At 62.9% G+C, this 56,701-nt stretch carries 54 protein-coding genes and 1 pseudogene (2 of these 55 cut by a window edge); 27 read left to right on the plus strand and 28 right to left on the minus strand.

Annotated elements, in window-relative coordinates; genetic code table 11:
• Both ATY78_RS20830 and ATY78_RS20835 read left to right on the plus strand, forming a co-directional pair.
• Nucleotides 1-3,208, plus strand: the 3' portion of a protein-coding gene (locus ATY78_RS20830; RefSeq protein ID WP_088684195.1) for a HAMP domain-containing protein. 3,095 nt of this gene lie to the left of the window's left edge; 3,208 of the gene's 6,303 nt are visible here — the last part of the coding sequence; the start codon falls outside the window, past its left edge; the stop codon is at nt 3,206-3,208.
• A 10-nt stretch (nt 3,209-3,218) separates the two neighbouring features.
• Nucleotides 3,219-4,895: a response regulator gene (locus ATY78_RS20835; RefSeq protein WP_088684196.1), complete on the plus strand. Its 1,677-nt coding sequence runs from the start codon at nt 3,219-3,221 to the stop codon at nt 4,893-4,895.
• An 88-nt stretch (nt 4,896-4,983) separates the two neighbouring features.
• Here the strand turns inward: ATY78_RS20835 and ATY78_RS20840 are convergent, their stop codons facing one another.
• A complete protein-coding gene (locus ATY78_RS20840) occupies nt 4,984-5,184 on the minus strand; it encodes a hypothetical protein (protein WP_088684197.1) in 201 nt (66 codons plus the stop codon).
• A 162-nt stretch (nt 5,185-5,346) separates the two neighbouring features.
• On the opposite strand from ATY78_RS20840, the gene treZ reads away from it, so the two are divergent.
• The 9 genes from treZ (at nt 5,347) to ATY78_RS20880 (ending at nt 11,671) form a co-directional block, all read left to right on the plus strand.
• The gene (gene treZ, locus ATY78_RS20845) at nt 5,347-7,122 is read left to right on the plus strand and encodes a malto-oligosyltrehalose trehalohydrolase (RefSeq protein WP_088684290.1); all 1,776 of its coding nucleotides are present in this window, start codon (nt 5,347-5,349) and stop codon (nt 7,120-7,122) included.
• Between the two features lie 14 nt (nt 7,123-7,136).
• The gene (malQ, locus tag ATY78_RS20850) at nt 7,137-9,038 is read left to right on the plus strand and encodes a 4-alpha-glucanotransferase (protein WP_088684198.1); all 1,902 of its coding nucleotides are present in this window, start codon (nt 7,137-7,139) and stop codon (nt 9,036-9,038) included.
• Between the two features lie 17 nt (nt 9,039-9,055).
• On the plus strand, nt 9,056-9,250 hold the full coding sequence (locus ATY78_RS20855) for a hypothetical protein (protein ID WP_088684199.1): 195 nt from the start codon (nt 9,056-9,058) through the stop codon (nt 9,248-9,250).
• A 163-nt stretch (nt 9,251-9,413) separates the two neighbouring features.
• A complete protein-coding gene (locus ATY78_RS28620) occupies nt 9,414-9,575 on the plus strand; it encodes a hypothetical protein (protein WP_190237498.1) in 162 nt (53 codons plus the stop codon).
• Between the two features lie 183 nt (nt 9,576-9,758).
• Nucleotides 9,759-10,043, plus strand: coding sequence for a hypothetical protein (locus tag ATY78_RS20860; RefSeq protein WP_088684200.1), 285 nt, complete (start codon nt 9,759-9,761; stop codon nt 10,041-10,043).
• A gap of 35 nt (nt 10,044-10,078) precedes the next feature.
• Nucleotides 10,079-10,486, plus strand: a complete 408-nt coding sequence (locus tag ATY78_RS20865) for a hypothetical protein (RefSeq protein WP_088684201.1) — start codon at nt 10,079-10,081, stop codon at nt 10,484-10,486.
• Between the two features lie 67 nt (nt 10,487-10,553).
• A complete protein-coding gene (locus ATY78_RS20870; protein ID WP_088684202.1) occupies nt 10,554-10,802 on the plus strand; it encodes a hypothetical protein in 249 nt (82 codons plus the stop codon).
• A gap of 273 nt (nt 10,803-11,075) precedes the next feature.
• Nucleotides 11,076-11,306 carry a hypothetical protein gene (locus ATY78_RS20875; protein WP_088684291.1) on the plus strand — a complete coding sequence of 77 codons (231 nt, stop codon included), beginning with the start codon at nt 11,076-11,078 and terminating at the stop codon, nt 11,304-11,306.
• 104 nt (nt 11,307-11,410) lie between these two features.
• The gene (locus ATY78_RS20880; protein WP_088684203.1) at nt 11,411-11,671 is read left to right on the plus strand and encodes a hypothetical protein; all 261 of its coding nucleotides are present in this window, start codon (nt 11,411-11,413) and stop codon (nt 11,669-11,671) included.
• 67 nt (nt 11,672-11,738) lie between these two features.
• Here ATY78_RS20880 and ATY78_RS20885 read toward each other — a convergent pair whose 3' ends face one another.
• Together ATY78_RS20885 and ATY78_RS20890 are read right to left on the minus strand one after the other, a co-directional pair.
• On the minus strand, nt 11,739-12,677 hold the full coding sequence (locus tag ATY78_RS20885; protein WP_088684204.1) for a sialate O-acetylesterase: 939 nt from the start codon (nt 12,675-12,677) through the stop codon (nt 11,739-11,741).
• 279 nt (nt 12,678-12,956) lie between these two features.
• Nucleotides 12,957-14,027 (minus strand): LacI family DNA-binding transcriptional regulator, encoded by a 1,071-nt coding sequence (locus ATY78_RS20890; RefSeq protein WP_088684205.1) that lies wholly within the window; start codon nt 14,025-14,027, stop codon nt 12,957-12,959.
• A 175-nt stretch (nt 14,028-14,202) separates the two neighbouring features.
• Between ATY78_RS20890 and ATY78_RS20895 the strand changes: the two genes are divergently transcribed.
• The 6 genes from ATY78_RS20895 (at nt 14,203) to ATY78_RS20920 (ending at nt 20,833) form a co-directional block, all read left to right on the plus strand.
• Nucleotides 14,203-15,030, plus strand: coding sequence for an ABC transporter substrate-binding protein (locus ATY78_RS20895; protein ID WP_088684206.1), 828 nt, complete (start codon nt 14,203-14,205; stop codon nt 15,028-15,030).
• Between the two features lie 80 nt (nt 15,031-15,110).
• A complete protein-coding gene (locus ATY78_RS29015) occupies nt 15,111-16,631 on the plus strand; it encodes an amino acid ABC transporter permease/ATP-binding protein (RefSeq protein ID WP_088684292.1) in 1,521 nt (506 codons plus the stop codon).
• 61 nt (nt 16,632-16,692) lie between these two features.
• The gene (locus ATY78_RS20905; RefSeq protein WP_088684207.1) at nt 16,693-17,829 is read left to right on the plus strand and encodes an FAD-binding oxidoreductase; all 1,137 of its coding nucleotides are present in this window, start codon (nt 16,693-16,695) and stop codon (nt 17,827-17,829) included.
• Between the two features lie 89 nt (nt 17,830-17,918).
• Nucleotides 17,919-18,425: a hypothetical protein gene (locus ATY78_RS20910; protein ID WP_088684208.1), complete on the plus strand. Its 507-nt coding sequence runs from the start codon at nt 17,919-17,921 to the stop codon at nt 18,423-18,425.
• Nucleotides 18,426-18,615: 190 nt separating this feature from the next.
• The gene (locus tag ATY78_RS20915) at nt 18,616-20,514 is read left to right on the plus strand and encodes a potassium transporter Kup (RefSeq protein ID WP_088684209.1); all 1,899 of its coding nucleotides are present in this window, start codon (nt 18,616-18,618) and stop codon (nt 20,512-20,514) included.
• Between the two features lie 67 nt (nt 20,515-20,581).
• A complete protein-coding gene (locus ATY78_RS20920) occupies nt 20,582-20,833 on the plus strand; it encodes a hypothetical protein (protein ID WP_088684210.1) in 252 nt (83 codons plus the stop codon).
• A gap of 25 nt (nt 20,834-20,858) precedes the next feature.
• Here ATY78_RS20920 and ATY78_RS20925 read toward each other — a convergent pair whose 3' ends face one another.
• Together ATY78_RS20925 and ATY78_RS20930 are read right to left on the minus strand one after the other, a co-directional pair.
• Nucleotides 20,859-23,366, minus strand: coding sequence for a methyl-accepting chemotaxis protein (locus ATY78_RS20925; RefSeq protein ID WP_088684211.1), 2,508 nt, complete (start codon nt 23,364-23,366; stop codon nt 20,859-20,861).
• Between the two features lie 169 nt (nt 23,367-23,535).
• A complete protein-coding gene (locus ATY78_RS20930; protein WP_088684212.1) occupies nt 23,536-24,264 on the minus strand; it encodes an endonuclease/exonuclease/phosphatase family protein in 729 nt (242 codons plus the stop codon).
• A gap of 135 nt (nt 24,265-24,399) precedes the next feature.
• Between ATY78_RS20930 and ATY78_RS20935 the strand changes: the two genes are divergently transcribed.
• A complete protein-coding gene (locus ATY78_RS20935) occupies nt 24,400-25,359 on the plus strand; it encodes a lysylphosphatidylglycerol synthase domain-containing protein (RefSeq protein WP_088684213.1) in 960 nt (319 codons plus the stop codon).
• Here the strand turns inward: ATY78_RS20935 and ATY78_RS20940 are convergent.
• Nucleotides 25,306-26,826 (minus strand): phospholipase D-like domain-containing protein, encoded by a 1,521-nt coding sequence (locus ATY78_RS20940; protein WP_088684293.1) that lies wholly within the window; start codon nt 26,824-26,826, stop codon nt 25,306-25,308. The two genes, ATY78_RS20935 and ATY78_RS20940, sit on opposite strands and share 54 nt — an antisense overlap.
• Nucleotides 26,827-26,925: 99 nt before the next feature.
• On the opposite strand from ATY78_RS20940, the gene ATY78_RS20945 reads away from it, so the two are divergent.
• Nucleotides 26,926-28,173 carry a DUF763 domain-containing protein gene (locus tag ATY78_RS20945; protein WP_088684294.1) on the plus strand — a complete coding sequence of 416 codons (1,248 nt, stop codon included), beginning with the start codon at nt 26,926-26,928 and terminating at the stop codon, nt 28,171-28,173.
• Between the two features lie 69 nt (nt 28,174-28,242).
• Here the strand turns inward: ATY78_RS20945 and ATY78_RS20950 are convergent, their stop codons facing one another.
• From ATY78_RS20950 to ATY78_RS20975, 6 genes and pseudogenes are all read right to left on the minus strand, one after another.
• Nucleotides 28,243-29,235: a DUF4105 domain-containing protein gene (locus ATY78_RS20950; protein ID WP_088684214.1), complete on the minus strand. Its 993-nt coding sequence runs from the start codon at nt 29,233-29,235 to the stop codon at nt 28,243-28,245.
• Between the two features lie 315 nt (nt 29,236-29,550).
• Nucleotides 29,551-30,468 carry a DMT family transporter gene (locus ATY78_RS20955; protein WP_088684215.1) on the minus strand — a complete coding sequence of 306 codons (918 nt, stop codon included), beginning with the start codon at nt 30,466-30,468 and terminating at the stop codon, nt 29,551-29,553.
• Nucleotides 30,469-30,690: 222 nt separating this feature from the next.
• Nucleotides 30,691-31,374 (minus strand): type 1 glutamine amidotransferase domain-containing protein, encoded by a 684-nt coding sequence (locus ATY78_RS20960; protein ID WP_088684216.1) that lies wholly within the window; start codon nt 31,372-31,374, stop codon nt 30,691-30,693.
• Between the two features lie 4 nt (nt 31,375-31,378).
• Nucleotides 31,379-31,591, minus strand: a pseudogene (locus ATY78_RS20965) (NAD(P)-dependent alcohol dehydrogenase); the annotation flags it as partial.
• Nucleotides 31,592-31,681: 90 nt separating this feature from the next.
• On the minus strand, nt 31,682-31,981 hold the full coding sequence (locus tag ATY78_RS20970) for a superoxide dismutase (RefSeq protein ID WP_088684217.1): 300 nt from the start codon (nt 31,979-31,981) through the stop codon (nt 31,682-31,684).
• A 32-nt stretch (nt 31,982-32,013) separates the two neighbouring features.
• Nucleotides 32,014-32,583, minus strand: a complete 570-nt coding sequence (locus tag ATY78_RS20975; RefSeq protein ID WP_088684218.1) for a flavodoxin family protein — start codon at nt 32,581-32,583, stop codon at nt 32,014-32,016.
• Between the two features lie 180 nt (nt 32,584-32,763).
• On the opposite strand from ATY78_RS20975, the gene ATY78_RS20980 reads away from it, so the two are divergent.
• The gene (locus tag ATY78_RS20980; RefSeq protein ID WP_088684219.1) at nt 32,764-33,669 is read left to right on the plus strand and encodes a LysR family transcriptional regulator; all 906 of its coding nucleotides are present in this window, start codon (nt 32,764-32,766) and stop codon (nt 33,667-33,669) included.
• Nucleotides 33,670-33,685: 16 nt separating this feature from the next.
• Here ATY78_RS20980 and ATY78_RS20985 read toward each other — a convergent pair whose 3' ends face one another.
• The 9 genes from ATY78_RS20985 to ATY78_RS21025 all read right to left on the minus strand — a co-directional run bounded on the left by ATY78_RS20985 (nt 33,686) and on the right by ATY78_RS21025 (nt 42,406).
• The gene (locus tag ATY78_RS20985; RefSeq protein WP_088684220.1) at nt 33,686-34,432 is read right to left on the minus strand and encodes an ABC transporter ATP-binding protein; all 747 of its coding nucleotides are present in this window, start codon (nt 34,430-34,432) and stop codon (nt 33,686-33,688) included.
• Entirely contained in the window at nt 34,429-35,283 is an 855-nt protein-coding gene (locus ATY78_RS20990) for an ABC transporter ATP-binding protein (RefSeq protein ID WP_088684221.1), read from the minus strand. Before ATY78_RS20990 ends, ATY78_RS20985 begins: the two co-directional genes overlap by 4 nt.
• Nucleotides 35,280-36,215: an ABC transporter permease gene (locus ATY78_RS20995; RefSeq protein WP_088684222.1), complete on the minus strand. Its 936-nt coding sequence runs from the start codon at nt 36,213-36,215 to the stop codon at nt 35,280-35,282. Before ATY78_RS20995 ends, ATY78_RS20990 begins: the two co-directional genes overlap by 4 nt.
• Nucleotides 36,216-36,219: 4 nt before the next feature.
• Nucleotides 36,220-37,317, minus strand: a complete 1,098-nt coding sequence (locus ATY78_RS21000) for an ABC transporter permease (RefSeq protein WP_088684223.1) — start codon at nt 37,315-37,317, stop codon at nt 36,220-36,222.
• Between the two features lie 5 nt (nt 37,318-37,322).
• Nucleotides 37,323-38,909, minus strand: coding sequence for an ABC transporter substrate-binding protein (locus ATY78_RS21005; RefSeq protein ID WP_088684224.1), 1,587 nt, complete (start codon nt 38,907-38,909; stop codon nt 37,323-37,325).
• Nucleotides 38,910-38,979: 70 nt separating this feature from the next.
• Nucleotides 38,980-39,933 (minus strand): dihydrodipicolinate synthase family protein, encoded by a 954-nt coding sequence (locus ATY78_RS21010; RefSeq protein ID WP_088684225.1) that lies wholly within the window; start codon nt 39,931-39,933, stop codon nt 38,980-38,982.
• Between the two features lie 35 nt (nt 39,934-39,968).
• Nucleotides 39,969-40,844, minus strand: coding sequence for an SMP-30/gluconolactonase/LRE family protein (locus ATY78_RS21015; RefSeq protein ID WP_088684226.1), 876 nt, complete (start codon nt 40,842-40,844; stop codon nt 39,969-39,971).
• Entirely contained in the window at nt 40,841-41,671 is an 831-nt protein-coding gene (locus ATY78_RS21020) for an NAD(P)-dependent oxidoreductase (RefSeq protein WP_088684295.1), read from the minus strand. The genes ATY78_RS21015 and ATY78_RS21020 overlap by 4 nt, the downstream gene beginning before the upstream one ends.
• Before the next feature lie 21 nt (nt 41,672-41,692).
• On the minus strand, nt 41,693-42,406 hold the full coding sequence (locus ATY78_RS21025) for a FadR/GntR family transcriptional regulator (protein ID WP_088684227.1): 714 nt from the start codon (nt 42,404-42,406) through the stop codon (nt 41,693-41,695).
• Between the two features lie 360 nt (nt 42,407-42,766).
• On the opposite strand from ATY78_RS21025, the gene ATY78_RS21030 reads away from it, so the two are divergent.
• From ATY78_RS21030 to ATY78_RS21055, 6 genes are all read left to right on the plus strand, one after another.
• Nucleotides 42,767-44,704 (plus strand): ABC transporter substrate-binding protein, encoded by a 1,938-nt coding sequence (locus tag ATY78_RS21030; RefSeq protein WP_088684228.1) that lies wholly within the window; start codon nt 42,767-42,769, stop codon nt 44,702-44,704.
• A 118-nt stretch (nt 44,705-44,822) separates the two neighbouring features.
• Entirely contained in the window at nt 44,823-45,809 is a 987-nt protein-coding gene (locus ATY78_RS21035) for an ABC transporter permease (protein WP_088684229.1), read from the plus strand.
• Nucleotides 45,810-45,818: 9 nt separating this feature from the next.
• Nucleotides 45,819-46,940, plus strand: coding sequence for an ABC transporter permease (locus ATY78_RS21040; RefSeq protein ID WP_088684230.1), 1,122 nt, complete (start codon nt 45,819-45,821; stop codon nt 46,938-46,940).
• A gap of 7 nt (nt 46,941-46,947) precedes the next feature.
• Nucleotides 46,948-48,669: an ABC transporter ATP-binding protein gene (locus tag ATY78_RS21045; RefSeq protein ID WP_088684231.1), complete on the plus strand. Its 1,722-nt coding sequence runs from the start codon at nt 46,948-46,950 to the stop codon at nt 48,667-48,669.
• On the plus strand, nt 48,666-49,877 hold the full coding sequence (locus ATY78_RS21050; protein WP_088684232.1) for a mandelate racemase/muconate lactonizing enzyme family protein: 1,212 nt from the start codon (nt 48,666-48,668) through the stop codon (nt 49,875-49,877). The genes ATY78_RS21045 and ATY78_RS21050 overlap by 4 nt, the downstream gene beginning before the upstream one ends.
• Before the next feature lie 12 nt (nt 49,878-49,889).
• Nucleotides 49,890-51,077, plus strand: a complete 1,188-nt coding sequence (locus tag ATY78_RS21055; protein WP_088684296.1) for a galactarate dehydratase — start codon at nt 49,890-49,892, stop codon at nt 51,075-51,077.
• 56 nt (nt 51,078-51,133) lie between these two features.
• On the opposite strand, the gene ATY78_RS21060 is transcribed toward ATY78_RS21055, so the two are convergent.
• On the minus strand, nt 51,134-51,706 hold the full coding sequence (locus tag ATY78_RS21060) for an NADPH-dependent FMN reductase (protein ID WP_088684233.1): 573 nt from the start codon (nt 51,704-51,706) through the stop codon (nt 51,134-51,136).
• A gap of 27 nt (nt 51,707-51,733) precedes the next feature.
• Complete coding sequence (locus ATY78_RS21065; RefSeq protein WP_088684297.1) at nt 51,734-52,399, minus strand: nitroreductase; 666 nt, start codon at nt 52,397-52,399, stop codon at nt 51,734-51,736.
• A 148-nt stretch (nt 52,400-52,547) separates the two neighbouring features.
• On the opposite strand from ATY78_RS21065, the gene ATY78_RS28625 reads away from it, so the two are divergent.
• Entirely contained in the window at nt 52,548-52,724 is a 177-nt protein-coding gene (locus ATY78_RS28625; RefSeq protein ID WP_190237499.1) for a hypothetical protein, read from the plus strand.
• Here ATY78_RS28625 and ATY78_RS21070 read toward each other — a convergent pair.
• From ATY78_RS21070 to ATY78_RS21090, 5 genes are all read right to left on the minus strand, one after another.
• Nucleotides 52,714-53,067, minus strand: coding sequence for a metalloregulator ArsR/SmtB family transcription factor (locus ATY78_RS21070; RefSeq protein ID WP_088684234.1), 354 nt, complete (start codon nt 53,065-53,067; stop codon nt 52,714-52,716). The two genes, ATY78_RS28625 and ATY78_RS21070, sit on opposite strands and share 11 nt — an antisense overlap.
• Nucleotides 53,068-53,273: 206 nt before the next feature.
• Nucleotides 53,274-53,954, minus strand: a complete 681-nt coding sequence (locus tag ATY78_RS21075; RefSeq protein WP_088684235.1) for a response regulator transcription factor — start codon at nt 53,952-53,954, stop codon at nt 53,274-53,276.
• A gap of 1 nt (nt 53,955) precedes the next feature.
• Nucleotides 53,956-54,333 carry a response regulator gene (locus ATY78_RS21080; protein WP_088684236.1) on the minus strand — a complete coding sequence of 126 codons (378 nt, stop codon included), beginning with the start codon at nt 54,331-54,333 and terminating at the stop codon, nt 53,956-53,958.
• Between the two features lie 2 nt (nt 54,334-54,335).
• Nucleotides 54,336-54,977 (minus strand): response regulator, encoded by a 642-nt coding sequence (locus tag ATY78_RS21085; RefSeq protein ID WP_088684237.1) that lies wholly within the window; start codon nt 54,975-54,977, stop codon nt 54,336-54,338.
• On the minus strand, nt 54,974-56,701 hold the 3' portion of the coding sequence (locus tag ATY78_RS21090) for an MASE1 domain-containing protein (protein WP_088684298.1). 1,110 nt of this gene lie beyond the right edge of the window; 1,728 of the gene's 2,838 nt are visible here — the last part of the coding sequence; its start codon lies beyond the right edge, outside the window — the gene reads right to left on this strand; its stop codon occupies nt 54,974-54,976. The genes ATY78_RS21085 and ATY78_RS21090 overlap by 4 nt, the downstream gene beginning before the upstream one ends.

A 56,701-nucleotide genomic window follows, 5' to 3' on the forward strand; every position in this document is an offset into this window, starting at 1 on the left:
CCTGACCGACACCGTCAACGTCATGGCCGCCAACTTGACCGAGCAAGTACGCGGCATCGTCAAGGTGGTGACGGCGGTCGCGAACGGCGACCTCAAGCAGAACCTCACCGTAGCCTCCAAGGGCGAGGTGGCCGCCCTTGCCGAAACCATCAACAACATGACCAATACGCTCGCGACCTTCGCCGACCAGGTGACGACGGTGGCGCGCGAAGTCGGCGTCGAAGGCCGTCTCGGCGGCCAGGCGAATGTTCCCGGCACCGCGGGAACGTGGAAAGACTTGACCGGCAACGTCAACCTGCTGGCCGCTAATCTGACCACCCAGGTGCGCGCCATCGCCGAGGTTGCCACGGCCGTCACCAAGGGCGACCTGACGCGCTCGATCAAGGTCGATGCGCGCGGCGAAGTGGCCGAGCTCAAGGACAACATCAACACGATGATCGACAACCTGCGCCTGACGACGGAGCGCAACACCGAGCAGGACTGGCTGAAGACCAACCTGGCCCGCTTCACCAACATGCTGCAGGGCCAGCGCGACCTGACGCTGGTCGGCAAGCTGATGCTCTCGGAGCTGGCGCCGCTGGTCGGCGCGCATCAGGGCGTCATTTACCAGGTGGATGCCGACGAGGAGCAGCCGTTCCTGTCGCTGCTGTCGGTCTATGCGCAGGGCGTCGAGGCGGCGCACCCGCTGCGGCTCGATTTCGGCCAGGGCCTCGTCGGCCAATGCGCCAGCGATGCCCGCCGCATCCTCGTCACCGATCTTCCCGACAATGTCGTCCCGATCAGCTCCGGCGTGTTCACGACGCTGCCGCGAAGCGCGATCGTGCTGCCCGTTCACTTCGAGGGCCAGGTGAAGGCGGTGATCGAGCTTGCCTCGGCCGGCGAATTCACCGAGCTGCAGCTCTCCTTCCTCGACCAGCTGACGACCTCGATCGGCATCGTCCTCAACTCGATCGAAGCGACGATGCAGACCGAAGGCCTGCTCAAGCAATCCCAGCAGCTCGCTGCCGAACTGCAGACGCAGCAGCGCGAGTTGCAGCAGACCAACGAGCAGCTCGGCCAGAAGGCGCAGCAGCTGGAGGAGCGCAACGTCGAAGTCGAGGCGAAGAACCAGGAAATCGAGCAGGCAAGACGCGCGCTGGAGGAAAAGGCGACCGAGCTTGCGCTGACATCGAAATACAAATCCGAATTCCTCGCCAACATGTCGCACGAGCTGCGCACGCCTTTGAATTCGATCCTCATTCTCGGCCAGCAGCTCGGGGAAAACCCTGACGGCAATCTTTCGGGCAAGCAGGTCGAGTTCGCAAAGACCATTCACGGCGCGGGCACCGATCTTCTCAACCTCATCAGCGACATCCTCGACCTCTCGAAGATCGAGTCCGGCACCGTCTCAGTCGATGCCGAGGAGATCTTCGTCACCAACCTGCTCGAAGTCATGGCGCGGCCCTTCCGCCACGAGGCGGAAAACCGCAATCTCTCCTTCGCGGTCGAGGTCGGCGCCGAAGTGACGAAGAGCATCATCACGGATTCGAAGCGCCTGCAGCAGATCCTCAAGAACCTGCTGTCGAACGCCTTCAAGTTCACCGCGCAGGGCGGGGTCACGCTGCGCGTCGCGTCAGTGACGAGCGGCTGGTCGCCGGAGCATCCTTCACTGCGGCACGCGCCTTCGGTCATCGCCTTCGAGGTGGTCGATACCGGCATCGGCATACCGCCCGAGAAGCAGCGCATCATCTTCGAGGCGTTCCAGCAGGCGGATGCTTCGACCAGCCGCAAATATGGCGGCACCGGACTTGGCCTGGCGATCAGCCGCGAGTTGGCGAACCTGCTCGGCGGCGAGATCCAGCTGCGCAGCACGCCCGGCGTCGGCAGCACCTTCGTGCTCTACCTGCCGCTCACCTATGTCGGCGCCGGTGCGGTCGCGCCGAAGCCCGCCCAGGCGCCGGCAAATGTCGTGGAATTCGCGGAAGCCGCCGCGCTGCGCCGGGCCGAAAAGCCCGCCGAACATGTCCAGGACGACCGCCACCGGATCGAGACCGGCGACTCCGTGCTGCTCATCGTCGAGGACGATGCGCACTACGCCCGCGTTCTGGTCGATCTCGCCCACGACAACGGTTTCAAGGTGCTGGTGGCGATGCGCGGCAGCGATGCGCTCGTTCTGGCGCAGGAATACAAGCCGTCGGCGATTTCGCTCGATATTTTCCTGCCCGACATGCTCGGCTGGACGGTGTTGAGCCAGCTCAAGCAGAATTCGCAGACGCGGCACATTCCGGTGCAGATCATCAGCCTCGACGAGGATCGCCAGCACGGGCTGACCCGCGGTGCCTTCGCCTTCATGAGCAAGCCGACGACGCCGGAAGGCCTCGGCAAGGCCCTATCGCGGCTGAAGGCCTATGCCGAGCCGCGCCGCAAGCAATTGCTGCTGGTGGAAGACAATGAAGCCGAGCGCATGAGCGTCACCGCCCTTCTCGGGCACGACGACATCGACATAACAAGCGTCGGCTCCGGGTCGGAGGCTCTCGCCGTTCTCCGGCAGGGCTCGGCCGATTGCGTCGTGCTCGACCTGACGCTGCCCGACATGTCCGGTTTCGACGTGCTGGAGCAGATCCGCGACGATGACGGGATCGCCGAGGTGCCGGTGGTCGTCTTCACCGGCCGCGAGCTTTCGCCAGAGGAGGACGCCACGCTGCACAGCATGGCGCGCAGCGTCGTGGTGAAGGGCGTGGAGTCGCCCGAGCGCCTGCTCGACGAGACGGCGCTCTTCCTGCACCGCGTCGTCGCCGACCTGCCGGCCGCAAAACAGGCGACGCTGCAGGAGCTGCACAGTTCCGACGAGGATCTCGTCGGCGAGACCGTGCTGCTCGTCGACGACGACGCCCGCAACATCTTCGCGTTGAGCAGCGTGCTGGAGCGCCGGGGCATGAAGGTGCTGACGGCGACGACCGGCAGCGAGGCGATCGACGTCATCAACACCGAGCCCTCGGTGGCGATCGTGCTGATGGACATCATGATGCCCGGCATGGATGGCTACGAGACGATGCAGGTCATCCGCTCGGAGCCGCGCTTCCGGCGGCTGCCGATCCTGGCGCTGACGGCCAAGGCGATGAAGGGCGACCGTGAGAAATGCCTGGAGGCGGGCGCATCGGATTACCTGGCCAAGCCCGTCAACACCGAGCAGCTATTGTCGGCGCTGCGCATGTGGCTGCACCGCTGAGGACCCGGTCATGAACCCCGTCAACATCCTCCTCGTCGACGACCAGCCCGCCAAGCTCCTGAGCTATGAGGTCATTCTCGAAGAACTCGAGGAGAACCTCATCAAGGCGCAATCGGCCCGCGAAGCCTTCGAGCACCTGTTGCGCACCGAAATCGCCGTGATCCTCGTCGATGTCTGCATGCCGGAGCAGGACGGTTTCGAACTCGTCGGCATGATCCGCCAGCATCCGCGCTACCAGAACACGCCGATCATCTTCGTCTCCGCCGTCATGCTGGCCGAACCCGACCGGCTGCGCGGTTATGCAGTCGGAGCGGTCGACTATGTCTCGGTCCCGATCGTGCCCGAGGTGCTGAGGGCCAAGGTCAGGGTTTTTGCCGATCTCTACAGGAAGACGCGGGAGCTCGAACGGCTGAATGCCGATCTGGAGGCCCGCGTTCGCCAGCGCACCGCCGAACTCGAAACCTCCGCAGCGCAACTGCGCCAGCTCAACGAGGAGCTGGAACACCGGATCGACCAAAGGACGCGCGAGCGCGAGGAGGCGCTGGCCCAGCTCTTCGAGGCGCAGAAGCTCGACACGATCGGCCACCTCACGGGCGGCGTGGCGCACGATTTCAACAATCTCCTGATGGCGGTTCTCGGCAGCCTGAGCCTCCTGAAGAAGCGGCTTCCGGCCGACGAGCGCAGCGAACGCCTGGTGACGAACGCGATCCAGGCGGCCGAGCGCGGAACGGCGCTGACCCAGCGCCTGCTCGCCTTCGCCCGCCGCCAGGAGCTGAAACCGCAGGCGGTCGATTTCCTCCGGCTGTTCGAAAACGTCGAGGATCTTCTTGCCAAGGCGGTGGGGCCGCGCGTCGAAATCCGCAAAAGCATCCCGGCGGATCTGTCGCCGCTGCTGGTCGACAGCAACCAGCTGGAACTGGCGCTGCTCAATCTCTTCGTCAATGCCCGGGATGCGCTGGAAAGCGGCGGCGCCGTCACCGTTGCTGCGGCTGAGGCCGAAGAGCCGACATTGCCCGGCCTTGCGGGCGGCAATTACATCAGGATATCGGTGTCGGACGATGGCGAAGGCATGGACGAGGCGACGGTGTCGCGCGCCGCCGAGCCCTTCTTCACCACCAAAGGGGTCGGCAAGGGCACCGGTCTCGGCCTGTCGATGGTGCATGGTCTGGCCGCCCAATCCGGCGGTTCGATCCAGATATCGAGCATGCGGGGAAAGGGCACGACCGTCTCCCTGTGGCTGCCCGTCGCCGAGGCCTTCGCCAGGACACAGCCGGTCGCCGAGCCTCCGGCGGCCGAACCCTTGAAACCGGTGTCGAGGCCGCTTGCCATTCTCGTCGTCGATGACGACGCCCTGGTCCGGACCGGAACCGTGGCGATGCTGGAGGATCTCGGCCACCTGCCGCGGGAAGCCTCTTCGGCTTCACAGGCGCTGGAATTCCTCGCCGCCGGCCAGGGCTGCGACCTCGTCATCACCGATCATGCCATGCCCGGCATGACGGGCGCCGAGCTCGCGCGCCACCTTCGCTCCGCTTTCCCCGGCCTGCCCGTCATCCTCGCCTCGGGTTATGCCGAGCTTTCCGAAGACAATGCGCTCGGCCGGATGCTGAGAATGACGAAGCCCTTCACGCAGGAGCAGCTACAGACGGCCATGGATCAGGCGCTGTCAGGCAAGGTCGCGGCGGCTTGAGCCGAAACACACGGCCGGCGTCTTTGAAATATCGGGATGAGGTTGATCTGGTGCCGGTGGAAATGGATCATTTCTACCTCTCATTGCTTCACTGTGGCGCTTCGTCGATCTTTTCACGATCGATTTGGTTCATGCGCGCTTCGAGGCGCTGCCAGGTCTCATCGAGTGGCTTGGCCTTGCTATAGGCATCGTAAGTGGCCGCAACTTCCGTCCGCAACCAATGCTCGATGGCATTTTCGCGTTCCATCTCCGAGGGCATTGTAATGCTCGTCTCTTGCGTCGAATGCATCGATGCACTCCTATTCTTTCAAAGGCATACAACAACCCTGCGACAGAATAGAATCCTACTGCTCTCGACAGCTGGCCGATAGAGCAATCCGCGCGCGGACGAAACTTTTTGCTCCTGGAAAAGTTACCCAAATCCCGTCCCGATTTCATCGAAGGGTTTCCCTTGACCAAAATGACGTTCGGCCCGGCATTCACCGAAGAGGGCATTCTGTTTCGCCTCTGGGCGCCGCTGCATGAAAGCGTGTCGCTGAAAATCGAAAATGCCGGTCTGCGGCCGATGCAGCCGGCAGAAGGTGGATGGCACCACGGCCTCGTTTCCGCCGCCCATGCGGGAACGCGCTACCGTTTCATCCTGCCCGACGGTCTCGAAGTTCCCGATCCCGCCTCGCGGTTCCAGCCGCATGACGTGCACGGTCCGAGCGAGGTTGTCGACCTTTCCGCCTATCGCTGGAAGACGAGCGATTGGACAGGCCGGCCGTGGGAGGAGATGGTTATTTACGAGATGCATATCGGCTGCTTTACGCCGGAGGGCACGTTCAAAGCCGCGATCGAACGTCTCGACCATCTGCGCGAGCTTGGTATCACGGCTCTGCAGATCATGCCGGTCAGCGACTTTCCGGGCCGTTACAGTTGGGGTTATGACGGCGTGCTCCCCTATGCGCCCGACAGCAGCTACGGGCGGCCGGAGGATTTCATGGCTTTGGTGGATGCGGCGCATGCGCGTGGCATCAGCGTTTTCCTCGACGTGGTCTACAATCACTTCGGGCCTGATGGGAATTACATCCCTTCCTACGCGCCGCTTTTTACCGATCACCACAAGACGCCCTGGGGCCACGGCATCAATTACGACGGCGACGGATCGGAGATGATCCGCGAGTTCATCATCGAGAATGCCCTCTACTGGCTCACCGAATTCAGGCTCGACGGTTTCCGTTTCGATGCCGTCCATGCCATCAGGGACGACAGCGACGAGCATCTTCTCCACGCGCTTGCCACGCGCGTCAGGGCCGTTGCCGGCGGGCGGCACATTCACCTGATCGTCGAAAACGAGGAGAATGACAGCGATCTCCTGAAGCGCGACGAAAAGGGCGAGGCGCGGCTCTTCACCGCCCAGTGGAACGACGATATGCATCATGTGCTGCACATCGCCGCCACCGGCGAGACCTTCGGCTATTATGCCGACTACGCCGGTGACGCAGGCAGGCTCGGCCGGGCGCTGGCGGAAGGCTTCGTGTTCCAGGGCGAACATATGCCCTATCGCGGGGGAAGCCGTGGCAGGCCGAGCGGCCACCTGCCGCCGACGGTCTTCGTGTCCTTCATCCAGAACCACGACCAGATCGGCAACCGCGCGCTCGGCGACCGCGTCATGGCCACGAGCCCGGCCGATGCCGTCAGGGCCGTCACCGCGATCTATCTGTTGGCGCCCGAGATACCGATGCTGTTCATGGGCGAGGAATGGGGTGCGCGGGAGCCTTTCCCATTTTTCTGCGATTTTGACGAGGAACTGAACGAGAAGGTCAGGAAGGGCCGCCGCGAGGAGCTTTCGCGCCTGCCGGGCTTCGATGCCGGAGACCTTCGCGACCCGACGGCGCCCACGACCTTTTCGGCCGCCAAGCTGGATTGGTCGAAATGCGCTTCCTCTGAGGTTCTCGATTTCTACCGGACGCTTCTCGACATCAGGCGTCGAAGGATCATTCCCTTGCTGAAGGGAACGGGCGCCGGAAATGCGGTTTACCGCGCGGAAGGAACCGCCGTCGCGGTGGACTGGACGCTTGCCGGCGACAAACGTCTTCATCTGCGCGCCAATCTCGGTAACGAGGCAGCGCGGCTCGGCCTCCAGCGTGAGGACGGCGAAACGATCTTCCGCCTCGGCCGCAGCGATGACGGCGAGCTTGCGCCCTGGACGGTGATCTGGAGCATCAGCGAGGCCGCGCGCTGAGAGGAAGGCAAGTGATGAAATCCGCTGACCTCGACAAGCTCGCCCGCCGGCACGGCATCAGTCCGACGAGGCCGAGCCCCGACAATCGGGAGGTGGCGATCTCCAATGCGGTCAAGCGCAAGATACTTTCGGCGTTGAACGTCGAATTGTCCTCTGCCGCCGGTCCCGAGACCAGCGTGGCGCAGCCGGAGCCGGCGGATGGGAAGATCGCGGTGTCGTTCCTGCCCGAGTTTCTTGCCTGCACGCGGATCTGGGGCATAGCCCTGCAGCTTTACGAACTTCGTTCGGTGCGCAACTGGGGGATCGGAGACTTCGAGGATCTTGGCGAGATGGCGGATCTTGCGGGGTCGCTCGGCGCGGATTTCATCGGCCTCAACCCGCTTCATGCGCCGCTCCTTGCCGATCCCGAGCGCTGCAGCCCTTACGAACCTTCGAACCGCCAGCATCTGAACCCGCTCTATATCGCCGTCGACCGGGTGCCGGGATTCGCCGGCAATGCCGAACTCGAACGGCAATTGAAGGAGCTTCGCCGAACCGTTCTCGTTGACTATGCCGGCGTCGCACGCCTCAAGCTTCAAGCCCTGCGCGACCTCTGGCCGGTCTGGAAGGCGCAAGCGGAGATGGACGAGACCTACAATCCCGATGATTTCGCCGCTTTCGTGGCGCAGGGCGGGCACAGCTTGCGGCGACACGCGCTTTTCGACTGCCTGTCGCTTTCCATGGTCGAGCGCGGCGCGGGCGCCGGCTGGCAGGCATGGCCGGTGGAGTTCCAGCGTGTCGACAGTCCCACCGTCGCCGCGTTCGAGCGCGAGCATGCCGACGACATCCGTTTCCACATGTGGCTGCAATGGCTCGCCCATCGGCAGCTGCTGCAGGCGGCGGAGCGGGCGCGCAAGGCCGGCCTGCGGCTCGGGCTCTATCTCGATCTTGCCGTGGGCGAGGCCGTCGACGGTTCGGCGACGTGGAGCGAGCCCGAAGTCTATATCTCCGAGGCCACCATCGGCAGCCCTCCCGATCCCTTCGCCATCGATGGACAGGACTGGCACTTAGCCGGCTTCCTGCCCTCCAAGATCACCGCAGGAGATATGTCGCCTTACCGCCGCATGGTGAGCGCTGCCATGCGCTATGCCGGCGCGATCCGCATCGACCACGCACCGGCGCTTCGCCGCCTCTTCCTCGTGCCGCTCGGCAGCCGGCCGGAGGAGGGCGCCTATGTCCGCTATCCCCAGCATCAGCTCATGCAGATCCTCGCCGAGACGTCCGCCGAGCATCGTTGCCTCGTCATCGGCGAGGCGCTCGGAATGATCCCGGAAGACCTGCCGGACGATCTCGAAGCAGCGCAGATCCTTTCCTACCGCATCCTTTCCTATGAGCAGGACGAAAAGGGCCTCAAGCCGGCCGACGCCTATCCCGCCCTCGCTCTGGCCTGCATTTCGACGCATGACCACCAGACGCTTGCCGGCTGGTGGCGCAGCGCCGACATTCGGGATCGGTGTCAGCACGGTATCGTGCCGCCCGATCTCACCGAAAAACATCTCGAAAACCGCAAACGGGAGCGCAGACACCTGAAGGCGGCGCTCAAGGCGGCGGGCCTCAATCTGCCGGTCCGCCTGACCGCAAGGGCAAGCCAGGAGACGCTGAGGCAACTCACAGTCAGCGCCCATCGCTTCATCGCCAGAACGCCGTCGCTGCTCGTAGCGGTCCGGCTTGCCGATCTCACCGACGAGAAAAAGCCGACCAATATTCCAGGCACCAGCGACAGCTACCCCAACTGGAAGCCGAAACTCTCGGTCTCGCTCGAAAATCTGAGATCGAGCCCGCTGCTCGCGCGCGTGACGCAGGCGATGCGGGAAGAACGGCCGCAAAATCGAACGGGGAGGGAACGAATAGAGAGGCGGCGGATTCTGAATAGGTAAGAGTAAGGATCGCCGAAATGAAATCGAAGAAACCACTGGTCGAAGTCGCCGTCGCAACCGAGGAAGGACGGGTGCCGCTCGGCAACGCCAAGCAGGCGCTGGCGCTTCCTGACGATCTCGATGTGGAAGTATCCCATCCCGATCATGAGCCGGGCAACACGGATCATTTCATCCAGAAAAACGAGCTGCGCCGGCATCTGGATAAATCTTAGGAGCGATTTGCCTGGGGCGTTCCCACTGTTGCGGATTTGCCGCCCAAGGCGGAACTTCCGCGCCTTTGGATTGTTTGACTCGACAAACCGAAGGAGAAAATCTGATCAGCCGGAGGCTTCAGGTCCGTCCGCTTGATATGACCAACATGATGGAAAACAGACCATGACGACCGCATTCATTCTCGTTGCACTGACCCTCATCGTCATCTTCGCCGGCCCGACCATGCTCTATATCTGCGTCGGCTATGCCGACTATATGCTGGAGCGGCGCAGGCATTTGCTGGCGGTAAAACACGCCGTAAGGCGTCGCAGCGACGAGCTTTAGCCCCGGCGAACGATCGGGGCCAGGATCATCTTCACGCTTGAATGCCGACGCTTTCGGCCGCCGGCCCGGTTGTTCCGGTCCATCCGGGCTTTCGCTTGCCGCCGCTCGATTCCGGAACAAATATCCCTCGCCGCTTGTTACATTGGCGAAAAGCTGGCGACACCGGAGCAGTTGGAGGGTTCGATGAAGCGGAGCATGGGATTGATCCTCGCTGTTGCGCTGGCGGGCTGTACGGCCAGTGTAGGCAGCTATTCCTCGGCCGGTCTCGAACCCATTCCCGGCAGCATCACCTATAACGGCCAGCCGCGCACGAAGTTGACGAAATCACCGGTGGGTTCTTCCTTTCCGCATAACTTCACCGATCAATGGGGACGGGAAGTCGAGGAGATCTACATCATCCGGCCCGACCGGACTTTGCTGATCGCCGAGCGTCATTACCGGCCGGTCTTTTCGCTCGACGACGACTAACCTTGTCCGCCCGCCGCATAAGAGGAGAAACGATCATGCCGCGCCGTAACAGCACTGAAACCGCGACCCTCGACATCAAGGGAGCCAAGATCGGCGAGCCGGTGCCGAAGGCCATTATCGATACGAACACCGCCTCCGTCGGCATTCCCAGGCAGCCGGATTACGACCCTCGCGAAGAGCTGAGCGCGCTGCGAAGACAGATCGACGCGCTCCAGCAGCAGGTTCTGGAGGCCGCCCGCACGGCCAAGGAGGGTGCCGGTAAAGCCGTGCGTCAGACCGAAGCGACGGTGAAGCTCTATCCGGTTTCGACGGTCCTCTTCGCCGCGGCCGTCGCCGGTGCGCTTGCCCTTGCGGGACGCCGCGCTTTCGCGCCGCGTCAGCGCTACTCCTCGCCGCTGGACGAGTTGAGGGATCTTTACGGCGCGCTTCGGGAGCGCATCTGATAAGATTTTGGGATTGTCAGCCTCTCGATTATGCCCGACGCTTCGTCATCCAAGCGAGGGGAAAACCATGCAGGACATCATCATACGAAGCGGTCTTGATATCGTTGGACGCACGGAACGCCTGGTCGAGACGGCGAGGCTGCTGCTGCAGAGCGGAAAGCTCGATGAGGCCGAACTCTACGAACTCGATTATGAGATCGAACGGCTGAAGGATATGGTCTACGCTGCGGACGAGGCCATCCGATCGCTGGCACAGACGGCTAAATGCTTACCGGAAACCGTCTGGACGCACGGGCTGAGGAGCACATTGCATTAAAGGCTGTCGCCGCCTTCGCCGGCCGGGTTTCACGAGGCCGGTTCGGAAGGGCTTTCATGCCCGATCTGCATGTCACGCTGATGTCACGCGACCGTAGCAACAATATGTGCTTCATAGGCACTGTCGGATCAGGCTGAGGGGCCATCTGGCCGATTGCCCGAACCTGCCGTTCCGGCAGTTGATCGATTAATGGGGACGACGGTCGAGAAGGACGCGCTGCTGGGGTATAGCACCACTCCTCTTGCCGGTCATTGTTTCGTTGGGGCAATCGCGATGAGCACGAAGAGATCAGGGCGGAAATCTCAGCCCAGCGAATTCATCTTTCCCGTTCATACCCGGACGATCGCGCAGATTCGCTACGACATTCGCAGCCAGGTGATGACGGTGGTCTATCATGATGGCCGCTCGTGCAAGACATCGGGTATACAAGGCCCGGCGATGCTGAGGATTCTTGCCCAGCAGCCGCTGGAACGCTCTCCCTTTCTGCTGCAGACGGTCATCTGACGCGTCGGGATCGATCTTCCGAACATTAAATCGGCAGGCACGGTGCATCCATTTCCGGCGCGCCGCGTTCATCCATGACAGTCAGATCCATGGAGGGAACGCCTATGACCTTTCCAGCGCCGAAAGCCGAAGCCCCCGCGCAGCGCTTCAAGGAGGCGGCCGCAGCAGCGCGCGATGCTTTGGGACAGCTGATCGCAGAAGCGAATGAAGCCGGATGGGGAACCGAGGAAATTTCGCTGGCGCTCGTCGAGGCCGCGCGGTTTCTGAACGACGCCAACAAGAAAGACCCCGATCCGGCCGATGATCCCGCCATCAGCGATACGCCCGCAAAGGAACAGATCGGCCACGGCGAACTCTACGATTAGAGCGGGATATGTTCCTGCGCGAGCTGAGCCTGGTCGAAACTCCCGAGGGCGCGAAATTGAGACAAGACTATCGCGAGGTCTCCAGGTGGCTGTCGCTACGCAGAAGGTTCAGCCAGGCCTGCGACACTTTCTCCCCGGCCGTGCCCCCGAAATGGCAATCGTCGTAGCGGTCGTCTCCATCGAGTAACGCGTCGGAATTTACCCCCTCCCGGATGCCGTGGCCGCCTTTTGACAGGGCCAGCTGCGCCCGTACTATCGCATTGTCCGGAATATGCTCCTTGAAGCCGCCGTTGCTCGGTTCGAGGCATTTCGATGCGATCGAAATGTAAACGGGTGCTTCGACGTCGTTCTGCCGCAACGTGTCGACCATCGACATGAAACGTTGCTGATAGGCCTCCGCAGTGGTGCCCATAACGAGGTCCGCCTCTCCTTGCACCCAGAGGACGTTTGTTATCCGATAGCCGGAATCCCGAAGCTGTTTGATCGTATCGACCAGCACAGGATTGAAATCGCCGCCTGCCGCCCATCGTGCGACCTCAGATCCGGAATATGCGAGAGGCGCGAGGATGACGCTGTCATTTCGTCCCGATGCGATCAATTTGTTCCCAAGAAGCGTCCAGTACTCGCCCCTGGTATTGGTCGATCCAAGAAGCGGCGACGCCGCGATGAAGCACCGTTTGTCGAAGGCGTTTACAACGCGAGCGCCATAGTCCGACCGGTGCCGTTGTCCACCGTAGTTGGCCGCGTTCGATTGGCCAAGAATGAGCAAGACGGCAGTTCGATCCGTTTGAGCCGGGCAGGTCACAGCGGTTTTCGTCTCATCGCCGATGAGGCGTTCCTTGTCGTCGAACGTATAACGGCTTGGAGCCGCCGCCTTCTCTCCGCCGACCATTTTCTTCAGCGCGGAAAGTTGTGGCCAGGGAAAGATCTCATGTCTCGCGCTCATGCCGCCGAGAAAGTAGACGGCGATCAAGGCGGCCAGGCCAACTGCTATTGTTGAGCGCATGTCGTTACCTTTTTAACATCATCCGATGACATCGAGCCTGTCGGGCGATCAAGGCTGCTCCAGCCATGAAGGTCCTTCACATCAGCCACATCTGCTTGCTCGGGCATGATCTCTAAAAAGAGTTCGCCGCGAAGATCGCGCCCCAATCGGCGACTATTTCGTGCAGAGCCGCCGCAAACCTGCTCTAAACTATAGTCCGGACCAGTGATTACAATCATCCGGTTGGGTGAGAAATCCTACTGCTATGTGGGTTAGATCTAGTATCGCTCGGCGGCAGCGTCACCGGTCGATCGTCGCGACCGAGCTGCGTATCACCAGGCTCGTCGCGACCTGCAGACGCTCGACGGCGAGAGGTTTTCGCTCGATCCGGGCGACCAGGCGCTCGCCGGCGAGCTTGCCCATCTCGTAGACGCGCTGGTCGACGACGGTGATCGACGGAACCGTGACGCTGGCCCAGTCGGCATCCAGGAAGGAAATCATCGAGACGTCGTTCGGGACCGAAAGCCCAAGCGATTGCAGCGACTTGAAGATGCGCAGGCCGACGAGGCTGTCCGATGCCAGCAGCGCGATCGGCGGCGGCGCGTCCTGGAGCAGGCGTCTGATCACCTCGTCCGTCTGCTGCTGGTCAGTGGCGCCGAGCCTGACATAATGAAGCGGGTTTGGCAGGGCCGTTTCCCTCAGGACGCTGACGAAGCCTTCCACGCGTTCGCGCACGGCGGAATTGGAGATCTGAGCGATATCGGTGAGCCCGCCATCCAAGGCCTCCATGGCGGAGACATAGGCGAGGCGGCGATGCCCCTGGCCTATGAGGTGGCGGGTCGCAGCGATCGCCGCATCGCGATCGTCTCCGGTCACAGCGTCGACGTCGAGTTCCGGAATGCTGCGGTCGAACAGCACGAGCGGCACGCCGGCGCGGCGGACATGCTGGAGATGTTCAATGCTGTCGCAGCGGGCGGGCGTGACGATCAACCCGTCGACGCGTTTGCCGATCAGCAGGTCTACGGCCGATTTTTCCGCATCGAGCTGTTCGCCCGAGTTGGCGATGATGACGTTGAAGCCTGCAAGCCGGGCCGCATCGCTGATGCCGCGCACGGCGAGGCTGAAGAAGGCGTTCTCGATATCGCCGACCACGACCCCGATGATGCCGGATCTTCCGGTGCTCATGCTCCGGGCGAGTTCGTTCGGGCGGTATTCGAGTGCGGCCGCCGCCGCCATCACCTGCTCCTTGATCGCATCGCTGACGACGCCATAGCCGCCGAGCACGCGGGCGGCCGTCGCCTTCGACACCTTCGCGGCCCTTGCGACATCGGCGACCGTGACGGAACGTTTCGGAGCAGCGGAATCTTCCATGGGGCAGCACTACAAGAGTCGTTGACGACAGGTCAATTGACGGATATCAAATATGACATGAGACCGGTCTCTTTATATAGGAGACCGGTATCCTGTCCATGGTTCTATCGCGCTGGCGACAGCGCCGGACGCACCGAATGCCGACAAGAGCATCCCTTCAGAGCGGAGAACGAACATGAAGCCTTTTGAATCTTTCGCGGCCATCGCCGCTCCCTTGCGGGCCGGCCTTCTGACATGTCTTCTGGCGATGGGAGCCGGGTCTGCGGCTGCGGCCGACAACCCTTACAATTTGATCGAGCCCGGGACGATCAGCGTCGGCACGATGGGCGACGCCAAGCCCTATACGTTCGCGACGGCGGACGGCCAGTTCACCGGTTTCGATATCGAGTTCTTTCTCAATGTCGTCTCGCGCATCGGCTTCCCCAAGGACAAGGTGACGTTCACGGGCCAGGAGTTCTCGGCGCTGCTGCCATCGGTCGCCAACGAACGCTTCGACGTTGCCGTTGCGGCGATCGGCACCACCGAAGCCCGCAAGAAGACGGTCGATTTTTCCGACGGTTATCTCGCCGGCTACCTCTCGGTGCTGACGTCGGATGCCGCGATCAAGGATGCGGACGGGCTGAAGGGCAAGCGTCTCGGCGTCGTGCAGGGAACGCTGCAGGAAGTCTATGCGGCGAAGAATTTCACCGAGACCGATCTGGTGAAATTCCCCGACAACAATTCCGCCGTCGCCGCGCTGAACAACGGCACGATCGACGCGCATTTCCTCGATTACGAGGCGGCCAAGCAATATGGCGAGCGCTATCCCGCGCTGAAGGTCGCCGTCAACATCCCGTCCTTCGACGCGCCGGCGGGCTTCGTGATCAGGAAGGGCAATGAGGCCTTCCGCACGGCCCTGAACGGCGCCCTGCACGACGCGATGCAGGACGGCACCTGGAAGACGCTCTATGAAAAATGGTTCCCCGGTTCGCCGATGCCGGACCAGTATCTTCCCAAGAAGTGAGGCGGCAGGCCGTCCGCTTGGAAACGGACGGCTGACGCTGCGCGCCGGCGTGCCCGGCAAGGGCTTCGATGGGGATTTCGATGAACTGGCTTGAAAATCTGCGCCGCAGCTTCCTGGACTGGGAGGCGATGGCGGAAGTGCTGCCGAGCATGATCAGCGTCGGTTTGAAGAACACGCTGATCCTCGCCGCCGCTTCGACCGTGCTCGGCGTCGTCATCGGCATGGTGCTTGCCGTAATGGGCATTTCACAATCCCGCTGGCTGCGGCTGCCGGCGCGCATCTATACCGATATTTTCCGTGGCCTGCCGGCAATCGTCACCATCCTGATCATCGGCCAGGGCTTTGCCCGGATCGGGCGCGACATCTTCGGCCCTTCGCCGTTCCCGCTCGGCATCCTGGCGCTCAGCCTGATTGCCGGCGCCTATATCGGCGAAATCTTCCGCTCGGGCATCCAGAGCGTCGAGCGCGGCCAGATGGAGGCCTGCCGGGCGCTCAGCATGAGTTACGGGCAGGGTATGCGCCTGATCGTCATCCCGCAGGGCGTCAGGCGCGTCCTGCCGGCGCTGGTCAACCAGTTCATCGGCAACGTCAAGGATTCGAGCCTGGTCTATTTCCTGGGATTGCTCGCCTCCGAGCGGGAGATTTTCCGCGTCGGGCAGGACCAGGCCGTCGTGACCGGCAATCTGTCGCCGCTGCTGCTGGCGGGTGTCTTCTACCTCGTCATCACCGTGCCGCTGACCCATCTCGTCAATTTCATCGATACGAGACTGCGGCTCGGAAAACAGGGACGCGGCTCGGGGGCCGCGAGCGGATTGGTCGAAGTGAGCGAGTTGCAGGCGGCAGCCGGCCCTGCTGCCAGCGATACGCCGCGTTTCAAGGGCGGCGCGCTCGGCATCCGCAATCTCAGCATGGCTTATGGCGAACTCGACGTGCTGAAAGGCATCGATCTCGATATCGCTCCGGGCAGCGTCACCTGCATCATCGGCCCTTCCGGTTCGGGCAAGTCGACGCTGCTGCGCTGCCTGAACAGGCTCGTCGAGCCGAAGGGCGGCGACATCCTGCTCGATGGCGAAAGCATTCTCGCCATGAAGCCGGAGAAGCTGCGCCGGCGCGTCGGCATGGTGTTCCAGCACTTCAACCTGTTTCCGGACCATACAGCGCTCGAAAATGTCATGCTGTCGCTGACGAAGATCAAGAAGATGCCGAGGCAGGAGGCGCGGCGCATCGCCGAGGCGCGCCTGGCCGAAGTCGGTCTCGCCGCGCGCCGGGATCATCGCCCGGCGGGCCTTTCGGGCGGCCAGCAGCAGCGTGTCGCGATCGCCCGGGCTCTCGCCATGGATCCCGAGATCATCCTGTTCGACGAAGTGACGAGCGCGCTCGATCCCGAACTGGTGAAGGGTGTTCTCGACCTGATGGCCGCGCTCGGCCGCCAGGGCATGACGATGGCCGTCGTCACCCACGAGATGGGATTTGCCCGCAGGGTGGCCGACCAGGTCGTCTTCATGGACGAGGGCCGGATCGTCGAAGCGGGCTCCCCGCGAGAGATTTTCGACAATCCGAAAAGCGAGCGGCTGCGGCGCTTCCTCGCGGAAGTCCTCTGACGCGTGACGCATCCGCCCGGTTTTTCCGAATGAAGCAAGAGCAGAAGACAAGGTTATCGACATGAATGCTTCCCCCAAACCTTCGAAGGTCGTCGTCATCGGCGGCGGCATATTCGGCGTCTCGACATCCGTCCATCTCGCCCGGCTCGGCATCTCGACCGTGCTCGTCAATGACGGGCCGCTTGCCAACGGCGCCTCCGGCCGTTCGCTCGCCTGGCTCAATTCGGCGCGAAAACGGTCGGACGCCTATCACCGGCTGCGTCTTGCCGGCATCGACCGCTACCGCACGCTCGCCGCCAGATATCCCGATGCAGCCTGGCTGCGCTTCGACGGCGGCCTGACCTGGGATGCGGACGACGCCGGCAACGAGATCGCGGAGATGTTCGACCATGAGTGCGCGCTCGGCTATCACGCGCAATGGTTCGCGCCGGAGGATGTTGCCAGGGTGACGCCGGGCATCGACGCGGACGCCGTGACGCCGCAAGGCGCGATCTTCAATCCTGGCGAAGGCTGGGTCGATCTTCCCTCGCTGATCGACGTGCTTGCCAGGGAATTCACCTCGCTCGGCGGCGAGATCGTCACCGATGCCGGGAGCGCAACGGTCGAGGTCGAAGGCGCGCGTGTCTGCGGCGTAACCGCGGCGGACGGCAGGCGCTGGGATGCCGAATCCATACTGCTTGCCGCCGGCGCCGCCGTTCCCGCAATCGTGGCCGAGACCGGCCAGGAGATCAAGGATGCGACGCCCGTCGCCCTTCTCGTCAGGACCAAGCCGGTCCGCCACCCGCTGAAAGCTGTGCTCAACACGCCGCGCGTCGCCATCCGGCCCACACCCAATGGCGGTTTCGCGCTCGATTCCGCCTGGTCCGAGGAAGAGGTCGGGTTCAAGCCGGACGGCAGCTATGATGTCAGGCAATCGACGCTGGACGGGCTGCTCCGCGAGGCTTCAAAAGTTCTCGAAGGCAACCCCGTGCTCGAGATCGAAGATTATGGCGTCGGCCCGAAGCCGATCCCGGGCGATGGCGAGCCCGTTTTCGGCGAATTGCCGTCGATCTGGGGTTATTTCGTCGCCTTCAGCCATAGCGGCGCCACCCTCGGCCTGATTGCCGGCGAACTGCTGGCCGACGAGATCGCCACCGGACGCCGGCACCCGCTGCTGGCGGATTTTCGGCCCGAGCGCTTCAGCCCGCCGGAAGGATAAATCGACTTCGGGCGGCGTGGTTCGCCGAGCGGGTGGATCAATTAGAGCCATGGAACGTTCTGCCGACAGGAAACAACGGGAGACGCATCATGTTCAAGGACGAACCCGCCGGCAGCGGCACGGACAAGCGACTCGACGACGCCGGCCTTCCCCTGGCAAACAGGGAAGAGGCCGACATCAATCCTGATCTCCTCAGGCGCGAAGGTTTTGCGAGCGAGGCCGAATACCTCGCCTATCTCGCCACGCTCGGCCGGGATATTCCGTTCGAAGCCTATGTCGTGGAAACCGTCGAGGTCTCCGAAGGACCGGTTCTGGAAGCCCGCCTGCGGGAGTTGCGGGAAGAACTCGAAAATCTTCGGGCTCGGCTGCATGTGATCAGGGATCAGGCCGCGACCGTCGTTTCGGAAAACGTCCGATGGGCCGATGCCAGTGCTCATGCGCAGCTTGGCGATCGGCCATGGCTCAAGCTGGCGGGCGCGATGGCCGCGGCATTCGTCGTCGCCCGCGGCGTCAGGCGGCTGCCTCTGGGAACCGTGACGACCACCGCGCTGCCCCTGATCGCCGCCGCCCTGAACCGGAAGCTTGCGAAGGCGTGATGTCGCGACGTGTGAGGTTTCGAGCGACATCATGCTCTGTTTCCCTTGATTTGAACCGGGATTCGGATTTAAGGCCGGTCAGGCCTATAATCTGGGGATCCCGGTGAAACTCGATTAGGCTAAAATGCCGTTTCAAATCGCGATGGCCGCACCATATCCTTGGTCTGGGTCAACAGCCGAAGGATGCCTGATGAGTGCAACAGCCCACGAAGCCAGCAGCCACAATGGGTCGCGACAATTCGCGGGCCTGCTGATCGGTGCGATCGGGGTCGTATACGGCGATATCGGCACCAGCCCGCTCTACGCCTTCCGCGAGGCGCTTCGGCCCTTCGCCCATGACGGCGCGGCGCCGCATGAGGTGATCGGGCTGATCTCGCTGATGATCTGGACGCTGACGATCATCGTCACGTTCAAATACGTGCTCTTCCTTCTCCGAGCCGATAATGACGGCGAGGGTGGCACGCTGTCGCTGCTGGCTCTGCTGATGAAGAAGACGAAAAGGCACGCGACGATCTTTTTCTTCGCTGGCATCATCGGCGCTGCCCTTTTCATCGGCGATGCGATGATCACGCCGGCGCTTTCGGTCCTTTCTGCGCTCGAAGGGCTGAAGCTGGTGACGCCTGTCTTTACGCCCTACGTCCTTCCGATCGCAGTGGCGATCATGCTCGTGGTATTCCTTGTGCAATCGGTGGGGACCGCCGCGGTTTCCAAGCTGTTCGGGCCGATCACGCTCGCCTGGTTCGTCGTCATCGGCATAGCCGGCCTGCTTCACATCGCCGACGACATGTCCATTTTCGCCGCGCTCAATCCCTACTACGCCTTCGATTTCATCACCCACGCAGGCTTCGTCGGCCTCGTCATCCTCGGCGCGGTGTTCCTGACCGTCACCGGCGCGGAGGCGCTCTATGCTGATCTCGGGCATTTCGGGCGCAAACCGATCCAGGTCGCCTGGTTTGCGGTGGTCTTCCCATCGCTTGCCCTCAACTACCTCGGGCAGGGCGCTCTCGTCCTCAGGAACCCGGCTGCCGCATCCGATCCGTTCTTCCTGCTCTTCCCCGAATGGGCGATGCTGCCCGCCGTGCTTCTGGCGACGGCCGCGACCATCATTGCGAGCCAGGCGGTGATCACGGGCGCCTTCTCGCTCGCGCGCCAAGCCATCCATCTCGGCTTCCTGCCGCGGCTGGAAATCTGCTTCACCTCCGCCTCGAACACCGGCCAGATTTATGTTCCCGCGGTCAACATGGTCCTGCTGATCGGCGTGCTCGCCCTGATCTTCTCGTTCGGCAGCTCGGAATCGCTGGCGACGGCCTACGGGATCTCGGTCACGGGCGCGATGGTGGTGACGACCATCCTGTCGTTCCAGTTCCTGCGCGCCGTCTGGGGCTGGACGGTGCTCTCGGCCCTCGCCGTGCTGCTTCCGCTCTTTCTGCTAGAGAGCATCTTCCTCAGCGCCAATCTCCTGAAGATCCATGACGGCGGCTATGTTCCGGTGCTGATTGCCGCGGCGCTGATCGCCATGATGTGGACGTGGAAGAAGGGAACGCTTCTCGTGCGGGATAAGTCTGCACGCAACGACATTCCGCTCACCCAGTTCATCCGCTCGATCGAGCGTAAGTCGGAACACAGCCCGGTCGATGTGCCGGGAACGGCGATCTTCCTGTCGAGCGTGCCCGACATGGCGCCGGGCGTCCTCCTGCACAACATCAAGCACAACAGGGTTCTTCACGAACAGAACGTCATCCTGAACATCAGGACGGCCTCGCGGCCCTATGTGCCCGACACGCAGCGCGTGACGATCGAGAGGCTCTCGCCCCGCTTCAGCAAGATCCAGCTGGATTTCGGCTTCATGGAGGATCAGAACGTGTCGGCGGCGATGCCGCTTTGCCGGCAGGCCGGGTTCCAGTTCGAGATCATGTCGACCTCGTTCTATGTCGGGCGGCGCAAGCTGGTCGGCGATCCCAATACCGGTCTTCCCCGCTGGCAGGATCGTCTGTTCATCGCCATGGCCGGCTTCGCCATCGATCCATCCGATTATTTCCAGCTGCCGAGCAATCGCGTCGTCGAGCTCGGCGAGCAGATGGTGATCTGAGCGGCCGCCATCTTGTTGCCGAACTGTGCGTGAACTCTTCCTTTCCCAGAAGGAGGCAGAGGCAGGCATGGCTGGATATGACGACCGCTACGTCGAGATCACGACGCGCCTTCGCTCGGTGCAGTCGTTTTGCGATTTCCTCTCGCAGGGCGGAACCGTTCGCATCGCCCCGGCGGAGGGGGCGTCCTACAAGGACGTGACGGCTGTTCTCCTCGAGCGCAACCGCCGGGAAGCCGAAGTGCTCGCCCGCACGCGCCGGCAGCTCTATCCCGAGCTTGCGGACGAAGACGTGACGCCGCCGCTCTACAGCCGCCACTGACGCCGCCACGAGCGCGGGCGGCCGTTTATGCCGCGCTGGCGCGCCGAGAGGCGCCCGTTTCACCCAGCTGGAACTGGTCGATCAATTGCAGGAGCGTCCTCGTCTCGTCTGCGAGTTCCTTCGTCGCCGCGCTCGTTTCCTCGACCATGGCCGCGTTCTGCTGCGTCATCTGGTCCATCCGGTTGACGGAGGAGTTCACTTCATGCAGCGCGTTGTACTGTTCCCGGCTCGAGCGGGCGATGACGTCCATCTGTTCGGATGCGCTGACCACCTTTGAGGAGATGCTCTCGAGGACATCGCTCGTTTCGCGCACGACGCGCGCGCCGTTGGTGATCTCCGCCCGCGAGCGGCCGATGAGCTGCTTGATCCGCTGGCCGGCGTCTGCCGAGCGCTGGGCGAGATCGCGGACTTCCTGAGCCACGACCGCAAAGCCTTTGCCGGCCTCGCCGGCGCGGGCGGCCTCGATGCCGGCATTGAGCGCGAGCAGGTTCGTCTGGAATGCGATATCGTCGATGACGTCGATGATCTGCACGATCTCGTTGGAAGCCGCCTCGATCTTGCTCATTGCATCGATGGCGCTGGCGACCACCTCCGATGACGAATCCGCCGTCTGCTTCGTGTCCGTGATGATCTGGCGGGCATCGTCGGCGCAGGCCGCCGACGAACGGACCGTCGTGGTGATCTCCTCGATGGCTGCGGCGATCTCTTCGAGCGCGACGGCCTGTTGTTCGGTGCGCTTCGCAAGGTTGCCGGCGGAAATGTCCATCTGCCCGGCATTTCCTTCGATCATCCGCGTATTGGTGCGGATCTGGTCGATCGTTTCCTGGAGGCGCAGCAGGGACGAGTTGAAGTCGTTGCGAAGCTGCTCCAGACGGCCGAAGAAGGGCGTTGCGATCGTCTGCGAAATATCGCCATGCGCCAGGCGTCCGAGCCCCTCGGCCAGCGCCGTCACCGCAAAATCGATCTGCTGTTCGACTGAGCGTTTCTCCTCGTCGTTGCGATGCCTTTCCTCCTCGGCCCTCGTCCGTTCGATCTCGCTGCGCTCCTCGATCTCGACCTTGGCAATGGCATTGTTCTTGAAGACGCCGAGCGCACGGGCCATGTCGCCGATTTCATCGGCGCGGCTCTCGCCGACGATCGCCGTTTCGAGCTTGCCGTCGGCGAGCCGCCGCATGGCCGAGGTGATCTGGTTGATCGGCCCCTTGAGCGTGACGGTCAGCCCGATCCCGGCGAGAATTGCGATCACGACGCCGAGGATCGTCGTTCCCATGGACATGGAATTGGCATCGGCCCGTTCCTCGGCCGCGTTCTGCCGCTGCATTTCGGCGAAAGCCGTCAATTGAGCCCACATGCGGTCCACATCGGCGGCGGCGGCGCGGAATTCGTCCTGGCGCTGTGCACTGATGCGGACGAGATCGGCGGCCGATGTTTGCATCTTGTCCAGCGCCGGCAGAAGTTTCTTCTTGAGGTTGTCGAACTGCGCAACGCCCCCCGCATTCGAAACCAGCATGTCCAGGCCCTTCCTGACGGCGGTGATTTCCTGCGAGAGCCTCTGGAGATTGGCGTCGGTGGGCGCGAGCGTCAGCTTCGCCATGACGATCTGGATCACGTAAGCCGAGGTCGTGAGCTTCTGGCCGTCCCTCTGGCCGGTCTTGGCGCGATCGACCGTCTTGGCGGTCTCGGCCGCCTTGTCCGTCACCGCCTTCACCCGCCGCGTCGCCACCGCCTGCAATTCCGGCAATGTGCCGACCATCTGGCCCGTCGCGTTTTTGAGGCCGGCTGCGCGCTCTTCGGTCTCATCGGTGGCTTCGGCAAGCGGCCTCAAGGCGGCAATGGCATCGTCGATCGTCTTCTTGGCTTCCGGCACCTCGCCGGCAAGCGCCATGGCCAGGATGCGTTGCTGCCGGGCGAGCTCCTCCATATCGGTGCCTGTGATCGCGCCGGCGGCTTGCGCCTTGTCGTTCAACGATTGGGCGAGGGAGGCGAACTCGGAAATGCGCTGTGCATCGCCGAGTGTATTGCGAGCTTCGTCTTCCTGACTGTCGGCGGCGCGCTGGAGAACCTTGGTGCCCTCGACGATATCCGTCTGGGCCGACACGACGACGCTTTGCGCCTTTTGGAGATCGGCGAACAGCGCTGCCCGGCTCTGCTGAAGCTGCCACAGCGTATCCATGCGGGCCGAAATTCCGTCGATGGAGGACAGCGCCTGTTCCAGCTCCTGCTGGCCGCTGCGGTCGGAAGCAAGCCTGTCGAGGCCGGATTTCAGAAGGGTCCGTTGATCGGCAAGCTTTTGGGCGACGCCATCCCGGTTTTCCTGGGTGGCATTGGCTAGAAATTCGGCCATTGCGGCCGACAGGTTGCGGAAGCCGCTGAGCGATTGCAGGACGGAATTGGAAATATCCATCCGCCCCTGAAGCAGGCTCGATGCATAAAAACCCGTCGCGCCCACGGCGATGATGCTCAAGACGAACGGGGTAATGAACACCATCACCTGCGTCTGGATACGAACCCGCGATAACAGCCTTCCGAACATGAGCCCCTCCCCTTCTGTATTCCGCAAACACTCGAGCATCAATGGAATGAATATTTCGTAGCATGAAATTCGTGAAATATCCGTTTCAAATGTCGCTCTGATGGGGACTCAACGTCGTTTTTCCACCGGGTACTGAGAGGCGAACTGTCCAGACGCGACGACGGAGCGATCAGGCGAAGCCGATTTCCGCAAGCAGCGGAAGATGGTCCGAGGCGACGCGTGTCAGCCGGTTTTGGAGCACGGCTGCCCTGCCGACGACGAGATCGTCGGTGACGAAGATGTGGTCGAGGCGCATCAGTGGATAGCGGGAGGGAAAGGTCGCTCTCGGCGCGCCCGGCCCGGCGAGCTGCGCATCTTTCAATGTTCGCGCGACGAGCCGGTAGGTCGCGGACGAAGGAATGGCGTTGAAATCGCCGCAGAGAACGGTCGGCAGGGGCGCTTCCGCCGTGCCGTGCAGCCAGCCGGAATTCAGCAGCGTCGTCATCTGCTTGATCCGCTCGCGCCCGCGAAGGCCGAGATGGGTGTTGACGACGAGGAGCTTTCTGTCGCCGACCGCAATTTCGACGGAAAGCGCGCCCCGGGTCTCGCCGATCGAGGGCAGGGGGCCTGATTTGACCGCGCCGGTCGGCAGGGCGGTGATGATCGCATCGCCGTACTGCTCCTCGGCCACCGACAGCGCCGGATGGAAATGCGCCTGCATCTTCAGAAGCGAGGCGATCAGATGCGCCTGGTCGATGCCGCCGGTCCTGCGCCTGCCGACATCGACTTCCTGAAGCGCGATGATATCGGCCTCCGTTTCGGCGATGACGGAAGCGATGCGGCCGGGATCGAGCTTCCGGTCGCTGCCGATGCAGCTGTGCACGTTATAGGTCAGGAGTTTGATCGGTTTATTGCGCATAGGTCTGCTGAAAACTTGTTTCCCCCGGGAATGAAACGGAGAACCGCGAAGGTGCGGCTCTCCTGGGAACACAGAACTCGTTTGATCGTTCCAGAAGACGAGCCCTGCCGCCCGCACTTCGGAAATGGATCATCGATGAGCCTGAAAAAGCTAATCTTGAATGGACTGCTCGTTGCCGCCCTTTGTCTCGCGGTCTTTCTTCTTTACCGGATATTCCAGCAATATAGCCTGGATGAGATCGTCCAATCGGTTCGAAGCATCCCGCTTTCGACCTTCTTCACAGCACTTGCCTTCGCAGCCGCATCCTATCTCTGTCTCAGCTGTTTCGATCTGCTCGCGATCCGGTCGCTCGGCAAATCCTTGCCCTATCGCAAGATCGTGCTCGCCTCGTTCATCAGCCTTTCGCTCGGCCACAATATCGGCTTTGCGGGCCTGAGCAGCGGCGCCTTCCGCTATCGATACTATTCACGCTGGGGGCTGACGACGGAGGATGTGGCGAAGATCATCCTGTTTTGCGGCGTCACCGTGGGGCTTGGGCTCGTCACGCTCGGCGGCCTTGCCCTGATCGTCAATCCTGGCGATGCAGCGCGCTTGCTGCGCGTCGATGCGGCAAGCGCCCGCATCTTCGGCCTGCTGGCGCTGATCGTGCCGGTCGTCTATGCGGGTTTGGCGTTCTTCGTCCGCGGCAAGCTGCGGCTGTGGCGCTGGTCGTTTCAGCTGCCGCGCTTTCCGATCGCGGTCGCGCAGGTCTGCGTCGGGACGATCAATTTCTTGCTGGTGTCGGCCTGCCTGCACCAGATGCTCTCGACCTTCGGCGACGTTGCCTTCTTCCGCTCGGTCACGGCTTACGTGCTGGCCAATTCGGCGATCCTCGCAACCCATATTCCCGGTGGTCTCGGCGTGCTGGAAGCGACCGTCTCCTATGCCGTGCCGCAGCAGGCGTCGATCGGCGCGCTGATCGCCTTCCGCTGCGCCTATTTCTTCATCCCGCTGGCGCTCGGCGTAACACTTCTCCTCATTAGCGAGCTCATCTTCCGATGGTCACGCGGCGCGGGCGAAGAGGCGGACGAGTGCGCCGAGGCCCAATCGGTGTAGGAGCAGGAAGGGCCGGCTCGGATCGAAGATCGCGGTGCCCGTGATCGGCGAGATTTTACCCGACAGTTCGACGGTAAATTCCCTGAGGCCGCGAGCGCCCTCGTTCAGCGCGTCGATCGCCCCGATCATCGAGCCGCTTTGCGCACAGGCGGCGGCAAAAGTCTCGGGAGCCGTTCCGAGATATTCGGCCAGCAGGCGATTGCGCAGTTCCGCGATCGCGCGGCGATGCTCGCCGTTTTCAGCCTCGAACAGCAGATCGCATTCGGAATCAAGCCCTTCCGAGCGATTGTTGAGATTGGAAGAACCGATCCGCGCCAGCTCGTCATCGGCGATCATCAATTTGGAATGGATGAGCACCTCGACCTCGCTGTCCGTCTGTACTGACAGCTCGGCCTTTTTGGGCCCGGGCACGACGGGATAGTAGACCCGCAGGCGGTTGGCGCGATCGGCGCGCTTGAGGCGGCGGATGACTCGGTCGCGGTTGCTGCCCATGACGAGCTTTTCGATCAGCCCGTGAGAGCGGCGCGTGCAGATGACGATGATCTCAGGCCCATCCTTCTCCTGCAATCGTGCGGCAATGGCGTCCGCGACGCGAAAGGAGGCGAGATATTGCGCCTCGATATAGAGATGGCGCCGGGCGCGGGAAATGATCTCCAGGGTCGAGGCGATGCCGTCGCTGATGCCGCTGCGCCAGGTGGTCGCCGGCTCGGTCAGGGCGAAACCGACTGGGATGTCGTGCAGCGAAACCGAAAGGTCGTCTGGCCAGGCGAAGGGCATGCTCCCGGCAAGCGGCAGATGCTTTTCGCCGGTGGCGGCTTCCCAGCGCCGTCTGGCGATATCGCCGATCAGCCGGGCGGCGTCGCCTGTCACCATCGCCTGCACGTCATGCAGCGGATCATAGGAAACGCCCTCGGGATCGCGCCGCAGCCTGTCCCTGGCGCGGTGGCGCCGCGTATCCCATCGCCGCGACGTCAGGTCTATGCCGCCGATGAAGGAGACCGCGTCGTCGATGCAGACGAGTTTCTGGTGGTGGCAGCCACGAAGGGCGACCTGGAGATCGAAGCGCAGATCGATCCTGGTGTTCTTGGGGAAGTTCTTCTTGCGAAGCACCTGCAGGGATTTTTCCGAATAGATCGGCCCGAGCGTCCAGATGAGGATGCGAATTTCGAGCTGAGGATTTGCCGCTGCCAGGTCGTGTAGCAGGTCGGCCAATGTTTCTTCGGATTTTTCCGGTTCCATCAGGATGTCGGGATTGAAATCCCACCCGACGATCCAGATGGTATGTTGCGCCTGCCGCAGCGCCCGCGAGACCTCGGCGAAATATGTATTGCCGTTGATCAGAAAGGCGGCTTTGTCAGCGCGTCCCTGGAGCCGCAATGCCGTGCCTCCTTCTTTTTCGCCACCCGGATGTTGCGCTTTTGTTCGGGTCAGGTACGGTTGACTGGATATGGCTTCGAATGCGGTCATGTTTGCCTCGGCCGTTTGACTGAAAGCAAACGCCTGGAATTTCACAGGGTTCCCGATGGCATGACGGGCGGCCCCGTGGTGCAGGATAAAGGAAACGAGATGTCACAGCGGGCAGGCAGCGCCGATCTTCCTCTTCACGGGGGACGCGTGCCGCATTGGCTCGGCGACCGGATGACGCGGCTGGGAACGCTGATTACCGAGGCGATCGTCCATCACTACGGCCGCGACGAATTCCTGCGCCGGCTCGCACATCCTTTCTGGTTCCAGTCCTTCGGCGCCGTGATGGGCATGGACTGGCACTCCTCCGGCATTACAACAAGCGTTCTCGGTGCGCTGAAACGCGGGCTGACGCCGCGCGCCGGCGAACTCGGCCTGCATGTCTGTGGCGGCCGTGGCACGCATTCACGCAAGACCCCGCAGGAGCTCGTCTCGATCGGCGAGCGTGTCGGCCTCGACGGCGAGGGGCTGGCGACGACGAGCCGCCTCATCGCCAAGGTCGACAGCGCCGCCCTGCAGGACGGCTTCGACCTTTATCTCCACGGCTTCGTCGTCGCCGACGACGGCCATTGGGTGGTCGTGCAGCAGGGCATGAATGGCGACCGGCGGCAGGCCCGGCGCTATCATTGGCTCTCCGAAGGGCTGGAAAGTTTCGTCGACTCGCCGCATGCGGCGATCGAAGGCCGGAGCCAGGGCGAGATCGTCAATCTTGCCGACAAACGCGCCGAGCGTTCGCGGCGCGGCCAGCTCGACCTGCTCGCGACACTCGGCCCCGACAGGATCGTCCGCGAGGCTTCGGCGCTGCTGCGCGCCGAAGAGCCGGCGCCGGAACCTGCCGCACAGCCCATGCTGCCGCATCTCATCATGCCCGCCCATCATGATGTACGCGAGAGCGACGTCAACATGCGGCGGCTGCACGGAAACCTGGCTGCGGCCGCTGACCGCGGGCCGGCGGATTTCCAGGAACTGCTGCTCGTTCCCGGCGTCGGCGCCCGCACGGTGAAGGCGCTGGCGATGGTGGCGGAGGTCGTGCACGGCGCGCCCTGCCGTTTCTCCGACCCGGCGCGCTTCTCGATCGCCCACGGTGGCAAGGACCGCCATCCTTTCCCGGTGCCGCTCAAGGTCTATGACGAAACGATCGGCGTGATGAAATCGGCGGTGCTGAAGGGCAGGCTCGGACGCGAGGAAGAGCTGCAGGCGCTGAAGCGCCTGGACGAACAATCCCGCCAGATGGAACGCTACGTCACCGGCCCCGACCTCAAGGAAATCATCGCCGGAGAATTCCGCCAATCCGCCGATTTCGGCGGCCGCAGCGTCTTCGGCTGGGAGCCGCCCGGGGGTGAGGATTAGGCCATGGTGGCGAAAGTGTCAGCGGTTTTCGAGCGCCGTCGATTCCAACTTTCATGGCCGATGCGCCGTTCAATCGAGCGGTGAAGGCACACCCTCACGGATCGCTTTGGAAAAATCCTCGGAAGCGCCGGAACCTTTTGCCCGTGCGGCGATATGCGCCGCCGCTTTCAGCTCCTCAAAAGGCAGATTCATGTCGAGCGCTTTCCGGTCATAGGCGAATTCCGGAAGGTAGCCGTTCACGATCAGCCGCCAATCGAACGGAAATGTAGCGCCGACGGCCCGCATCATTTTGGCGGCAGTTGTCGTGCAGTTGGTCGTGAGCGAGTTGTAGAAGCGCGGGTGTTCGGCGAGCGTATTCGCATCGCTCACATATTGCAGGAGAAGCCGTGCGGCGTTGGCCGGCGGAACGCGCATGCGAAAGAGCTGAACGTCCTCGCCGCGTATGTTGGATCGGACACGAATGACGTCGCTTTCGGTGGCCGCGATGATGACGAGGGGATTGCTTTTGAAGAGATCGCCGATCGGAGAGAATTTACCCCCGGCCGTTCTCCGCACCTCGATCGACCATGCCAGGTATTGACCGTCATCGAACCCAAAACTCAGGATCATGTGCGCCATCTCCGGTCCTGCCCAATAGGACATGAACAAATCCAGGCTCCTGAGCTTGCTCAGGTCGTAGGTTGGCGACTCCCATTTTTCCACAAAACCGCCATCTGTTTTCCAGGCAAAATTTCTGACATTGGTCAGCGTGAGCATGTTGCCTTCGACCGAGCCTGTCACCTGCCTGGCGACGTCTCCCGCCCAGTTGGCCGTCACCGGGGGCTTGATCGAGTTCCACCACACTGCGATGCCTGCAAAACATAGGACGAAGGGAAGGATGACGACGAGGCGCGGCTTCCAGATCATGGAAATTGCCGCGGCAACACCGACCAGCGCGAGGACGCCTGCCGCGACCGCTCGGATCGGCGGGGATTCCGGCAGACGGTAGAATAGCGCGAGAGAGGCCCATATGGTCGCCAGCAGAAACGCTACGCCGAAAACGGCCCTTGCAGCCCGAAACATTATCCGAGCGGGGAGGGGCGCTTGCCGCCGCCCGGGGCTCGCAGATCTTGACGCACTTTGGCTGTTGTTGAAACTCATGACGCCTTCCTATCCTTGGTGAAGGTCAATCGATGATTTCGATGTTCCAGACATTTGACGAGGACCGAGAAGGCGTCCTATCCGGAGGCGCATTATCGATGCTCGGGATGGTCTGGCTCCCGTGACGAGATGGCGAACAATCTGTCTTGAACTGTGGACGCTTGTCCAGTCCGCATCGGACAAAACAAGAAGAGTCTTACGAGCGGACGACAGTCGAATGCCGGCTCGGCTCGTCTCTCAATGCCCGTCCGGCGGGACGGCCTCGGCCGGAACCGTTTCCTTCAAATTCTTCCGGTGGAAGATGAAGAGGCCGGCGAAGACGATGATGACGGCGCCGACGACGATCTGCGTGTCGGGGATATCGTTGAAGAAGATGTAGCCGAGCACGATCGCCCAGAGCAGCAGGGTATATTGCAGCGGGGCGAGCAGCGAGGCCGGCGCGAGCTTTAGCGAGCGGGTGATGAGCAGATGCGCGCAGGTGGCGACGACGCCAAGGAGCAGCATACCGGACCAATCGATAGGCGTTGCCGACTGCCAGTGGCCGATGCTGAGCACGATGCCGGTGATAAGCGCGGCGATCGTCTGCCAGGTTACGAGCGTCGTGTCGCTGGTCGAACGGAGATAACGGCTCATGACAAGCGACAGCGCGAAGGCGAAGCTGCCGGCAAGGCCGAAGAATGAGGGAAGCGACAGCATCGCGGTGGACGGGCGCAGCGCGATGACGACGCCGGCGAAACCGACCAGAACGGCGAGCCAGCGACGCCAGCCGATCTTTTCGCCGAGGAAGAAATGCGAGAGCGCTGCAATGTAGATCGGCCCGGCCATGTAGAATGTCATGACGTCGGCGAGCGGCAGATAGGCGACGGCCGCGTAGAACAGCGCGACATCGCCGGTCGCCATGGCGACCCGTATGAACTGGAGACCTTTCTGCTCGACACGGAAAAGGGCCATCGACCCTTGCCGCAGGATCATCGGCCCGAGCACGATGAAGGCGCCGACCGAGCGGATCACCAGCACCTGGCCGACGGCAAAGCTCGCCACCAGCCACTTGCCCATCGCATCGTTCAGCGCAAACAGCAGATCGCCGAGCAGCATCAGCACGACGCCGGTCAGAATCAGGTTTCCGGCATTGCCGACGCCCGTCTTGGTCTTCATTCCCGAATCCTCGCAAAAACGGCCGCGCACGCGCGGCCGACTGCGGCTTCGGCTTTCACGGGGTCGATGTCAAGCATTCGATGATGCTGAAATGCATTCCGATTGCTTCGGATTAGAGCCGAGTGATCCGAAGAAGCTGGCAGGTGCAAGCCGGAAGGCAGCGCGGCCGGGACATCGGCGTCTTTGCTGGCGTTATCCGGACAGAGGGCAGTCGGACGTCCCTCAGGATCGCGCGGTCATCTGATCGACAAGTGCCTTGCCGACGCCATGGGCCGAGGCTGGATTCTGGCCGGTCACAAGGCGACCGTCGATTACCACATTCTCGGACCAGTTCGGCGCCGGCTGGTGCAGGGCTCCGCGTTCTTTCAGCGTGCTCGCCAGGAGGTAGGGTACTACCTCTGTATATTTCACCTCCGCCTCCTCCTCATCGGTAAAGGCTGCGAGCCGCTTGCCGGCCACGAGATAGCTGCCATCCGAGAGCCTGGCATTCACCAGAGCCGCCGGGCCGTGGCAGACCGCCGAGACGATACCGCCTGCCTCCCAAATCTCACGAACGATCTTCTGCACGGCCGAGCTTTCGGCAAAGTCCCACATCGTACCGTGGCCGCCGGCGAAGAAGACCGCCGAATAACGTGAAGGATTAAGGTCTGCGAGCACGAGGGAATGGGCAAGAGCGCCACGGAACTCCTTGTCCTTCCAAAAACGATCATTGATGGGGTCGGACAGGTCGAAGAAGTCGATCGGTGGGTGGCCGCCGCGTATGGAAGCGATCTCCACAGGAATGCCGGCCGCCTTGAACACCTCAAGCGGGTGGGTCAACTCGACCATCGCAAAGCCGGTCGGCTCACCGCTGTCACCCCGGATCGGATGGCTGGTGACGACGCAAAGAATGGGTTTGACGGTCATGCTCTCAGGCTCCCTGGGATTTGAGCGAGGCCACGTCGATGACGAAGCGATATTTCACGTCGCTCTTCAACATGCGCTGGTAAGCTCGTTGATCTTCTGGATGGGAATGATCTCGATGTCCGAGACGATGCCGTGCCGTCCGCAGAAATCGAGCATCAGCTGGGTTTCCGGCACGCCGCCGATGGAAGGAGCCGGAGATCGCCCGGCGGCGGCGCACGACGTCCCCTGCGCTCACCGGCGTACCGAGAGGCCCCAAAAGCCTACGAGCACCCGAACGTCTTCCGATGGCCCAGGGGCGAGCGCGGGATCAGGCGTTGCCTGGGGCGAACAGCGATTCCCAGTTCGTAAACGGGCCGAGCGGGATCACGTCCCAACCGATCAGGCCGGCTTTCGCGAGAGGGAATTCGGCGAGCGCCGCTTTGGCCGCTTCGACGGAAGCGGCCTCCGCGATGATGGCGACGCCGGGACGGTCCTGCCGGAAATAGATGTCGCGGATGACGCCGCCCTTGTACATCTGCCATCCGTGGCGCGCTTCGTCCTGCATGTGCGGTGCATATTTCTCAAGCGACGCACCGGGCTGCGGGACGTCGAGGCAAAGCAATTTCATAATCTGGTTCCTTCTTTGACTGACGGGATGGCTCACAACGGCTTAAAGCGACCTGCGGTGAGGGCGACGCGCTTGCCGAGATAGGAGGCGGTATCGAGATCGCTGCGGATCGGCGCGACGTCAGATGATTGATCCACATTCGATTGGGTCATGACGCCCAGCCAGCTTCCCAGCCGGTTGAGATCGTCGGCGCTGCCGGTGCTGCTGCTATTGCCCGGCATCATATCGAGACCAACCCAGATCATCCCGTGCTGGGCGGCGAAGAGGGCCATCGATATGAGTGAGTTCAACTTGTCGCCGTGCTGTGCTCCGGAATTGGTAAAGCCGGCTGCAATCTTGTTGCGCCATGTCTGGGCGTTCCAAGCCGCCTTGGTCGAATCCTCGAAGAACTGCTTGAGCTTGGCGCTGATCAGGCCATTGTAGGTCGGCGATCCGAAGATGATGGCATCGCTCCGCTCCAGCGCTTCCCAGTCGATTGGACCATTTCCGACCGCGACGAGGTTCGCCTCGGCTCCTTCGGCTTCGCTTACACCGGAGGCAACGGCCTCGGCAACGCGCGCGGTATGGCCATAGCCGCTGTCATAGACGATTGAAATCAGCAATAATTTGTCCTTCCATCGATGCCTGCAATGTCCGCCGGGCGGCAGCCTTTGCTGATCCCCCGAGACTTTCCTTTGTCTGGCCGGCGTTATATCGTAGAATGCGGACCTGCATTGGAGATCGTTTTTCTCTTCTTTGGTTCCTCTAGTTCTACATCGTGGGAACCGTTTCCTGGGGCACAGGTGCGCGATAGGTTTGATGGAATTCATGTGTTCGTCGAAGCGGTCGAGGCAGGCGGCTTTGCAAAGGCGGCAGACCGGTTGTCGCTGACGCGCTCGGCGGTCGGCAAATCGGTTGCGCGTCTGGAGGAGCGGCTAGGCGTGCGGCTGTTTCACAGGACCACCCGCACGCAAAGTCTGACGGAAGATGGTCAGCAATATTACGAGCGCTGTATCCGCGCCATCGAAGAACTGCGGGCGGGCGAGGCCTTGCTTGAATCCGGCCGGCGGGAAGTCGCCGGCAAATTACGCGTGTCGCTGCCGGTGCTTTTTGGGCGCTATTGCGTCGCGCCGATCCTGCGTGCCTATGCCCGCCAGCATCCGAAGCTTGAACTGGAGCTGAGCTTCAATGACCGGCCGGTCGATCTGATTGCCGACGGCTTCGATCTGGCGGTGCGAAGCGGCGCTCTCGGCAACGGCACCGCCTTGCACGCCCGGCGGCTGGTGAGCCCGCGCAAGGCGCTATGCGCTTCCCCCGCCTATATCAGCGCGCGCGGGGAGCCGCACTCGCTTGCAGATCTTTCGGAACACGACCTGCTGGACTACTGGCGCAATGACCATGGCCTGATCTGGCAGCTTCCGGATGCGACTGGCGCTCTGGTCGGGATATCGGTGACCTCAAGGCTGCGTTTCGATGATCTCGAAGCCATTTCCGATGCCGCCGTCGAGGGAATGGGCCTTGCCTGGCTTCCTTTCTGGCTGATCCGTGAGCGCATACATCAAGGCAGTCTTGTCGAAGTATGGGGCGATCGTCCGAACGCGGCTATGGATTGCTATGTCGTCTGGCCTACGAACCAATATCTGCCGCTACGCTCACGATTGGCAATCGACGCTCTTGCCGCCGAACTGCCAAGGCGTTTTGAAGCGTGAGGCGGTTCAACCCGATTTATGACGCCTTTCCATACATCCGGCTCGCACGCAACAAGCGCTGCGAATAGGGATGCTCGACCGCGCCTCTTCGCAAGGCCTCGATTTCGACCTCTTCGACGATCTCGCCCGCTTCCATGATGGCGACCCGGCTGCACATGTGGGAGACGACGGCGAGGTCGTGGCTGACGAGGAGATAGGTGAGGCCGCGCTCCTTGCGCAGGTCCTGCAGCAGATTGAGGATCTCGGCCTGGACCGAGACATCGAGCGCCGATGTCGGCTCGTCGAGAAGTAGGACGTCGGGGTTCAGCATCAGGGCGCGGGCGATCGCCACGCGCTGGCGTTGCCCGCCAGAGAGCTGATGCGGAAACCGGTAGCTCAGCGCCGGATCGAGGCCGACGGATCTCAGCACCGCGTTCACATCGACGGAGTTCCTGTCTAGCCCCTGGTTGCGCAACGGCTCCTGCAGCTGCGAGCGGATGGTCTTGCGGGGATGGAGCGATCCGTAAGGGTCCTGGAACACCATCTGCACCCGGCGGAAGAACGGCCGGCCGCGCTGCCGGTCCAGCGTATCGCCGTTGAGCGCGATCCGGCCGTCGTAACTGGCGTTGAGGCCGGAAAGCGCCCGTAGAACCGTTGATTTGCCGCAGCCGGATTCGCCGACCAGACCGAAGGCCGTGCCGCTTTCGACGGCGAGATTGACGTCTCTGACGACAGGCCTTTGCCCATGTCCGAAACGGATGGTGAGATTGTCGATCCTGATCATCGCGGCGGCTCCACTGCAAAATCGTCAAGCCAGGCGGGATCGCGCTTCAGGATCGGCAACCGGGCTGGCGGATCTTCGATCTTCGGCAGGGAAGCCAGCAGCCCCTGCGTATAAGGGTGTTTCGCCCTGTCGAGATCGCGGGCCTCGAGCACTTCCACGACGCGGCCGGCATACATGATGAGGACGCGGTCGCAGAAATTGCGGATGAGGTTCAGATCGTGGCTGATGAAGATCAGGCCGAGATTGCGGCGCAGGACCAGTTCGTCGAGCAGGGCCAGGATTTCGAGCCTCACCGTTACGTCGAGCGCCGATGTCGGCTCGTCGGCGATCAGCACTTCGGGTTCGGCGATCAGCATCATGGCGATCATCACGCGCTGGCCCATCCCGCCCGATATTTCATGCGGATAGAGACGGGCGACACGCTCGGGATCGCGGATCTTGACCGCCTCGAGCATTTCGAGCGCCTGGCCATGAGCCTTCCTCGCGCTCTCCCTGGGATGGTGGAGACTATAGGTTTCGGCGATCTGTTCGCCGATCCGCATCACCGGATTGAGCGAATATTTCGGATCCTGCAGGATGAGCCCGATCCGCCGTCCCCGGACCGTCATCATCGTTCTCTCGTCCGCCTTGAGCAGGTCGAGGTCGCCAAAGCGCATCCGCTCGGCGCTGACATGCGCCGTCGGCGGCAGGAGCTTCATGATGGCGCGGCCGACGGTGGATTTGCCCGATCCGGATTCGCCGACGATCCCGAGTTTTTCCTGCCCGAGCGTAAAACTCACGCCGCGCACCGCGCGCATGTGGCCGCCGCCATAGGCGATTTCGAGGTTGCGGATATCGATCAGCCCGGTCATTCCGCCCCCCTGGGATCGAGGACATCGCGAAGCGCATCGCCGACGAGGTTGAAAGCGAGGCTGACCAGCGCGATGGCGATGCCGGGGGCGGCGATCACCCATGGGCTGTCGAGCATGAATTCGCGCCCGCTGGCTGCCATCGATCCCCATTCCGGCCATGGCGGCTGCGCGCCGAGGCCGAGGAAGCCCAGACCGGCGGCGGTGATGATGATGCCGGCCATGTTGAGCGTGACGCGGACGATCACCGAAGGAATGCACATCGGCAGGATGTGACGGGTGATGATCGCGATCGAGGTCGCGCCCTGCAGGCGCACGGCGGCGATGTAATCCGCCTTGCGCAGGCTGAGCGTCTCGGCGCGCGCCAGCCGCGCGATCGGCGGCCAGGCCGTCAGCGAAATGGCGATGATCGCATTGGTGATGCCGGGGCCGAGGGCGGCGGCAAAACCAAGCGCCAGCACCAGCCCGGGGAAGGAGAGGAAGATATCGGTGATGCGCATCAGGATTTCGTCGACGATGCCGCCGAAATAGCCGGAGAAGGTGCCGATCAGCAGGCCGAGCGGCGCGACGATGACCGTCACCAGCATGATGATGTAGAGCGTCGTTCGGGCGCCGTAGATGACGCGGGAAAAGACGTCGCGGCCGAAATTGTCGGTGCCGAGCCAATGCTCTGCCGAAGGCGGCGCAAGCCGCCCGGCCATATCCTGGACGATCGGGTCGTAGCTCGTCAGCAAGGGGGCCGCGGTTGCTACCGCGATCAGCAGCACGATGATGACGAGACCGGCAAGGCCGAGCGGATGCAGGCTGAACTTCTGCCAGCCTTGATGGATCTGCTGCGCCGAGGATTGAAACCAGCCCTGAGGCTCCGGCGCCAGCAGCCATCCGCGAAAGCCGGCGGCATGGGTGCTGTCTGCGTCTTCGGTGGAGATCGTCATGGCGTCACCGTGTTCTCGGATCAAGGATGCGATAGAGGACGTCGGACAGGATGTTGATCGTCAGGAAGACGGCGCCGATCGTCAGCACCGAACCCATCACGACGTTCATGTCGTTCATCTGCAGCCCGCGGGTGAGGTATTGGCCGAGCCCCGGCCAGCCGAAAACCGTCTCGATCAGCACCGCGCCTTCGAGCAGGCCGCCGAAGGTCAGCGCCAGGATCGTCAGCAACTGCACGCGGATGTTCCTGAAGGCATGGCGCCAGACGACCTTGCGGGTGCCGAGGCCCTTTGCCCGCGCGGTGATGATGTATTCCTGGCTCAGCTGTTCCAGCATGAAGCTTCGCGACATGCGGCTGATATAAGCGACGGAGTAATAGCCGAGGATCGCCGCCGGCAGGATGATGTGGCCGAGGGCGTTGTGGAACACCTCCCATTGACCCTGGATCGCCGCATCGATCAAGAGAAAGCCGGTCATCGGCGTGACCAGGCCTTCGTAGAAGACGTCGACCCGGCCCGACGCGCCGACGAGCTTCAGCTTGGCGTAGAAGATGAAGAGCGCCATCAGGCCGGTCCAGAAGATCGGAATGGAATGGCCGGCAAGCGCGACGATGCGGGCGATGTGGTCGATGATCGTCCCGCGCTTGACCGCAGCGGTGATCCCCAGGGGGATGCCGACGATCGCCCCGATGATCATGGCGATGATGGCAAGCTCGATGGTCGCGGGAAAAATCGTCATCAGGTCGGTCAGGATCGGCTGGCCCGTCGTCGCCGACATGCCGAGGTCGCCCGTGGCGATCTTCCCGACATAGGAGAGGAACTGCATCCAGATCGGCTGCCCGAGCCCCAGCTCGTTATAGACGCGGTCGTAAACCTCCTTGCTGACCTCCGCCCCGGTGATTGCGAGCACCGGGTCGGCAGGCAGCAGGCGGCCCATCGAAAAGGTCAGGAAGAGCAGGCCGAGCAGCGTGGTGACGACCGCCACCGCACGTCCCGCCAGCCGCCTGAGCAGGCTCAGCAGGGGGGGCGGGGCCGCCTCGGCGAACCCGCTTCCCGCCGGCTGGCGGCTTGCCTCCTGCTTCGATGTCAGATCGGCGCTCGCCACGCGCTCTACTCCTTGGTCACGTCATGCCAGCGTGTCGACCATGTCGTGTGGCCGTGATAATTCTTCACGTTGGCGCGCATGACATAGGGGTCGGTTCGCTGGAAGAAGATGACGAGCGGCGAAGCCATGCCGGCATAGATGCCGTCCATCTTCTTGAAGATGTCGGTGCGCTTTTCCGTGTCGCGCTCCCGCATCGACTGGTCGATGAGCGTGTTGAGCTCGTCCACCTTCATGCCGGTGCGCCAGAGATAATAGCTGCCGAGGCGTGCCTCGTCGCTATTGTCGGGGTTGAAGGCATATTGCGTGGCGACGGCGAAGGGGTCCGGCAGGCGGGCGCCGGAATTGCCGAGCAGCACTTCGAACTTGCGTTCGCGGAAGGCGGGCGTGAATTCGCCGGGCACGAGGTCAAGATCGAAACCGGCGGCGCGTGCACTCGCCTGCAACGCTTCCGCAAAGGGCAGGGTTGGGGCTCCCGAGGGGTTGAGCACCTTCTTCAGGCCGTTCGGATATCCGGCCTCCGCCAGCAACTGCTTGGCCTTGGCGGGATCGTAATCGTAGCGGACGGCGGTTTCGCCGGGCGCGCCGATCATGCCGCGCGGGATCATCGACTGCCAGGGGAAACCGGTATAGCGCATGATGTTGCCGGAGATCGCCTTCCAGTCGAAGGCGTGCTGGAAGGCCTCGCGGACCTTCGGCTTCTGCAGGTCCGGATCTTTCTGGTTGAGGGCGATATAGTAGAAGCCGAGACCCGGCACGTTCTCGATCACCATATCCTTGTTGCCGGAGAGCGCATCGAGATCGCCGCTTGCGACATACTGGCCGACATCGACGTCACCGGCTTCGAGCTGGAGCCTGAGATTGCCGGATTCCGGGATATGGCGGGCGACGACGCGGGCCATGGCGGGCTTGCCGCCCCAGTATTTCGGCTGCGCATTGAAGATCGCCACATCGTTCGGCCGCCATTGCGCCAGGCTGAAGGGGCCGCTGCCGGCGGAATTGGCCGAGAGCCAGGCGCCGCCGAAATCGCCGTTCGCCTCATGCGACAGCACCGTCTTCTTGTCGACGATGCCGATCGAGGAGCCGGCCAGCGAATAGAGCACCAGGTCGGTATTGACCGCCTGCGGCAGCTCGATCTCCAGCGTGTGTTCGTCCTTGGCGCGGACGAGCTTTTCGACGTTATCGGCCGTGAAGCCCCAGAGCGCGACGTCGGTGGAGCCGACCTGGCCCATCTTGATGACGCGCTGGATCGACCAGGCCGCATCCTCGGCGGTCACCTTGTTGCCGCTCTGGAAGACCGCGTCGTCGCGCAGGGTCAGCGTGATGACCTTGCCATCGGGCGAGACCTCCCATTTCGTCGCAAGCATCGGTTTCAGCGTCTTGAGATCGTCCGGCGACAGCTGCACGAGGTTGTCGTAGATGTTGGAGATCAGCTCGGAGACCGTGCGGGCATTGTTCTGGGCCGGATCGAGCGTCCGTATACCGGTCAGATTCGTCCCGATGACAAGCATGTTGGGCGGCGAGGCCGCCAGGCTCGGCTGCGCCGCCATCAGCGCGCCTGTCATTGCGATCGTCGTCAGTAGCTGTTTCAGCATCTCAAGACCTCCCAATCCTGTGGCACGGCCATCCCCGCGCCTGTTCGTTGCCTGTGGAAATGAATGCGGCTCAGCTGGCCGCCTTGACGGACTCCTCCCGGCCGGCATCGACCTGGGTATTGCCTTCGGCATTCCAGCCGCGAAGCAGACCATGCAGCTCCTCGCGATCCTGCTGATCGAGCCGCGGCAATCCCGGCACGCGCACCGGGCCCACATCGAGGCCGGAATAGGTGACGGCCTCTTTGACGACGGTCACGTTCGCGCCGTTGCGGAATTTGGTGCGCATCCGCTCGAAGGGTTCGAGCTTGTCGACGATGGCTCTCGCCGCAGCGAAATCGCCTTTTTCAAGCGCTGCGTGGACGGCAAGCGAAAGCTTCGGCGCGACGTTGACGAGGCCCGAGGTGAAGCCGCGCGCGCCGGCCGCGGTGAATGTCGGTGCCCAGCTCTCCGCCAGGCCGCAGACGAAGAGCGCGCCATTGGGATCGGCGGCCGGGATCGCCTTCGACAGCAGCATCAGGTCCGTTGTGGCGAACTTGATGCCGGCTATATTGCCATGGTTGGCGAGGCGGACGATCTCGGCGACGGCAAAACCCTCGGCCCTGACATAGGCGACGAGCGGCAGGGTGGATGCATCGGCGAGATTGCAGAAATAATCGATCTGGGCCGAAGGTGCCGCGAAAGGATCGACGGGCTGATGCGACATGACGGCCGATGCGCCGATCGCGGCCGCATCTTTGGCCATGCCGATCGCCTCGCGCAGCGACCGGCCGATCGCCGCCGTCACCGGCGCCCGGCCATCCACACCCGATACCGCCGCCTCGTGGACGATCCGGATCTCCTGCGGCGTCAGGGCATAGAATTCCCCGGTATTGCCGGCCGCGACGATGTTGTGAATGCCGGCCGCGGCCACTCGTTCATAAACCCTGGCGGTAATCCGGGGCTCGACTTCGCCCCCGGCATCATAGGCCGTGACGGGAACGCCCGACACGCCGGTGAGCGCCTTGCGCATGATCGCGATGCTCATTTTTCTCCCCCGTTCGCTTTTCTTCCAGTTGATCGTCAGCCGAAACGGAAGGGCGGCAGCCCCTCCGCATCGACATCGAAGGCGATGACCGTGCCCGCCTCGAAACGTCCGGTGCGGTCGCTCGACAGGCTCGTGACGTAGAGGGTGCTGAAATCCGGCCCTCCGAAACACGGCATCGTCGGTGCTGCGACCGGCAGAATGTAGATTTCGATGATTTCGCCTTCGGGCGATATCCGATTGAGGCGGCCTGCGGAGACGCCGGCGCTCCAGTAGAATCCGTCGCGATCGGTGGCCGCTCCGTCCGGGCGCCCTTGTTCCTCGGTGAAGCTGCGCAGGCGGTGTCGCTGGCCGAGCTCGCCTGTCTCCGGATCGAAATCGAAGGCCTGCAGAAAGCATTGCCGGCTGTCGGAGTGATACATCCGCCGGCCGTCCGGCGACCAGGCAAGGCCGTTGGAACTCGTCAGTCCAGTCGCGACCGTGCGCGTGCTGCCATCGGCGCCGATGCGGTAGAGCGCCGCATCGTTCAGCTGCGGCTTGGCCTCGCTGATCGATCCGACCCAGAAGTGGCCGTCCGGCCCGACCTTGCCGTCGTTGAGACGGCCGATCATCTCGCGTCCCACAGGATCGCACAAAAACTCGAGATGGCGGGAGACGGGATCGAAGAGATGGACGCCCGTCTGGAGGGCCACCACGATCCGGCCGTCGCGGCAAAGCCCGGCGCTGCCGATGGCCGAAGGCATGTCGAAGCGCTCGATCCTGCCGTCGGCCGAGAGCCGCACGAGCGCCGGCGCCAGGATGTCGACGAGCCAGAGCGCGCCGGTCGTCTCGTCCCATATCGGCGATTCACCGACCGTCAGCGGTTGCTGCAGGACCGACCGGATCTTCGGTTCGATGATGCGGGGTGCCGTCACGAGACTGTCTCCGGATCTTTGACGAGGCCCTCGGCATCGCGCATGCGGATGCTGCCGTCGTGGTTGAATTCGCAGAAGCCGCCGCCCTGGAATGCAAGGGCGACCCGCCCTTCCGCGCCGTTCTCGATGCGGGCGTGATCACGCGGTCGGTCCTGCGGCTGGTAGCCGAGCCGCGTCGCCAGATCGTTGTCCCACCATTTCGTGTCGGTATCGGAAACGCCGTAAACGACGGTTGCGGCGATCTGCGGGTGGGTGAGGCCGATCCGCACCAGTTGCGCCAGATCCCGGGCGCTGATCCAGATGGCAATCGAGCGCTCGCTGTTGGGATAGGTGCCGGCATTGCCGATGCGGATGGAAAGGGAGCGGATGCCCGACGTGTCGTAATAAAGTCCCGCCACCAGCTCGCCCCAGCATTTGGAAAGTCCGTACGGGCTGTCCGGCCGCATGGGATCGAGCGGCGATATGACCTTGCCACGCGGGTAAAAACCCGTCGCATGGTTGCTGGAGGCGTAGACCATCCTCTCCACCCTGTTGATCCGGGCGGCCTCGTAGAGATTGTAGGTCCCGAGGATATTGGCCTGCAAAATGGCATTCATGTCGACGCCGCTGGCGATGCCGGCGAGATGAACGACACCGTCGACACCACGCAAAGCGGCCGTTGCCTCGTCGAGCTTCGAGAGATCGGCGTGGACGAAGCTTTCGTTTTCGGCCAGTTCCGCAGGTTCATGAATGTCGATGAGGCTGAGATGCTCGAAATGCTGGCGAAGAAGCGGGCGCAGCAGCGTCCCGACACGTCCGGCAGCACCCGTCACGGCAACTCGTCTCATCATCTTTCCTCCGGTCATCGCTCAAACACCCTGGAACATGCGGGCGCGCGCATTCAGTATGTGTCTCTTCATCGCATCGTGCGCTTCGGTTTCCCGCCGTGCGAAGATCGCTTCCACGATCACCGCATGCTCGTCCTGGACGCTGCGGATCTGCTCCGGCGTGCGCTTCAGGCTCAGGCTTCGCGTCACCGAATGGCCGATGGCGAAATGCGGCCGGAACCACTCGCGCACGGTGATGTGAAACTGATTGCCCGTCGCCATCGCAATCGCGTCGTGCAGCACCTGGTCTTCCTCGGCGCCGAGTTCGCCGTCACGCAGACATTGCTCGATCGCAAGAAGTGCGGCCTCGATCCGCTCCTTGTCGGCCGGCTGCCAGTTTCGCGCGGCAAGCTCCGCAGCTTCGGCTTCGAGACCGGCGCGGAATTCGAAGAACCGCTGGACATCGGCGAGCGAGCCGACCGGCACCATTTTCAGCATAGACGAATCCGGCTGCTGCCGGACATAAGAGCCCGACCCCTTGCGCGAGACGATGAGCCCGTCGGTTCTGAGCCGCTCCAGCGCCTCGCGGACCACGGGCCTCGATGCGCCGAAATCGGTGGCGAGCTTCGTTTCCGATGGCAGTCGCTCGTTCACGGGAAACTTGCCGTCGGCGATCATCCCTACGATCTTCTCGTAGATGATATCGCTGAAGCGCGTTGCGCCCCGGTTCGAAACGGCATCGACTGCAAACGTCATTATCGCCCTTTTCTCCGCCGCCACGTGGCAAATTCACCCCATCGGCTCTTCGCCCGGCGAGCGGAAGCCGGATATGCCTTCGCGACCGTGCGCCGAGCCGTCACCAGCCGCGATGCGGCCTGTATACAGCTTCTGACAGATTGGTCTTCATTCTCTATCCAAGGCAGGCTTGCCAATGGCTTGGCGCCCTGTCCGATGATGCATGGCTATCGAATCTGTAATTATCTGTCAACTCTTGTAATCATTTGAGAACGTGTCTATGGTTTCGTCCAGCGCCGAGGAGGGCGCGAAAACGGCAGGTCGGGAAGCCCGCCGTACCAGCCGGGACAAGCCTGTCCCGGCATAAAAGGGGAGGAATCGATGCCCAATGAAATTCTGTCTCGCGGTATCACCCGCCGCGCCGTTCTCGGCGGCATGGCCGGTGCCGCAGCGCTGTCCATCGCCGGTCGCGCCTTTGCCGCCGGCAGCGAAGCGCCTGCGCTGGCGCAGCTCGTCAAGGACGGCAAGCTGCCGCCGCTTGCCGAGCGTCTGCCGAAGAAGCCGATGGTCGTGACGCCGTTCGAGAAGGTCGGCACCTATGGCGGCACGTTGCGCCGCGGCCTGCGCGGTTCATCCGACCATAACGGCATTCTGCGCATGGTCGGCAATCAGAGCCTCGTGCGCTGGAACCTGGAATTTACCGCCGTGGAACCGAACCTCGCCGAGAGCTGGGAGGTCAGTGACGACGCGACGCAGTTCACCTTCCATCTGATCGAAGGCGTGCGCTGGTCCGACGGCCATCCCTTCACGGCCGACGACGTCGTTTTCGCGATCGAGGACTGCGTCAAGAACACCGAGCTTTACAGCGCGACGCCGGCGCAGCTTGCCGTTGCCGGCAAGCCCGTGACCGTCGAAAAGATCGACGATTATACGGTAAAGTTCACCTTCGCGGCGGCGAACGCGCTTTACCTGGAAAACCTCGCAACGCCGCTCGGCCAGCATCCGACGCTGTTCCCGAAGCATTACTGCAGCCAGTTCCTGCCGAAGTACAATCCCAACATCGCCGACGATGCCAAGAAGGCCGGCGTCACCAGCTGGACCGAGCTGTTCCGCAGCCGCTGCGGTGACATCGAAATCCCGACGCGCTGGGGCAATGTCGACAAGCCGACGCTCGATCCATGGGTCGTCAAGGAGCCTTATGCCGGCGGCGCGACGCGCGTCGTCATGGCCCGGAACCCCTATTTCTGGCAGGTCGATACATCAGGCAACCAGCTTCCCTATATCGATGAGATCAACTTCGGCATCTCCCAGGACGTCGAATCGCTGATGCTGAACGTCATCTCCGGAAAGATCGACATCCAGGAACGTCACATCAGCGTGCTCGCCAACAAGCCGACGCTGTCTCAGAACATGCAGAAGGGCGATTATCGCCTGCTGACGCTCGTGCCTTCGGCCTCGCAGCAGTGCCAGATCTACTTCAACATCACCCACAAAGATCCTGCCATGCGCAAGATGTTTGCGGACAAGTCGTTCCGGCAGGCGCTGTCGATCGGTCTCAATCGCCAGGAAATCATCGACATCGTCTATTTCGGGCAGAGCGAGCCCTACCAGGCCGGGCCGCGCCCGACCCATCCCTGGTATCATGAGAAATATGCGCGCCAGTTCACCGAATACGATGCAGACAAGGCGGGTGCGATGCTCGATGAGGCCGGCTACAAGAAGGGCGGCGACGGGTTCCGCCTTCGGCCGGACGGCCAGAAGGTGTTCTTCTCGATCGACGTCATTCCGACACTTTATCCCGACCTCGTCGACGCGCTCGAGCTCGTCAAGGCGCATTGGGCCCAGATCGGTATCGACATGAAGGTCAACACGATCGAGCGGGCGCTCTATTATACCCGCGGCGACGACAATGCCCATGATGCTGCGGTGTGGCCAGGCCCTGGCGGCCTCGACCCGATGCTCGACCCGCGCGATTTCTTCGCTTTCCATCCGCAGGGATCGCGTTACGCCATTCCGTGGACGCTCTGGTACACCTCCAACGGTGCGCGCGGCGAAGAACCGCCGGAAAGCCAGAAGAAGCGGATGAAGCTGTTCGACGAGGCGCGTTCGACGGCCGATCTCGACAAGCGCGGCGCGATCATGAAACAGATCTTCGATATCGCGGCGGAGGAATTCGAGACGGTGGGCCTTTGCCTTGCGGTCGGCGGCTTCGGCATCATTCGCAACAATCTGCGCAATGTTCCCGAAAAGGAGCCGGACAGCTGGTCCTGGCCCAATCCCGGACCTGCGCTGCCGCAGCAATTCACCTTCACGAGCTGATTTCGATCTCGAGCGCCGTGCCTGATGGCACGGCGCTTTCATTCAGGTTCGCCCTCCCTCTTGCCGGCCGTGAAAGCCGAAGGGGCCGGAGGGCGGCGTCCACGTCGGGAGACGCCTCATGCTGGTGTTCATCGCCAAACGCTTTTTATGGATGATTCCATCGCTTTTTGCCGTCAGCTTCCTGGCTTTCGTGCTGATCCAGCTGCCGCCGGGCGATTACGTCACCACCTATATCGCAACGCTCGCGGCATCCAACGAGATCGTCGACCAGAACACGGCGGCGCAATTGCGCGAGCGCTTCGGTCTCGATGATCCGATGCTCGTCCAATATTTCAAATGGATGTGGGGCATTCTCTCGCGCGGCGATTTCGGCATTTCCTTCGAATGGCAGCAGCCGGTCTCGGACCTGATCTGGGAGCGCATGGCGCTGACGCTGGTTCTCGCCCTTTCGACGTTGATCGCCACCTGGGCGATCGCGCTGCCGATCGGCGTGTTTTCCGCCGTGAAGAAATATTCGATCGGCGACTATTTCTTCACCGCTTTCACCTTCTTCGGCCTGTCCATTCCGTCTTTCCTGCTGGCGCTGGTGCTGATGTACGTGGCGGCGGTCGAGTTCGGCCAGGATGTCGGCGGGCTCTTTTCCCCGGAATACGAGACGGCATCCTGGAGTATTGCCAAGACGCTCGATCTCCTCACGCATCTCTGGCTTCCCGTCATCATCCTCGCCGTCTCCTCGACTGCGAGCCTCATCCGCGTCATGCGCGCGAACATGCTGGACGAACTGCCGAAGCCTTACGTGGTCACCGCACGGGCGAAGGGGCTCTCGGAATTCCGCCTGCTGATGAAATATCCTTTGATGATCGCGCTCAACCCGTTCATCTCGACGATCGCCTGGCTGCTTCCCAACCTGATTTCCGGCTCGGTCGTCGTCGCCATCGTCCTCAACCTGCCGACGGCGGCACCTCTGCTGCTGCAGGCGCTGATGGCCCAGGACATGTATCTCGCCGGCGCCTTCGTCCTGCTGATCTGCGCGCTGACGCTGATCGGCTCCCTGATCAGCGACATTCTTCTGGCGCTGGTCGATCCCCGCATCCGGTTGGAATAGGAGGCTGACATGGCCGATATCACCATGACTAACGTTCAGCCGGATCGCACCGCCGTCGCATCGCAATGGCAGCTCATCTGGTGGGCTTTCCGCCGGCACCGGCTGGCCATGGTGGCGCTTGTCGTCACCGTGATGATGTACATCGTCGCCCTGGTTCCGGGCTTCTTCGCCATCAACGATCCGAACCTGCAGAATGCGCGGGCGACCTTTCACCCACCGCAGAAAGTGCATCTGATCGATACCGAGAACGGCTTCTCCTTCGGCCTGCATTATTATCCGATGAAGCTGACCCGTGATCCGGAAACGCTCGCCGCCATCTTCAAGGAGGATACGACGAAGCGGATCGACGTGCAGCTCTTCGGTCGCGGCTACGAATATTCCGTGCTTGGCCTCTTCAATACGAACATCCATCTCCTCGCTTCACCCGACAAGAGCACGCCGTTGCTGCTGTTCGGGGCCGACAGGCTCGGGCGGGATGTCTTCAGCCGAACGGTGCAGGGCTCGCAGGTCTCCCTGTCGATCGGCCTCGTCGGCGTCTTCTTCTCGCTGATGCTCGGCATCGTGCTCGGCGGCATTTCGGGATATTACGGTGGCCGTATCGATTTCTTCATGCAGCGGCTGATCGATTTCGTCCTGGCGCTGCCGACGATCCCGATCTGGCTCGCCATGGCCGCGGCCCTGCCGCAGGATTGGCCGGCGACGCTGCAATATATGATGATCACGATCATCCTGTCGCTGACCGGCTGGGCGCAGCTTGCCCGCGTCGTGCGCGGCCGCTTCCTGTCGCTGCGCACCGAGGAATTCGTCGCAGCCGCGAGGCTCGACGGCGTTCGTGAAAGACGCATCATCTTCCGCCACATGCTGCCGAGCTTCGCCAGCCACATCATCGCCTCGATCACCCTTGCGGTGCCGGCGATGATCCTGGCCGAAACCTCGCTCTCCTTCCTCGGGCTCGGGCTGCAGCCGCCGACGATCTCCTGGGGCGTGCTTCTGCGTGAGGCCCAGAACATCCGCTCGATCGCGACCGCGCCATGGCTCTTCATGCCGGGCTGCGCCGTCGTGGTCGCCGTCATGGCGCTCAACCTTCTCGGCGACGGCCTGCGCGATGCGGCCGACCCCTACAACAAATGAGGCCGGCATGACCGATATCATTCCCATTACCGGCAAGCCGCTGCTCGAGGTGAAGAACCTCACCGTCGAATTCCCGTTGCGCACCGGCGTCTTCCGCGCGGTCCGCGACCTGTCCTTCTCGATCGAGCCGGGCAAGACGCTCTGTGTCGTCGGCGAAAGCGGCTCGGGCAAATCGGTGACGGCACGCTCGATCCTGCAGATCGTCGATGCGCCCGGCCGCATCGCCGGCGGATCGATCGTCCTCAACACTCCGAATGGCGGCTCGACCGATCTCACCAGCCTCAATCCGCGCGGGCGCCAGATCCGGGCGATCCGCGGCCGCGACATCGCCATGATCTTCCAGGAGCCGATGTCGTCGCTGTCGCCGATCCACACGGTCGGCAACCAGATCGTCGAGGCGCTTCGCCTGCACACCAGGATGAGCAAGGCGGAAGCGCGCGCTGAAGCCATCTCGCTGCTGAAGCAGGTCGAGATTCCCTCGCCGGAAAAGGCGCTGGATCGCTATGCCTTCCAATATTCCGGCGGCATGCGCCAGCGCGCGATGATCGCCATGGCGCTCGCCTGTAAGCCGCAATTGCTGATCGCCGACGAGCCGACCACGGCGCTCGACGTCACGACGCAGGCCGAAATCCTCGACCTGATCGCCCGGCTGCAGAAAGCCAACGGCATGGCCGTTCTCTTCATCACCCATGACATGGGCGTGGTGGCGCAGATCGCCGACGATGTGCTCGTCATGCACAATGGCGTGGCGAAGGAATACGGGCCGGTCGAGCAGATCTTCCATGCGCCGCAGGACGATTATACCCGCATGCTGATCGGCTCCGTGCTGAAGCTGGAGCAGAAGGCCGAGATCCGCCTGGCGCGCCCGCCGCTCGACAGGACGAAAGCGCCGATCCTCGAACTGCGCAACGTCTCGATGGATTTCGGCGAGGTGAAAGCGCTGAACGACGTGTCGATCTCGCTTTTGCCGGGTGAAACGCTCGGCATCGTCGGCGAGAGCGGCTCGGGCAAGACGACCATGGGCCGCTCGATCATGCGGCTGATCGATCCCTCCGCCGGCGAAATCCTCTATCGCAACGCCGGCGGCGACATCATCGATCTCGCAACGGCGAAAGGTCAAACGCTCGCCGCTGCGCGCCGCGAATTGCGCATGGTGTTCCAGGATCCGTTCGGCTCGCTCAACCCGCGCATGACCGTCTCCCAGATCATCGGCGAACCGTTGCTCGTCAATGGCATCGCCAAAGGGAAGGCCCTGGACGAGCGGGTCTGCCATCTCATGGAGCAGGTCGGCCTCGATCCGAGGGCGCGCGAGCGTTATCCGCACGCCTTCTCCGGCGGCCAGCGCCAGCGCATCGGCATCGCACGCGCCATCACCCTCAATCCGCGCGTCATCGTTGCCGACGAGGCGACCTCGGCGCTCGACGTCTCCGTGCGCTCGCAGGTGCTCGATCTTCTGATGCGCCTGCAGGATCAGCTCGGTCTCGCCTATATCTTCATCAGCCACGACATCGGCGTCATCCGCTACATGTGCGACCGCGTCGGCGTCATGTACAAGGGTCAGTTGGTCGAAATCGGCGATGCGGAGAAGGTTTGCAGCACGCCCGAGCATGCCTATACCCAGGCGCTGCTTTCGGCGATCCCGCGCCCCGATCCGCGCGACCGGGATCATTCCAGGCGCTTCCGCTACGTCGAGCCGGAGCACTTGAAGAACGGAAGCTCTCAGAGATGAAAATCACCGGGATTCGCACCTTTCTCATGCATGTCGGCCAACCAGATCCCTCGAATTGGGCGGCCGACCAACGTTCTGGCGATGGTGCCTCCAAGCAATTCGGAGGCACCAGAAACTGGCTGTTTCTGAAGATCGATACCGATGAGGGCATTACCGGCATCGGCGAATGCTCGGGCTGGCCGCGTGTCGTGCAGACGGCGATCCATGACCTTGCGCCGCTGCTCATCGGCGAAGATCCCGCCCACACCGAGCGCCTGTGGCAGAAGATGCATATCGCCATGATGGGCCACGGCATGCTCGGCACCGTCGGCGGCGGCGCGATGACCGGCATCGACATGGCGCTCTGGGACATCAAGGGCAAGGCGCTCGGCGTGCCCGTCTGGATGCTGCTCGGCGGCAAGGTGCGCGACAGAGTCCCGATCTATTCGCATGCGAACACGCCCGAGCGCGCGCTTGCGCTCAAGGAACGTGGCATCAGGGCGATCAAATGCGGCGGCGTGGCCGATCCCGTTCGCAAGGTCGCAGCACTCCGCGATGCCGTCGGTGACGACATGGATATCGCCATCGACCTGCATGGGCCGCCGTGGCTGACGCCCGCGGATGCCTGCCGGCTGGTGCGGGCGCTCGAACCCTATGAGCTGATGTGGGTGGAAGATCCGATCGCGCCTGATAATCTCGAAGGCTACAAGCGCATTCGCGACGCCGCCCATGTGCCGCTGGCTGCCGGCGAGCGCTCGGCCACCATCTTCGGCGAGCGCGAACTCATCGAACGGGAGCTCGTCGACGTGATCCAGCCGGATACCGGCCGGGCGGGCGGCATCACGCAGATGAAGAAGATCGCGGCCATGGCCGAGGCGCATCATATCCAGATGGCGCCGCATTCCGGTTCGCTCGGGCCGGTGGCGGAATATGCGGCCTTGCACCTGCTGGCGGCGATCCCGAACGCGCTCATTCTCGAGCGCCTCGACGACGATTGGGACGGCCGTCGCCAGACGATCGTGCCGCATCCACAACAGGTCGACGGCTTGATCGCCGTTCCCGACGGTCCGGGACTGGGCTGCGATATCGACGAGGCTTTCGTGGCGCGCTTCCCGAGCGGCGGCAATGTGTCGGTGCCGCAGGCCGCCGGCGCCTACAACCCCGGAACAGACAAAGAGCACGTCTACGTGCAGACGCGCGTGGCGCGCCGCAGCTATTTCAATCGCTAGAAGGACAGGATGATGAAGATCGACCGTATGCGGGTTTTCATGACCCGCGACAAGGACCGCCCCCGTGTGATCGTCGCGCTCGATACGGATGACGGGCTGACCGGCTGGGGCGAATGCTACAATCACGGCCCCGACAAGGCGCTGCCGCCGCTGCTCGATTATCTCTACGGATTTATATCGGGCCAGGACCCGACGCGCGTCGAATATCTCGTCAACCTGCTGATCCAGCAGAGCCGCTTCCCGCCCGGCGCGCTCGGTCTTGCCGCGATCTCCGCGCTCGACCATTGCCTGTGGGATCTTGCAGCCAAGGCGGCGAACGTCCCTGTCTACAAGCTGCTCGGCGGCGAGGTGCGCGACCGCATCAAGGTCTATGCCGGCGTCTATACCGCGCCCGATGCGCCGGCCGCCCGCGACGAATTCGACCGCCTGAAGGAAGGGTGGGGCTTCACCGCCTTCAAGCTCAGCCCCTGGCGGATCGACATGCACTCCAACCGCTGGGGCAACGTCGTCAAGGCTTCGGCGGATTATTTCCGCTCGCTGCGCGAGACGGTGAGCGACGAATACGAGATCGCCTTCGACGCCCATGCCAAGATTTTCGAACCGATCGCCGCGCGCCAGCTCGGCAATGCGCTGGCGCCTTACGATCCCCTGTTCTTCGAAGAGCCGTTGCGGCCGGAAAATATCGAGGCCTGGGGCGACCTGAAGCAGGGACTGAACTGCACGCTTGCCACCGGCGAGTCGCTCTACAACAGGAACGAGTTCCTGCGGCTGCTGCAGGTGAAGGGCGCCGATCTCATCCAGCCCGACATCTGCGTCGTCGGCGGCATCAGCGAGATGCGCCGCATCGCGACGCTCGCCGAAGCCTACTTCGTCGGCGTGGCGCCGCACAACCCGATGGGGCCGCTTGCGACCGCGGTCAACGTTCATTTCTCGGCCGCCGCGCAGAATTTCCGCATTCTCGAATACCGGCTGCCGAAGGGGCAGGCCTATGTCTATGGCGGCCTCGATATCGAAAAGCGGGAGGGAGAAACCCGCTACGTCGTCGATCCCTATCTGCCGAAGGACGGCTATCTCGAACTGCGTCCCGACCGGCCGGGCTGGGGCGTCGAAATGGACGAGAAGGCGATGCAGGAGGAAGGCTACATCCACTGGCAGCGGCGCGTGCCGAAGCGGCCGGACGGCTCTTACGCCTTCGCTTAAAGAGTGACCTCGAAAAACGGGATCTGGCCGCCGCCGTATGGGAGCGGCCGGTCTTTCTAGGCATCTTTCGGCAGCACTGAGCGAACCCTCGTGATGAAGACATAAAAGTCCCGCATGAACGTGCGAAGGAAATCGGCGGTGGTGTCTTTCGTGACCTCGCCGTCATCGGTGATCAGCCCCGGTGTGAACTGGATGTAGGCTTCCGGGGCGTTCATCTGCGGAGAGTTGCAGAAACTGAGCACGCTACGCAAATTCTGCTGGGCGACGGCGGTGCCGATCGCGCCCGGCGATGTGCCGATCACCGCTGACGGCTTGCGCGTGAACGAGTTGGTGCCGTAAGGGCGGCTTGCCCAGTCGATCGCGTTTTTCAGTCCGCCGGGTATGGATCGGTTGTATTCGGGCGTGACGAACAGCACGGCGTCGACGGCCGCGATCGCCGCCTTGAATGCCTTGCCGGCCGGAGGGTAGTCGGCGTCATAGTCGTAGCTGTAGAGCGGCAGGTCCTTGAAGGATATTTCCGACATTTCAAGTTCGGGCGGAGCGAGCCGCACCAACGCCTTGGCGAGCTTGCGGTTGATCGAGCCCTTGGCGAGGCTGCCGATGAGATAGCCTACTTTGTGCGTGGTCATGGCGTTCTCCAGTGTCGGGTCTCTTGATTAATCGCCGAGGAACGTGACCGTCTCGGCGAGCGGGGCGCGGCCTGTACGGGCATAGCTTACCGCGGGGTCCTCGTAGCCGATAGACATGCCGCAGAAGAGGATGAGCCCGTCCGGCGGCGACAGGGCCTCGGCGACCGTCTCGCGAACCTGCGACCACGCCATCTGCGGGCAACTGTGCAGGCCTTCGGCGCGCAGCAGCAGCATGACGGTCTGCAGATACATGCCGACATCGGCCCATTGGGGCAGGCCCAGGTCGCGGTCGATGTAGCAAAACAGGGCGGCGGGCGCGCCGAAGCAGTTCCAGTTGGCGATCGCTGCCCGCTGGCGTGCCTCCCAGTCCTCGCGCGCAATGCCGAGTGCGCTGTAGCGCTCCTTGCCGAAGGCGGACCGGCGCTCCCCGTAGGGGGCCTTCAGAGCGGGCGGGTACATTTCGTACTGCCGCTTGTCCCAGGCGTCGCCATGGGCGACGCGCTCGACGGCTGATGTCTTGAGCTCCGCCAGCGGCGCGCCGGTCATCACGTAAGTATTCCACGGCTGGATGTTCGATCCTGACGGCGACCAGGCAGCGGCGGACAGCACGCGCTCAAGCACGTCTATCGCCACAGGCTTGTCTTTGAATCCGCGCACCGATCGCCGGCTTGTCACTGCCTCATATACGTCCATGATCGCCTCCATGCCGCCGGGTGTTCCGTTCCCGATGCGGTTCATTATCTCCATTCGCAATGGAGGCGTAATCACACGCTGGTCTAGGAGGCGTACATCAAACGTACATCAGGGATCGACACATCCGAGGGGCCTGTGGGCGAGGGGATTGCCGCGCCATGGCCTCGGCCTGGCGCTTGCCGCTCAGGCGGCGGTCATCTCGTTCGAAATGGCGTCGTTCTTCGCCATAGCCCTGCGCTTCGCCCTCGCGGCGCCGATCCTGATTGCCTGCAAGGTCATCCTCAGCAGGGCCGGATCGGCTTCTTCTGATTTCGTCAGGTGGTGACGGCGCGGAAACGTTCTGCTGCGGTATAACGCTGTGGTCCGAAGATGCCGGCGAGCGTATCGAGAATAGCCTTGGCCGCATCGGATTGCAGTGAATAGTAGATCGTCTGGGCGGCCCTTCGCGTCTGCACGAGTTCCTGTTCTCGAAGAATGGCCAGATGCTGGGACGTCGAAGATTGGCTCAATCCCACCTCGTCGGCCAGGATGGACACGGACATTTCCCCTTCGGCCAGCAGATGCAGAATGTGAAGCCGCTTGGCATTGCCCATGGCGGACAAGAGATTTGCTTCGCTGTCGAAGGCGTTGGCGTCAGGGGAAGGCGCGGGTGGGGACAGATTGTTCAAGGCGAGATCTCCTTTAGGGAACCAAAGCCGGGCAACAGTCATATCCCCGGGCTTTAATTTAGAGATACCGCATGGGGGCGAGGCCGAAACCCATTGACGGCGCCGCACGGTCGTTTTTGGCGCGAATCGGATAGGACGCGCAAAATGTGGACAGCAATGGGCATGTTCAAGGCCGGATCTCCGCCTTTGAACGGGCCCGGTTGGCGCTAGCGCGAGCCGATTTGGCGCATTTGTGCGGGCAGGGTTTCCCATGCCCGGATCAATTCGCCGATGGAGCCGGCCTCCATCTTGTGCATGACGTTGCTGCGATGCAGCTTGACCGTCACCTCGCTGATGCCGAGATCGAAGGCGATCTGCTTGTTGAGGCGCCCGTGCGCCACTTCATGGAGAACTTCGCGCTCGCGCTGCGTCAGCGTCTCCAGCCGTTCGATATTGCGATTGGCGATTGCCGCTTCCGCCCGCCGTTCGCCGTCCATGGCGATGGCTGCTGTCACGGCATCGAGCAGGGTCTGGTCCCGCGCCGGCTTGGTCAGGAAATCCACGGCGCCGGCTTTCATCGCCTGTACGGTCATCGGGATATCGCCATGCCCGGTGAGGAAGATGATCGGCTTGGCGATACCGTTTTCGGCCAGATGGCTCTGCAGGTGGAGACCGCTTGCTCCCGGCATGCGCACATCGAGGATCAGGCAGCCGGGCCTGTCCAATATATCCGCGTCGAGCAGTTCGCGGGTCGAGGCAAAGCTGACCGGCTGGAAACCCGCCGACAGGATCAGTTCCGACAGGGCCTCGCGAATGGATGCGTCGTCGTCCACGATCATGACGAGCGGCTGATCCTCTTCATATCCGTGTTGCGCCGATCTACGAACGAACGGCTGGTCAACTCTCATGTCACCCTCCATCTCTCGATTTGTGCAAGGCATTGGCGATGGCCGCCAGCAGGGCCTGGGCATCGAATGGTTTGCGGAAGAATCCGCCGGCGCCCTGAGCGCGGCCCTGATCGGCGATCTCGTGGCGGCCCGTGATCAGGAAGACCGGCAGCTCCGGACGTGATTTCCTGACGAGATCACGAAGTTCGAAGCCGTCGATGCCGGGCATTCCGATATCGGTGATCAGCAGGTCCAGATCGGACAGCCCGGCGACGAGCAGCGAGCCCGCCGATGAGAAGCTGCGGGCGACATAGCCCGCCGATTCCAGAAGGTCGCCCATCGATTCGAGGAGCCTTGGATCGTCATCGACAATTGCCACGACATGTCTTGTCTCGTTCATGTTCAATTCCCTCCCACCCGGCGCGAGTGGGTTATCGGTATTTCCAGTTTCTCCGCGATGCGCACGAGATCGGCGAGCGATGCCGCCGCCATCTTCTGCATCACGTTTCTTCTGTGGATCTGCAGCGTGACTTCGCTGATCCCCAGTTCCGCTGCCGCCTGCTTGTTGAGAAGGCCGCTGACGACGAGCGGCAGCACCTCGCGCTCGCGCGGCGTCAGGTCGAGATAATGTTGTCTCAGCATGTCGAGTTCGGCGCGCCCGGCTCTCTTTTCCCGGTCCTGGGCGATCGCCGCATGGATCGCCGCCATGAGATCTTCGTCGTTGAACGGCTTCGTCAGGAAATCCACTGCGCCGCGCTTGATGGCGCGCACGGAAGAGGGGATATCGCCATGTCCTGTGATGAAGACGATCGGCGGATGGTCGACGTCGGCGATCTGCCTCTGCAATTCGAGGCCGTTGATATCGGGGAGTTCGATATCGAGGATGAGGCAGGCAGGCTGATCCGGCTTGTCTGCTTTCACATAGTCGCAGGCGGACTCGAAGGCGATGGCGCGTATGCCGTGCGAGGCCAGCAGCTCGCCGAGCGCCTCGCGGATACGTTCATCGTCGTCGACGATGAAGACGATATGGTCGTCGGCCGTCATGGTGCCGCCTTCGTTTCAATGGGCAATGTAAAGATCAACGCCGCCCCGCGCGGTTCGTTCTTCTCCGCCCATAATCTTCCGCCGTGCAGTTCGACGATGGAGCGGCAGATCGCAAGCCCCATACCCATGCCGTTTTCCTTCGTGCTGAAGAAGGGATCGAACATCTTCTCGGGAAGTTCGATACCCTGGCCCAGATCCCGGACCTCGGTCTGGACGGCATTGCCGACATGGTGCGAGCGTATCGCGACCACCCTGTCGCTTACCGCGGCGTCCAGCGCCTCGATGCCGTTGCGGATGAGATTGATCAGGACCTGCTGGATCTGGATACGATCGATCGCGACGGACGGCAGGCTGCCGTCGATTTCGACGTCGATGCGAACGCGCCGCCGCCAGGCCTCGTCGGCCATCAGGCTGCGCACTTCGTCGATGATGCTGGAAAGCGTCGTCTGAACCCTCCTGTCGGCGGATTGTTTGAACAAGGCGCGAATGCGGCTGACGACCTCGGCGGCCGAATTGGCGTCCCGGATGATGCGCTCGACCGTTCTCTGCGCCCGCTCCATGTTCGGTGGATCGGCCATCAGCCAGCGCTGGCAGGCATGGGAATTCGCCACGACGGCGGCCAGGGGTTGGTTCACCTCATGCGCGATGGAAGCGGAAAGTTCGGCGAGGCTCGCCGCCTGGCCCGCCCGGGCAAGCCCCTCCTGCGTCAGGCGCAGCTCTTCCTGCGCCTGAACCTCGCCGTCGATATCGAGACATATGACGTTCCATTGCACGATCGCGCCCTCGCCATCGCGCATCGGTGCGGCCCGCGTCTCGACCCAGCGATAGTCGCCATCGAACCGCCGCAGGCGATGCCTGCGCGCATAGGGTTCGCCGGTGGCGAGCGAATGGGCGTATTTCTCCTTGACGTCGGCGAGATCGTCGGGATGAACGCCGGCGTCGAGCGTGCCGGCCAGCCGCGACTTGCCGGTTCCGTCAAGCTCTTCGAGTTTGTATCCGAGAAAGTCGCGAAGCTGGGGATTGCGATAGACCGGCTCCCCGTCCGGGGCCGCACAATCGATCATGACTGGCAGCGTTTCGACGATCTGCCAGAGAGAGCGTTCCCGCTCTCGCAGCGCTTCCTCGACGCGCAGTTGGTCGTCTATGTCATGCGAGAGGCCGTACCACTGGACGATCTCACCGTTTTCGTCACGCAGCGGCTCGGCGCTGCCCTTCACCCAGCGGTAGACGCCATCGGCGCGCCGCAGGCGATATTGCTTCGAGAAACGTTCGCCGGTGACGAGGGAATGGTTGAGCGCCTCGGCAAGGCTCCGCGCGTCGTCGGGATGGACGGCGACGTCGATCAGGGCCGACAGCCGGCTCATGCCCGGTTTCTCCATCTCGGCGACGTCGAGACCGAGAAAATCGATCAGGCGCTTGTTGAAGAAGGTTGGAGCGCCGTCCGGATTGAGCCGCCAGAGCAGGCTCGGGACCATGTCCACCAGTTGGGAGAGCTCGTGCTCCCGGTTGCGCAGCGCTTCCTGCGCGCGCATCTCGTCATCGATGTCGACCGATATCACGTACCATTGCACGATCGCGCCGTTTTGATCCCGCAGCGGCTCGGCGCGGCCGTCGACCCAGCGATAGGCTCCGTCGAAACGGCGCATGCGGTATTTGATCGAGAAGGGATCGCCGCTGGCGAGTGCGCGGTGGACCGTCTCGAGCAGCCGCGGCGCGTCGTCGGG

It is taken from the genome of Rhizobium sp. R635, assembly GCF_002211285.1.
Lineage (GTDB): Bacteria > Pseudomonadota > Alphaproteobacteria > Rhizobiales > Rhizobiaceae > Rhizobium.

Excerpts from the sequence above, each read along its gene's own strand:
- ATY78_RS20835 (WP_088684196.1), top strand. The coding sequence starts at position 3,219 with ATGAACCCCGTCAACATCCTCCTCGTCGACGACCAGCCCGCCAAGCTC.
- ATY78_RS20840 (WP_088684197.1), bottom strand. The coding sequence starts at position 5,184 with ATGCATTCGACGCAAGAGACGAGCATTACAATGCCCTCGGAGATGGAA.
- malQ (WP_088684198.1), top strand. The coding sequence starts at position 7,137 with ATGAAATCCGCTGACCTCGACAAGCTCGCCCGCCGGCACGGCATCAGT.
- ATY78_RS20855 (WP_088684199.1), top strand. The coding sequence starts at position 9,056 with ATGAAATCGAAGAAACCACTGGTCGAAGTCGCCGTCGCAACCGAGGAA.
- ATY78_RS28620 (WP_190237498.1), top strand. The coding sequence starts at position 9,414 with ATGACGACCGCATTCATTCTCGTTGCACTGACCCTCATCGTCATCTTC.
- ATY78_RS20860 (WP_088684200.1), top strand. The coding sequence starts at position 9,759 with ATGAAGCGGAGCATGGGATTGATCCTCGCTGTTGCGCTGGCGGGCTGT.
- ATY78_RS20865 (WP_088684201.1), top strand. The coding sequence starts at position 10,079 with ATGCCGCGCCGTAACAGCACTGAAACCGCGACCCTCGACATCAAGGGA.
- ATY78_RS20870 (WP_088684202.1), top strand. The coding sequence starts at position 10,554 with ATGCAGGACATCATCATACGAAGCGGTCTTGATATCGTTGGACGCACG.
- ATY78_RS20875 (WP_088684291.1), top strand. The coding sequence starts at position 11,076 with ATGAGCACGAAGAGATCAGGGCGGAAATCTCAGCCCAGCGAATTCATC.
- ATY78_RS20880 (WP_088684203.1), top strand. The coding sequence starts at position 11,411 with ATGACCTTTCCAGCGCCGAAAGCCGAAGCCCCCGCGCAGCGCTTCAAG.
- ATY78_RS20885 (WP_088684204.1), bottom strand. The coding sequence starts at position 12,677 with ATGCGCTCAACAATAGCAGTTGGCCTGGCCGCCTTGATCGCCGTCTAC.
- ATY78_RS20890 (WP_088684205.1), bottom strand. The coding sequence starts at position 14,027 with ATGGAAGATTCCGCTGCTCCGAAACGTTCCGTCACGGTCGCCGATGTC.
- ATY78_RS20895 (WP_088684206.1), top strand. The coding sequence starts at position 14,203 with ATGAAGCCTTTTGAATCTTTCGCGGCCATCGCCGCTCCCTTGCGGGCC.
- ATY78_RS29015 (WP_088684292.1), top strand. The coding sequence starts at position 15,111 with ATGAACTGGCTTGAAAATCTGCGCCGCAGCTTCCTGGACTGGGAGGCG.
- ATY78_RS20905 (WP_088684207.1), top strand. The coding sequence starts at position 16,693 with ATGAATGCTTCCCCCAAACCTTCGAAGGTCGTCGTCATCGGCGGCGGC.
- ATY78_RS20910 (WP_088684208.1), top strand. The coding sequence starts at position 17,919 with ATGTTCAAGGACGAACCCGCCGGCAGCGGCACGGACAAGCGACTCGAC.
- ATY78_RS20915 (WP_088684209.1), top strand. The coding sequence starts at position 18,616 with ATGAGTGCAACAGCCCACGAAGCCAGCAGCCACAATGGGTCGCGACAA.
- ATY78_RS20920 (WP_088684210.1), top strand. The coding sequence starts at position 20,582 with ATGGCTGGATATGACGACCGCTACGTCGAGATCACGACGCGCCTTCGC.
- ATY78_RS20925 (WP_088684211.1), bottom strand. The coding sequence starts at position 23,366 with ATGTTCGGAAGGCTGTTATCGCGGGTTCGTATCCAGACGCAGGTGATG.
- ATY78_RS20930 (WP_088684212.1), bottom strand. The coding sequence starts at position 24,264 with ATGCGCAATAAACCGATCAAACTCCTGACCTATAACGTGCACAGCTGC.
- ATY78_RS20935 (WP_088684213.1), top strand. The coding sequence starts at position 24,400 with ATGAGCCTGAAAAAGCTAATCTTGAATGGACTGCTCGTTGCCGCCCTT.
- ATY78_RS20940 (WP_088684293.1), bottom strand. The coding sequence starts at position 26,826 with ATGACCGCATTCGAAGCCATATCCAGTCAACCGTACCTGACCCGAACA.
- ATY78_RS20945 (WP_088684294.1), top strand. The coding sequence starts at position 26,926 with ATGTCACAGCGGGCAGGCAGCGCCGATCTTCCTCTTCACGGGGGACGC.
- ATY78_RS20950 (WP_088684214.1), bottom strand. The coding sequence starts at position 29,235 with ATGTTTCGGGCTGCAAGGGCCGTTTTCGGCGTAGCGTTTCTGCTGGCG.
- ATY78_RS20955 (WP_088684215.1), bottom strand. The coding sequence starts at position 30,468 with ATGAAGACCAAGACGGGCGTCGGCAATGCCGGAAACCTGATTCTGACC.
- ATY78_RS20960 (WP_088684216.1), bottom strand. The coding sequence starts at position 31,374 with ATGACCGTCAAACCCATTCTTTGCGTCGTCACCAGCCATCCGATCCGG.
- ATY78_RS20970 (WP_088684217.1), bottom strand. The coding sequence starts at position 31,981 with ATGAAATTGCTTTGCCTCGACGTCCCGCAGCCCGGTGCGTCGCTTGAG.
- ATY78_RS20985 (WP_088684220.1), bottom strand. The coding sequence starts at position 34,432 with ATGATCAGGATCGACAATCTCACCATCCGTTTCGGACATGGGCAAAGG.
- ATY78_RS20990 (WP_088684221.1), bottom strand. The coding sequence starts at position 35,283 with ATGACCGGGCTGATCGATATCCGCAACCTCGAAATCGCCTATGGCGGC.
- ATY78_RS20995 (WP_088684222.1), bottom strand. The coding sequence starts at position 36,215 with ATGACGATCTCCACCGAAGACGCAGACAGCACCCATGCCGCCGGCTTT.
- ATY78_RS21005 (WP_088684224.1), bottom strand. The coding sequence starts at position 38,909 with ATGCTGAAACAGCTACTGACGACGATCGCAATGACAGGCGCGCTGATG.
- ATY78_RS21010 (WP_088684225.1), bottom strand. The coding sequence starts at position 39,933 with ATGAGCATCGCGATCATGCGCAAGGCGCTCACCGGCGTGTCGGGCGTT.
- ATY78_RS21020 (WP_088684295.1), bottom strand. The coding sequence starts at position 41,671 with ATGAGACGAGTTGCCGTGACGGGTGCTGCCGGACGTGTCGGGACGCTG.
- ATY78_RS21025 (WP_088684227.1), bottom strand. The coding sequence starts at position 42,406 with ATGACGTTTGCAGTCGATGCCGTTTCGAACCGGGGCGCAACGCGCTTC.
- ATY78_RS21030 (WP_088684228.1), top strand. The coding sequence starts at position 42,767 with ATGCCCAATGAAATTCTGTCTCGCGGTATCACCCGCCGCGCCGTTCTC.
- ATY78_RS21035 (WP_088684229.1), top strand. The coding sequence starts at position 44,823 with ATGCTGGTGTTCATCGCCAAACGCTTTTTATGGATGATTCCATCGCTT.
- ATY78_RS21040 (WP_088684230.1), top strand. The coding sequence starts at position 45,819 with ATGGCCGATATCACCATGACTAACGTTCAGCCGGATCGCACCGCCGTC.
- ATY78_RS21045 (WP_088684231.1), top strand. The coding sequence starts at position 46,948 with ATGACCGATATCATTCCCATTACCGGCAAGCCGCTGCTCGAGGTGAAG.
- ATY78_RS21050 (WP_088684232.1), top strand. The coding sequence starts at position 48,666 with ATGAAAATCACCGGGATTCGCACCTTTCTCATGCATGTCGGCCAACCA.
- ATY78_RS21055 (WP_088684296.1), top strand. The coding sequence starts at position 49,890 with ATGAAGATCGACCGTATGCGGGTTTTCATGACCCGCGACAAGGACCGC.
- ATY78_RS21060 (WP_088684233.1), bottom strand. The coding sequence starts at position 51,706 with ATGACCACGCACAAAGTAGGCTATCTCATCGGCAGCCTCGCCAAGGGC.
- ATY78_RS21065 (WP_088684297.1), bottom strand. The coding sequence starts at position 52,399 with ATGGACGTATATGAGGCAGTGACAAGCCGGCGATCGGTGCGCGGATTC.
- ATY78_RS21075 (WP_088684235.1), bottom strand. The coding sequence starts at position 53,954 with ATGAGAGTTGACCAGCCGTTCGTTCGTAGATCGGCGCAACACGGATAT.
- ATY78_RS21080 (WP_088684236.1), bottom strand. The coding sequence starts at position 54,333 with ATGAACGAGACAAGACATGTCGTGGCAATTGTCGATGACGATCCAAGG.
- ATY78_RS21085 (WP_088684237.1), bottom strand. The coding sequence starts at position 54,977 with ATGACGGCCGACGACCATATCGTCTTCATCGTCGACGACGATGAACGT.